Below are 56,360 nucleotides of genomic sequence, written 5' to 3' on the forward strand. Positions count from 1 at the left end.
GCTCGCCGAGCGCGCGCACGCGCGCAAGCCGCTCAAGGTCGCGCTCGTCGGCGCCGGCAAGTTCGGCTCCATGTTCCTGTCGCAGGCGCGGCGCACGCCGGGGATACACGTCGTGGCGGTCGCCGATCTCGATCCCGTGCGCGCACGCAGCAGTTTGCAGCGCGTAGGCTGGCCCGCCGAGCAATACGACGCCAAAGCGCTGGACCAGGCCGCTCGCATCGGCACGACGTGCGTCACCGAAGATGCCCTCGGCGCCATCGCGTCGCACGCCGTGGACGTGGTCATCGACGCGACCGGCAGCCCCGCCGCCGGCATACGCCACGCGCTCGCCGCCGCCCATCACGGCAAGCACATCGTCATGGTGAACGTCGAAGCCGACGCGCTCGCCGGTCCGCTGCTCGCGCAGCGCGCGAAGGAAGCGGGCGTCGTATACACCCTCGCGTACGGCGACCAGCCGGCGCTCGTCTGCGAGATGGTCGACTGGGCGCGCGCCGCGGGCTTCGAAGTGATCGCGGCGGGCAAGGGCACGAAGTACCTGCCCGAATATCACGATTCCACGCCCGCGACCGTGTGGGGCCACTACGGTTTCTCGGAGGCGCAGGTCGCGCAAGGCGATTTCAACGCGCAGATGTTCAACTCCTTCCTCGACGGCACCAAGTCGGCGATCGAGATGGCGGCGGTCGCCAACGCGAGCGGTCTCACGCCCGCACCGGCCGGCCTCGACTTCCCGCCGTGCGGCGTCGACGACCTGCCGCGCGTGCTCAGGCCCCGCGCCGACGGCGGGGTGCTGCACCATCGCGGGCAGGTCGAAGTCGTGTCGAGCCTGAACCGCGACGGCACGCCGGTGTTCCGCGACCTGCGCTGGGGCGTGTACGTGACCTTCGCCGCCGACAGCGATTACGTGCGCAAGTGCTTCGCCGAATACGGCCTCGTCACCGACGACAGCGGCAACTACACCGCGATGTACAAGCCCTATCACCTCATCGGGCTGGAGCTCGGCATCTCGGTCGCGAGCGCGGGCCTGCGCCGCGAGCCGACCGGCGCGCCCGACGACTTTCGCGGCGACGTGGTATCGATCGCCAAGCGCGACCTGCAAGCCGGCGACACGCTCGACGGCGAAGGCGGCCATACCGTGTACGGCCGGCTGATGCCGGCTTCCGAATCGCTGCGCATCGGCGGCCTGCCGATCGGTCTCGCGCATCGCGTGCGTCTCACGCGCGCCGTCTCGAAAGGCGCAGCGCTCACCTGGAACGACATCGAGATGCCGCACTCCGAAGCGGTGCGCGTGCGTCGCGAGATGGAGTGCCACTACGGCTCGCGGCAGGGCGGCGCGCGCGATGCCGAGGCGCCGGCGCTGCTGCGCGGCTGAGTCGTATCGATCCATCAACAAAGACAACCGCCGGATCGCAAGGGAGGGACTCATGAAACGTTGGACCGTTTGGGCCGGCGCGCTCCTGCTCGCCGCGCAATGCGCTTTCGCGCAGACGATGATCGAGCAGGCGGCCGAGCATCGCTTCCAGCTCGATTTCCGGGTGAACGACGCGGCGCTCGCGAAGCTGCTGCCGCAGGGCTGGGAGCCGGTCATCGCGACGCAGGGCCCCGCGAAAGACTGCAACCTGCGGATGATCTTCATCGACCGCATGGCGATCATCGGCGCCGACGGCAAGCCCGCAGGCCGCCCGACTTCCCGCCTCGTCTATCTCGCGATTCCGGTACGCAACAGCGCGAGCGGCGCGGCAGGCCAGATGATCGTCTACGGCCTCATCGACAACAAGGCGGACGCGCCGGGCGCGTTCGGCGTCTACGACTACGCGCCGACCGCGAAGATGACGCGCACGAGCAGCGCGTCCGACGGCAAGCTCTCCGGCGTGGAGCACTGGGAATTTGCGTCGGCGAGCGGCGAGCGCCTCGAAGTGCACGTCGAATACGACCGGGGCCCGGCGAACAAAGGCGGCCAGGAAGTGCGCTTCTACAACCCGCGCGATCCTTCGAAGTTCCAGATCTTCAAGACCGACCAGGCGATCGACATCATGAAGAACCCGACGACCAACCCGCCCGATCACATCCGCAAGTTCAGCTACAAGGCGGGCGGCGGGAAGATCGCCGCGCTCTTCGACGGGACGGAGAAAGTCGTCTCGTGGGACTCGTTCCCCTGGTACATACGCACCGTGAGCGAACCGTAATTTTTGACTTACACTCCGAGGTCCGGCGCTCAAACAGAACGTCCAAACACGGCGCCTCCCGGAGGATTCGATGCGGTCGCCCGTCGTCGTCGCGGCGCTCGCTGCCGCGGTGCTCGCACCGGCGGCGGCAGCCCAGCAGTACCCGGTCAAAGTCATACGGCTCGTCACCGGCTCGCAGGCCGCCGGCGGCACCGACGTCACCGCGCGCGCCATACAGGCGCGCCTCGTCCCGGCGATCGGCCAGCAGATCGTCGTCGACAACCGCCCGGGCCTCGCGGGCATGGTCGCGAACGAATACGCCGCGAAGCAGCCCGCCGACGGTTACTCCCTGCTGATACAGCCGGGTTCTTTCGTCACCGTCAGCACGCAGCTCAACGCGAACCCGCCGTGGGACCCGCTGAAGCATCTCGCGCCGGTGATCCAGGTGAGCAATTACGACTTCGTGCTCGTCGCGCATCCTTCGGTGCCGGCGAAGAACGTGAAAGAGCTCGTCGCGACGGCGCGCGCAAAACCGCGAGGCATCTCGTTCGCCTCGACCGGCGTCGGCAGCAACTTCCATCTCGCGGGCGAGCTGCTCAAGATCACCGCCAGGGTCGACATGCTGCACGTCGCGTATCGCGGCAGCCCGCAGGCGGTGCTGGACCTCGTCGCCGGCCGCGTCGACACGATGTTCGTGCACGTGCCGACCGTGAAAGGCTATATCGACGGCGGCCGCCTGCGGCCGCTCGCGACCACCGGCACGCAGCGCAATCCCCTGCTGCCGAACGTGCCGACGATCGCGGAGTCGGGCATGAAGACCTACGAGGTCGCGGGCATCGAAGGCGTCTTCGCGCCTGCCGGCACGCCGCGCGCGGTGATCGCCAAGCTCAACGCGACGATCGCATCGGTGATGGCCACGCCCGAGATGAAGCAGGAGTGGACCGCGCGCGCGATCGAGTTCGCGCCCAACACGCCCGAGCAGTTCGGCGCGACGATCCGACACGAATTCGACAAGACCGCGGCGCTCATCAAGGCCGCGGACATCAAGCCCGAGAGATAGGAGCACAGCATGGCCGAAGCGAAACAGATGTCCCAGCCGAAAGACTACAAGCTCATCGTCGAGAAAGACGTGAAGATCCCGCTGCGCGACGGGACGATGATCTACGGCGACATCTTCAGGCCCGACGGCGGCTCCGAGAAGTTCCCGGTGATCTTCAACCTCGGGCCGTACCAGAAGGACAAGGTGTGGATACCGCCCGAGGACCTCGAAGAGGAAGCCAACGAATACATGAACTGGGAGACGGCCAATCCGCTGTGGTGGTGCCCGCGCGGCTACGCCCTTCTGAGAGTGGACACCCGCGGCACCGGCAAGTCGCCGGGCAAATGCGAGCCGTCGTCGTATCAGGAAGGCCAGGATTCGTACGACTGCGTCGAATGGGTCGCGAAGCAGCCGTGGTGCAACGGCCACGTCGGCTGCCTCGGCATCTCGTACCATGCCGCGTTCCAGTGGCGCCTCGCCAATCTCCAGCCGCCTTCGCTGAAAGCGATCATGCCGTGGGAAGGCCGCGCCGACCAGTATCGCGACCAGGCGTATCACGGCGGCATCTTCGCGATGGGCTTCATCACGCAATGGGCCAACAGCACCATGGCGCACAACCTCCTCGGCCGCCCGCGCGAGTACAACCCCGACGCGTTCAACACCTCGATCCTCTGGGACTACATGCGGAAGGACCTCGACTCCGAGGAATGGCGCAAGAACAGCGCGCAGTGGGACAGGATCAACGTGCCGCTCTACAGCGTCGGCAACTGGGGCGGCTTCGCGATGCACCTGCGCGGCAACACCGAGGGCTATATGCTGGCGGCGTCGAAGCACAAGAAGCTACGCGTCCACACCGGCAGCCACTTCCATCCCTTCCATGCCGAGGAGGCGCGCACCGACCAGCTGCGCTGGTTCGATTACTGGCTGAAAGGCATCGACACCGGGATCATGGACGAGCCCCCCGTCAAGCTCGAGATCCGCACCGGGGGCAGCGCCAAGCCTTACGCCTTCCGCTTCGAGAACGAGTGGCCGATCAAGCGCACGCAGTGGACCAAGCTGTACCTGCGCATCGACCGCGACGGCCCGAACAAGGGCGACACCGCCGAAGGCGCGCTCGTGCCGAAGGTCGTCGAGTCGGAGAAGAAGATCAGCTACTCCGCCGGCCCGGGCCACTACCGCCCGGTGTCGGGACGCTCGGGTGTTTCGTTCGAGACGCCGCCGATGGAAGCGGACACCGAGGTGACCGGTCCTCTCGTGCTCAACCTGTGGGTGTCGAGCTCGTCCGAGGACATGGACATTTACGCGACGATCCGCAACATCGATCCGTCGGGCAAGGACGTCAACGAAGTCGGCCAGCGCGGCGAGCCGGTGGCGTGCGTGACCAAGGGCTGGCTGCGCGCTTCGCACCGCAAGCTCGACCGCGAAAAGTCCCTGCCCTACCGCCCGTACCACGCCCATAACGAGCGCCAGTGGCTGAAGAAGGACGAGATCGTCGAATGCCAGGTCGAGATCTGGCCGACGAGCATGGTGTTCAAGAAAGGCCACAAGCTGCGCCTCGACATCACCCCCCGCGACGGCGTCGCCACCGGCCACTTCACCCACTACAACGCGGACTACAACGCCGGCGCGACGAACGTCATCCACTCCGGCGGCGATCGGCTGTCGTGGCTGATGCTGCCGGTGATTCCGGCGCGCTAACGCGCGCCGCGTCGGCCAGTGAACGCCTCGGAGGGAAACCCTTGGTTTCCCTCCGAGACCTCCTTTCCTTCGGCTCCAGCGCGCTCGCTTTGCGTCCGCGCAACGAGCGGACTCGAGCCTATGGCTTCAGAACAACTTTTATGCAGCCGTCGTCCTTGTCCCGAAACGTCTTGTACGCCTTCGGGCCTTCATCGAGCGGGAGACGATGCGTGACGACGAACGACGGATCGATGTCGCCTTTCTCGATGTGCTTCAACAGCATCGCGTGGTACTTGGGCACGTGGGTCTGGCCCATGCGGAACGTGAGACCTTTGTTCATCGCCGCGCCGAAGGGCAGCTTGTCCGGGAAGCCGATGTAGACGCCGGGCACCGAGAGGGTGCCGCCCTTGCGGCAGCACATGATCGCTTCGCGCAGCGCGTGCGCGCGGTCGGTCCCGAGATAGAGCTCCGCCTTCACCTTGTCGAGCGCCGCGTCGAAGCTGCCGCTCGCGTGCGCTTCGCAGCCGACGGCGTCGATGCAGCGGTCGGGACCGCGCCCCCTGGTCATCTCCATCAGACGCTCGTAGACGTCTTCCTTGTCGAAGTCGATCGTCTCGGCCTTGCCCCTGGTCTGCGCCATGAGCAGCCGCTCGGGGACGCGGTCTATCGCGATCACGCGTCCCGCGCCGAGCATCCACGCGCTCTGGATGCAGAACTGCGCGACCGGGCCGCAGCCCCACACCGCGACGGTATCGCCGGGCTGGATCTCGGCGTTCTCGGCCGCCATGTAGCCGGTCGGAAAGATGTCGGAGAGGAACAGCACCTGCTCGTCGGCAAGATCGCTCTCGATTTTCAGCGGACCGACGTCGGCATAAGGGACCCGCAGGTACTCGGCCTGCCCACCGGCGAAACCGCCGAGCATGTGCGAGTAGCCGAACAGCCCCGCCGGCGACTGTCCCATCACCTTCGCGGCCATCTCCTTGTTGGGATTGGACTCGTCGCAGGCCGAGAACATGCCCTGCTCGCAAAACCAGCACGTCCCGCACGAGATCGTGAAAGGCACGACCACGCGGTCGCCCTTTTTCAGCTTCTTCACCGCCGGGCCGACCTCGACGACGACGCCCATCGGCTCGTGGCCGAGCACGTCGCCTTTCTCCATCGTCTTCATGTAGCCGTCGTAGAGATGGAGATCCGAGCCGCAGATCGCCGTCGACGTGATCTGCACGATCACGTCTTTGGAGTCCTTCAGGATGGGATCGGGGACGTTGTCGATGCGGACGTCCTCCTTGCCGTGGTAACACAATGCGCGCATGCCGCCCTCCGTCTTCAGGTCATGCAGCGTTGCACGGCGTATGCCCGCGCGGTCGCGCTTCAGCGGTCGCCGGGCGGTCGATCGCCACGCGCAGGCCTGAGCGATTCGGCGACATCGCCGAAATTGATCCTGTAGCCGTGCCTGCGTGCGTCCTGCACGCATTCGTAGAAATAGCGGAAGAGAGACCTGGAGCGCCTGCTGCCGGCACGCCAGCCCCAGCCGTACTGCAACGCGCCGGCGGGCTCGGCGAAGATCGTACAGGTCTTGCCGCCGCCGGGCCGGTCTTCGGCGGCCTTATCGGCGCGAGGTTCTGGGGCGTTCATGTCGCCTTTCGTGAAGGTGCGGCGCTCTTGGAAAAGCGCTTCTGATCGTCCGGTGCGGCCGCGGATCGACCGCGCCTTGGACTGTAGAGCGTGCGCGGTCGCAGCGTCGGTACGGGATCGTACGCCCGGCCCCGCGGAAATCCCTAGACAGGCCGCTTCAGTCGCCCGCGATCTCCACGCGGTTGCGCCCGCCGCGCTTGGCGCGGTAGAGCGCATCGTCGGCCGCGCGCACCAGCGCGTCGACATCGAGCGCCGCGGGGCCGCCGCCCGCGACGCCGAAGCTCGCGGTGATCGGCACGGCGCCGCTCGCGGTGATCGCCGGGGTGTTCGCGATCGCGCGGCGCGCGCGCTCCGCGACCTCGAACGCCTGCTGCGCGTTGCACGAGGGCAGCACGAGCACGAACTCTTCGCCGCCGTAACGGCCGAGCGCGTCGTACGCACGCAGCACGCTCTTCAGCCGTGCCGCGGCTTCGCGCAGCACGGCGTCGCCCGCGGGATGGCCGTGGGTGTCGTTGATCTGCTTGAAGTGATCGAGGTCGGCGATGACCACGCCGACCGGCGCCTGCGTGCGAGCGGACTGCGCGAGCTCGCGCTTGAGCACGTCGAAGATCGCGCCGCGATTCATCGCGCCGGTCAGCGCGTCCTGCGTCGCTTGCACGCGCAGCGCTTCCTGCAGCACCACGATGCGCTCGCCCGCGCGCACGCGCACGCGCAGCTCGTCGGCGTCGAACGGCTTCGGGATGTAGTCGTCGGCGCCGGCCTGCATGCCCGCGACGATGTCTTCCTTGCGCGCTTTGCCGGTGAGCATGAGGATGTAGATGTACGGGCCGGTGCGCGCTTCGCGCACGCGGCGGCAGAGCTCGATGCCGTCCATGCCGGGCATCATCCAGTCGATGATGGCGAGCTGCGGCGTGTCGTGGCGCTGCAGGATCTCCCACGCTTCGCGGCCGTCGCGCGCCGCGACGACCTCGTAGCCGGCCTTGGTCAGCGCCGATTCCAGCATGAAAAGGCCGACTTCCTCGTCTTCCGCGATCAGCACTTTCACCGTTCGTCCTCCGCACGCACCGCTTCGAGCGCCGCGGTGAGTCGTTCGATCTCGGCGCCGAGCTCGCCGCGCGCGGCCTGCGCCTGGGAGAGATCCCGCGTTTCGGCGAGGTCTTCGAGATGCTGCGCGGCCTCGCGCGCGGCGCGGGCGCCGAACATCGCCACCGAGCCCTTGAGCTTGTGCGCCGCGATCTCCAGCGCGCCCGCATCGCCGGCGGCCATCGCGGCGTCGATGTCCTGCATCACCCGCGGGGTCTGGCGCAGGTAGATCGCGATCATGCCGGAGAGCAGCTCGCGCTCGCCGTCGACCGCATCGAGCGCGGTCTTGAGGTCGAAAACTTCGGGTACTTGCGACAGGATCGTCTCCTCTGGATGTAGGGCGGCATCGCGGTCGAGCACCGCCGCGATCGCCTTGTAGAAAGCCGCGATGCGCACGGGCTTGGAGATGAAGGCATCCATGCCCGCCGCAAGGCAGCGCGCTTCGTCGGTGCTGGCGGCGTTGGCGGTGAGCGCGATGATCGGCGTGTACGTGGCGCGCGCTCTTTCGCGGTCCCTGATCGCAGCGGTCGCTGCCAGTCCATCCATCTGCGGCATCTGCAAATCCATCAGGATCAGATCGAAACGTCCATCCTCCCACGCGGCGAGGGCTTCGAGCCCGGTGCCGACGACCACCGCCTCGTGGCCTCGCCTCGCGAGCAGCCTCACCGCGAGCGCGCGATTGACCTCGTTGTCCTCGGCGATCAGGACGCGCAGACTGCGGCCTTCGCCCGCCGTGCCCGCACCGTCGCCGTCGCAAGCCGCCATCCGATGTCCCCGAGTTTTGGCGATTGTAGGGAAACTGGGCGCCGCACGGGGATAGCCGGTGTTGCCCGCTGCGCGGCGGCGCTGGCATCATCGGGTGCCAACGAGGAGGAAACCTCAATGCAGAGACGCGGGTTCCTGCAGGCGTGTGCGGGCTGCATCGCGCTCCACGCGAGGGCGGCCGACGCGGCCGGCGAGCTTCAGCCGCGCGCGTGGTCGCGCGTGCGCCTCGTCGACGAAGGCGGCAAGCCGCTGCGCGCCTCGACTCTCGTGGCGGGCCGCAACTACATCTTCCACTATCCGTTCCACGGCACGCCGTGCTTCCTCATCAATCTGGGCAAGCCGACGGTGCCGAACGTGCGGCTGAAGACCGAGGGGGGCGCGCCGTACGCGTGGCCCGGAGGCGTCGGTCCGCAGCGCGCGGTCGTCGCCTACTCCGCGATCTGCACGCACCGCATGACCTATCCGACGCGTCAGATCAGCTTCATCAGCTACCGCGAGCGGTCGACCGCGGGCGCGGCGGCGAAGATGAACACGATCCACTGCTGCTCCGAGCACAGCGAGTACGACCCGGCGTCCGGCGCGCGTGTGCTCGCGGGCCCCGCGCCGCAGCCGCTGCCGGCGATCGTGCTCGAATACGACGCCGCGAGCGACGGCCTCACCGCGCTCGGGACGCTGGGCGGGGATCTGTACAATGCCTTCTTCGCGAAATACGAGCTGCGGCTCGAGCTCGATTACGGCGGGGGGAAGGCCCGCCAGCGCATCGAGGACTCGACCGTCGTGACCGAGCTCGCGAGCTACTGCAAGCAGCAGGTACGCTGCTGATCACAAATCCCAAGGGAGCCCACGAAGCATGAACACGAACCTCGTCATCGCCACCGCCGCCGCCGGACTGCTCGCCGCGTGCTCGCCCAACCCTCAAGGCGCCGCCACGGCGAGCGCCCAGCTGTCCCCCGCAAGCGGCTCCAAGGTGCAGGGCCGCATCCAGTTCACGCAGGCCGGGCCCAACCGCGTGCGCGTCAGCGGCGAAGTGACGGGCCACCAGCCGGGCATGAAGGGCTTTCACATCCACGAGAAAGGCGACTGCAGCGCCCCCGACGCGACGAGCGCCGGCGGGCACTTCAACCCGCACGCCATGAAGCATGGTGCGTCGCCCACCAGCGGTCACGCCGGCGACATGGGCAACATCAACGTCGGAGCCGACGGCCGCGCGACGATCGACACGACCTTCGAAGGCCTCACGCTCGACAAGAACGCGCCGAACAGCATCCTCGGCAAGGCCGTGGTCGTGCACGCGGGCACGGACGATCAGAAGACCGATCCGACGGGGAATGCGGGCGGGCGGGTGGCGTGCGGGGTGATCGGCTGAAGTGACATGAACCGGTGACGTGAACCGGTGACGGCACACCTGTGGTGTCACCGCACTTCGTCACCGTTTTTCGTCAACGTTTCACGTCACGTTTATCACAGAGTGGGCGTCTGCCTCGTCGCAAACGTCTTCTCGAACTTCTCCTGGTCCTCGATGCAGCGGGTGGCGGTGGGCTGTACTTCGAGGCGTGGGTAGCCGATGTCCTGGCCGCACTCGCCGCAGGTGCCGTAGCTGCCGTCTTCTATCCTCTGCAGCGCGCCCGCGATGTCGCGGAGCTCCTCCACGTCGCGTCCGGCCTCGGTGATGTCGAGGTCGGTGATCATGCGCAGCACCGATTCGTCTCCGGCGTCGCCGACGCCGCCTAGCGCGTCCTCGTTGCCTTCGGACGCGGCCTGCTCGCGCTTCTCGCGAACTTCTTCCACCAGTGCGCGCTGGCGCTCGAGCAGCTTGGCCTTCAGCTTTTCCAGTTGGGCGTTCGTCAATTCGGCCATTACTCGCCTCTTTCGGTTGGTGGGCCGCGCCTCCCGCGACAACCCGGATAGGGGGGCTGGATAACAAGTAGCGTGCCCGCCGTCCCTACACCCTTCACCCTTCACAAGGTGTAACAGCGCCAACACTTTGTTGCACTTGATTGGTCGACATGCGTGCCGCCGTAACCGTTAAATGGCTCATGCGGATCGTTTCCGCGTATAGCCAAGGAGCACATCATGTCAGTCGCCAGGAAATTCCACGTCCTCGCCGCCGGGACACTGCTCGCGGCGTCGCTGCCGGCGTTCGCGGACCACGGCGGACGCGGGGAGCGCGGCTGGGATCACCGCAACGATCGCGTCTACGAACAGCGCGCGCCGCGGAGGATCGTCGAGCGTCCGGTTTACGTCGATCGCCGGCCGGTGGTGGTCCAGCGCCCGGTCGTCGTCGAGCGGCCGGTCTACGTCGGGCGCCCGGCACCGGTCTACGGCCCGGTCTACGAGCCGGCGCCGGTCGCCTACCCATCGTATCCCGCCTACCCGGCGTATCCCGAGCCGGTCGCCTATCCGCGCCATGACGAGGTGAACGTCGCCGGCGCCGCCGCCGGCGCGGTCATCGGCGGGGTCATCGGCAACGCCGTCGGCGGCCCGTACAACCGCGGGACGACCACCGCCATCGGCGCCGTCATCGGCGGCGTGCTCGGCAGCCAGTTCTAGTAGAGACCTTCTCCTGTGTGAGGGCGGCCTTGGGGCCGCCCTTTTTTTGCGCCCTCCGCCGGCGCGGTCCGGTCGCGCCGGCAAAGACGCGGAATTGGGGGGAAAAGGGGGTCGTTTTCCACCCCTCATGCGAAAAAGCCCGGCGATATAGTTTTGCTCACGTTCAGAAGCGGCCCTGACCGGCCGTTATCGGGGCATGGGTGGGGGATTTGGCAAGGACGCCAGCCGGTTAAGGCCGTGCAGTAGTCCCGCAAAAAATCCTCAGTTGTCGTCGGTTTGCAACACTCCGGTTGCATGGCACAATCGATTCGCGTCTCGATAACTACTTTGAAAATGCGCAACCTACTCGGTAAGTTCGCGTCTTTCGGCGCCCTCTTCCTCTGCCTGCTCGGGTCAGCCGGCGCGGCCATTACCGATTACCCGTTCAAGCTCGTTACCCGGGCCGACGGCGCCTCGCAGCAGGTCGTCGCCGAGAACAGCGGCCCCGCCCCCATCACGGTCCATGTCACGCTGACCGGTCAGAATTACGCCAGCGACCAGACCTGGCCCCTGACGGCCACTATCGAGCCTTTCAGCTCGGTCGCGCTCGGCCGCGTCTATGCGGGCGACAATCCCGACGCGCCGTACAACTTCCTGTTCCGCTACAGCCATCATTTCGGCCGTGTGAACGCCGCCCAGGACGAGGGCGCGGTCTACCGCCTGCCGTTCGAGGAAGGCCACGCGTTCGTCGTGAGTCAGGCGCACGGCGGCAAGCTCACCAGCCACAACAACCGCGAGAACCTGTACGCCGTCGACTTCGCGATGCCGATCGGCAGCGCAGTCACGGCCGCGCGTGACGGCGTCGTCGTCGATGTCACCCTGCGCCACCGTGAAGGCGGCTTCTCGATGAGCTATATCGACAAGGCCAACACCGTGGCGATCGTCCACGACGACGGCACGGTCGCCGAATATGCGCACCTCTCGCCCGGCGCGGAAATCGTCAAGCCCGGCCAGCGCGTGCACGCCGGAGATCTCATCGGCTACTCGGGCAACACCGGCTACTCCTCGGGCCCGCACCTGCACTTCATCGTGTCGCGCCCCATCGTGACCGACGGCAAGGTCACGCGCGAATCGGTGCCTGTCATGTTCTACGCCGGCACCGCGGGCACTCGCTTTGCCGCCCAGGCGGGCACCACGGTTACCGCCAACTACCGCATGATCGCCCCGCCCGACCAGCAGCCGGTCGGCGTGAGCGCCTCCGCGGCCGCGGGCGGCACCGCGCAGGACCGCTAAGCACTTTCCTCCCGGGCCCGAGCCGGCTCGGGGAAGACCCTCCTCCAGGCGCGGCTTCCGCGCCATGCCTTTTACGCCACCGCGGACATTTTCCGCCTGGCATCAAGCTTGCTCAGTAAAAGGCATGAAGCGCATATCCACCAAGTATCCGCACGTTTTCAATGCCGACGGAAGCCGGCGTTTCGAAGCGTGCACCGGCTATCTGGAAATCGTGTCCGACGCGAGCGGTGTGTACGTGTGCTGCAACGAGTGTGGTGAAGGTTACAGGTTCCAGTTCGTCATGCGGCGCAGTGACGAGCTCGCCAACGGCAGCGACCGGTAACACCGCTCCGACATTTCGAGTAGCACGCGTGCATGGCGCAGGCTGACGTACCCGGGTTCCGCAAGTGCCGCAACTCCGCGTGCAGTTGTACCGTCCGCGCGGACGAGACGTATTGCAGCGAGCCCTGCGCAGCGAACGCGGACAGCGCAATACGCGCCGGCCAAGGTTGCCAGTGCGGACACGCCGACTGCACGCGTGATAAACCGCCCGCGGCGTAACCCTTACCGTCATTCCCGACGGCGCGCAACCGCGAGCCGATCGGGAATCCATTTTTGAGGACGCGATAACGAAATGGATTCCCGCCTCTTCGCGGGAATGACGATTCCTACGCGGTAAGAAAGTCCATCACCAGCTTGTTGAACACGTCGGGCCTCGTCTTCGAGATCGAGTGTCCTCCGCCTTCCACGATTTCCAGCCGCGCTCCCGGAATTTCCTGCGCGAGCGCTTTCGCGTGATAGCACGGAGTGATGTAGTCGTTGTCGCTGGCGATGACGAGCGTGGGTGTCGCGATCTTCTTCAATCCTTCACGGCGATCGAACGCGAGCAGCGCGTCGATGCGGCCGATCGAGATCTCGACCGGCGGCGCCGCCGCCGCGCTGGCTTGCCTTTCGAGGTCGATCTCAGCGTCGTGCGCGTTCACGTAATCGGGCGGCAGCAGCCACAGCGGATGGAACATCGCGTGCAGCTCCGGCCCTGCCTCCCGGTACATCGCGCGCCTCGCCTGGAACAGGCGCCGGAACCACGGATCGCAGTGGGTCCACGTGCTGCACACGACGAGGCGCGTCAGCCGCTGCGGTGCTTCGATCGCGAGGGTCTGGCCGATCGCGCCGCCGGTGGACAGGCCGACGAGATGCGCGCGCTCGATCTTCAACCCATCCATGAGCGCGAGGACGTCCGACGCCATGCCGTCGACCGAGAATTCGCGCTGGTTTTTATCGCTGGAGCCGGTGCCGCGATGGTCGTAGGTGACGACGCGAAAGCGCTTGGAGAACGCCGGCACCTGCGGCTGCCAGTAGCGCGCGAGGCCGTTGAGCCCGCTCGCGAACACGAGCGGCTCGCCTTCGCCGCTCTCTTCGTAATACATCTCCCCGCCGGGTACGGCGACCTTGGGCATGCCGGCTCCTCCTTGCGTTGGTACAGGACTGTAGCGCAGGCGCCCCCGCCTGCACTGAAGGCGCGTGGCCGCGCCGCAGGCGAGGCGCCTGCGCTACATTAAAATCGGCTCCACAATGAACACGTTCCCTGTTGCTTTGACCGCCGCGCTTTGCGCGTTCCTAGCCGCGCCGGCAGCGGCTCAAACCTATCCAGTCAAGCCGATCCGCATCGTCTCTCCGTATTCGCCCGGCGGCCTCGGCGACCTGCTGCCGCGCGCCGTCGGCGTCGGCCTCACCGAAAGCCTCGGGCAGCAGGTCATCGTCGACAACCGGCCGGGCGCGAGCCAGATCATCGGCATGCAGGCGGCCGCCAAATCGCCGCCGGACGGCTACACGCTCGTCTTCGGCAGCGTCACCAGCCTCGCGATCAACCCGAGCATGCACAAGGCGCTGCCGTACGATGCGGTGAAGGATTTCGCGCCGGTCGCGCTGTGCGTGACGACGCCGCTCTACCTCGCAGTGCACCCGTCGCTGCCCGCGCGCAACGTGAAGGAGCTGATCGCGCTCGCGCGCGCCCGTCCCGGGACACTGTCCTACGGCTCGGGCGGTACGGGCTCCTCGAACCATCTCGCGGGCGAGCTCTTCAAGTCGCTGGCGAAAGTCGATCTCCTGCACGTGCCTTACAAAGGCGCGGGACCGGCGATGATCGACGTGATGGCGGGTCACATCGCGATGATGTTCGGCGCCGCGGGCCTCGCCGAGGCGAAAGCGGGCAAGGTGCGCGTGCTCGCGGTGACCAGCGCGAAACGCTCGAACGCTGCGCCCGGCATACCCACCGTCGCGGAGAGCGGCGTCCCGGGATACGAAGCGACGATCTGGTTCGGCCTGCTCGCCCCTGCGGGAACGCCGCAGCCGCTCGTCACGCGCCTGTCTCAGGAGATCGGCAAAGCGCTCGCACATCCGCGCATGCGCGAGCAGTTCCCGACGGTGGACATCACGCCGAGCACGCCCGCGGGCTTCGCGGCGCTGATCGCGCGCGAGATCCCGAAGTGGAAGAAGGTCATCGATGGCGCGAGGATCACGGCGGAATGAGCAAGCTCGATATCGCCGTCGTCGGCGCCGGCATCGGCGGCCTCGCGATCGCCGCCCTGCTCAAGCGAGCGGGACACACGGTCAACGTCTACGAGCAGGCGCCGCGCTTCGCGCGCGTCGGCGCGGGCATACAGATGGCGCCGAACGCGGTGAAGGTGCTGCGAGGTCTCGGCCTCGAAGACAAGCTCACGCGCATCGCTTTCCAGTCCGAAGTGGCGCTCTCGCGTGAATGGAACACCGGGGAGGTGACGAGCGAGCTCGAGCTCGGTCGCGCAGTCGAGGAGAAGTACGGCGCGCCCTATCTCTTCCTCCACCGTGCCGACCTGCATGCGGCGATCGCGGAGATCGTCCCGGCGGAGATCGTGCATCTGAACCGCAGGCTCACCGGGATCGAAGGCGATGCGCACGGCGTCACGCTCGCGTTCGCCGACGGCAGCCGGGTGCGCGCGGATACCGTCATCGGCGCCGACGGCGTGCATTCGCCGGTGCGCGAGTCCATGCTCGGCGCCGAGTACCCGCGCTTCACCGGGCGCGTCGCGTATCGCACCACGTATCCCGCTTCACGCCTCGGTGACCAACAGATCACACCGGTCAGGACGAAGTGGTGGGGACCCGACCGTCACATGGTCGTTTACTACGTCACCCGCGCGCGCGACGAGCTGTACTTCGTCACCAGCGTCCCCGAGAAGGCCGACTGGATCACGAAAGAGTCGTGGTCGTCCAAAGGCGATCTCGACGAGCTGCGCGCCGCGTACGCAGGCTTCCACCCCGAAGTGCAGGCGGTGCTGGCGGCGTGTCCCGAAGTCTACAAATGGGGGCTGTTCGAGCGCGACCCGCTGCCGAAGTGGAGCGAAGGCCGCGTCGTGCTGCTCGGTGACGCGTGCCATCCGATGACGCCGTACATGGCGCAGGGCGCGGCGTCCGCGCTCGAAGACGCGGCGGTGCTGTCGCGCTGCCTGGAAAACGTCGAGGCGGATGGACTGCCGGAGGCTTACGCCCTCTACGAGGCCACCCGCAAGCCGCGCGCGTCGGCGATACAGGCGGGTTCGAGCGAGAACACGTGGCTGCGAGGGCGCACCGATCCGGGATGGGTGTATGGGTACGATGCGTGGAAGGCGCCGTTGGAAAAAAGTGACGGGTAAACCGGTGACGGGTGAAGCGGTGACGGATGAAACGGTGACGGGTTACAGTGCCGCAATGCTTTTCGTCGCCGCCTTATCCATCACCGTTCTATCCGTCACTTCTTAGTCAACTTTAATTCCCGACGCCTTCACCACCTTCGCATTGCGCTCGTACTCCCGCTTGATCAACGAGCCGAATTCCTGCGGCTGGCCCGATCCCGGGTCGGCGCCCTGCGATTCGAGCATGGCGCGCACTTCGTGCGCCTGGATCGTCTTTTTGAACGCATCGCCCACTTTGACGAGGATGGGTTTGGGGAGCTTCGCCGGCGCCAGCATGCCGAACCACGTGATCGCCTCGTAACCCGGAACGCCCGCCTCGGCGATCGTCGGCACGTCGGGCAGCTGCGCGTTGCGCTTCGCGCCGCCGACGCCGAGCGCGCGGAAGCGCTCCGCCTTGATGTGCGCCAGCACCGGCGGAATCGAGTTGAACATCATGTTCATGTGGCCGGCGAGCACGTCGCTCACCGCCTGCGGCGCGCCTTTGTAGGGCACGTGCGTGATGTTGACGCCCGTCATGCTCTTGAAGAGCTCCATCGCGAGATGGTTCGCGGCGCCGTTGCCCGCGGACGCGTAGTTGAGCTTGCCGGGCTGCGACTTCGCGAGCGCGATGAGCTCCTTGATCGATTTCGCCGGCACCCCGGGATACACGATCAGCAGGAATGGGTTGCTCGCGATGAGACCGACCGGCACGAAGTCGCGCTGCGGGTCGTAACCGAGATTGGTGCGCATGTGCGGCAGGATGGTGAGCGGGCCGGGGCTGCTCACCAGCAGGGTGTAGCCGTCCGGCGCCGCTTTCGCCGCGACTTCGGAGCCGATGATGCCGCCCGCGCCGCCGCGGTTGTCCATGACGAGCGGCTGGCCGAGGATCTTCGACATGCCGGTGGTGACGCTGCGCGCCATGACGTCGGGGGTGGCGCCGGCGGGGACGCCGACGACGACGCGGATGGGACGCTCGGGATAGCTCTGCGCGGCAGCGCTCGATGCGGCGAGCGCGCACGCGAGGATCGCGGGTGCGTAGGGTTTCATCGTTATTCTCCTCGGAAAGCGGCGAATGATAGCGCTGTTTTCGGCTATGCTTCGCCGACACCGACAGGAGGATAGAGATGGCATCGAACCAGGAGCTTGCAGGCAAGGTCGCGCTGATCACCGGCGCCGCGAAGAACATCGGCCGCGTCACAGCGCTCGAGCTGGCGCAGGCCGGCGCGAAGATCGCGGTGAATACCCGCGGCTCGGTCGCCGACGGCGAGCAGGTCGTCAAGGAGATCCGCGATGCGGGCGGCGACGCCGAGCTCTACGTTGCCGACATCGCCGACGCCGCCGCGTGCAGGAGCATGGCGGCCAAGGTGCTCGACCGCTTCGGGCGCGTCGACTTCCTCGTGCTCAACGCATCGGTGCGCACCGAGAAGGCTTTCCTCGAGCTCTCCTACGACGAGTGGCGCACGCCGCTCTCGATCACGCTCGACGGCGCGTTCTATCTCGCGCAGGCGTGCATCCCGTCGATGCTCCAGAACGGCGGCGGCAGCATCGTGACGCTCGCCGGCATGCAGTCGCTGTCCGGCGCCGCGAAGCGCATCCACGGCTCGGTCGCCAAGCACGGCCTCGTCGGTTTCACGCGCGGCCTCGCGCGCGAGTTCGCCGACCGCGGCATCCGCGCCAACTCGATCGCGCCCGGCACCATGGCCACGGTCCGCGCCGCCGGCCGCGCCCCGACCGCCGCCGACGACACCATCCCGATGAAGCGCAAGGGCGCGCCCGAAGAGATCGCCACCACGGTGCGCTTCCTCTGCGGCCCCGGCTCGAGCTACATCACCGGCCAGACCTTCCACGTTAATGGTGGAAAGATGATGTTCTAAAAGCTAAAAAGCTTTTAACGCAAAGGACGCAGAGGTGACGTCGGGCGCGAATGCCTGGCGAAAGTGGCTCGATCGAACAAACGGCGCGGTGCGCTCGCGCGCACCCTACGTCGCGTTTGGTTTTCCTTTGCGTCCTTTGCGTCCTTTGCGGTCCATCGCTTTATAAAGCCCGCAGCGAGTCGACCACCTTCCGCTCGATCACGATCCCTTCGCGGCGCCGCCGCTCGCGCTCGCGGAACGCGCGCTCCGAAGGGATGCGGATCTCCTCCACGCCGGGCAGTCGCGGCGTCGCCTTGATCTTCGCGACGAGCTCGGCCATCTGCTTCGGGAAGTCGCCGCCGGGCAGCATGAGGTTCGGATCGAGCGCCCAGAAGAAGAATCCGAAGTCCTGCACCTGACCGTGCGCGCGCGCCGCACCGGCGAGCAGTCCGAGCGCCTGCACCGCGAACGAAAGGCCGTAACCCTTGTGGCCGCCGAAGATGCCGACGCCGCCGCGCAGCGCCGCGTTCGCGTCGGTCGTCGGCCTGCCGTGCTCGTCGAACGCGACGCCTTCCGGCAGCGGCCGGCCGAGATGCGCGTGGAGCGCCACGTCGCCCCACATCAGCGACGCGGTTCCCATGTCGACGATAACCGGCCCATCGTCCGAAGGAAAGCCGAAACAGAGGGGGTTGGTGCCGAACGCAGGCCTCGCGCCGCCGGGCGGCAGCGCGCGCGGCTGCGCGCTCGCCACGTGCAGGCAGACGAGCCCCGCGTTCACCACGCGCTCGACGAAATACGCGTTGCGCCCGCTGTAGTAGCTGTTGAACGCGCCCACCGACGCCATGCCGTGGGTGCGCGCCTTGTCGATCGCGACCTCGGCCGCGCGATACGCGACGATGTAAGCGACGTTGTTGCCGCCGTCGAGCAGCGCCGACAGCGGCGTCTGGTGCACGATCCCGATCGGCTTGCGCGCCTTCTTGGTCTCCTCGTTACTCGCGATCGCGAGGATGCGCGGCAGCCCCGCGAACTTGTAGCCGCACAACATGTTGTCGACGAGCTGGTCGACGACGATGCGCGCGTCCTCTTCACTGTAACCGCAGCGCTTCAGTGCAGCGACACCGAGCGCAGTCGCCTCCTCTGCGCTCATCCGCACCGAATCTGCCGTGTCCGCGTCGAGCAACTCCCCGTTCACCCGTTCACCCGTTCACGCTTTCAAACGTTCATCGAAATACTTCATGAACGCATCGAACGCCTGCTTCTGGACCGGGTCGGGATTGAAGCTGCCGGAGTCGGTGTAGAGATAGGGGTAGCCGTGATCGGGGTGATCGAGCGACATCCACGTGCTGTCCTTGCCCGCCTCCACCATCCACTCGTGCGCGAGCATGAAGATGCCTTGCAGGTGGTCGCGGTCGCGGCCGATGTGCAGGATCGGCGTCTCGATGCGCCGGATGCGCGCCATCGCCTTGTCCTTGTCGGCGGCTTTGCGCACGCGCTCCTTGTCGTGGTACTGGAGCACGCCGTCCTCGCGCGGCGCCGACGGCCCGGTATCGACCACGAGGAACTCGTGCGACGCGCCCTCGATCACCACGCCGCACGCGAAGCTCGTCTCCGCCGCGACCTTGAGGATCATCTCACCGCTGTGGCTCACGCCGACGCAGCCGATGCGGTCGGCTTTCACGTACGGCAGCGTGCGCAGGTAAGCGAGGATCGCGATCATGTCGTCGGAGTCGAGCGACGGCGTCGACTTCAGCGTGCGCCCTTCGCCGCTGATGTCGTCGCCGACGTTGTGCGCGCGCTCGACCTGGTTGTAGAGGTGCGGGATCTCGTTGCGGTACTGCACGTACGCGACCGCGTAGCCGCGCGCCATCATGACTTCCTGCATGCGGTTGAGGCGCTCGACCTGCTTCTCGACGTGCGGCAGGCCGCCGCGGCCGTTGCCGCGGCCGATGACGATCAGCGGGAACGGGCCAGCGCCGCGCGGCTTGCGCACTGCGATCGGCACGTAGATCTCGTCGCGGGTGAGAACGAAGGTGTAGTCGGCGGGGATGTCGGATCCGCGCACCGGTTTCGTGATGACGAACCCGTGCGCGGGCAATTCGCTCGCAACCGGAGCGTGAGATGCGTCGGCCATGATGGTCCTCCCTCGGGAGGCTTATTCTGACCGAAAAAACGCCGCGCGTTACGCCTTGCGGCCGGCTACGTGAGCCTCGATGAGCTCGACCGCGTGCCTGCGCACGACGCTGCCGCGATCGTCGAGAAGACCCAGCCGTATGAGTCCCGTCAGGAACACGGTGGTGTCGAGCGCCGCGATCTCGGGTGCGAGACCTTTGCGAAGCTGGCCGCGCTTCTTCGCTTCGGCGTACACGTCGACGAGCTGTTTCCTGGTGCGCTCGCATTTGCGCGCGTACTCCGAGAGCTCGCCGTCGAGCTCGCCGACGTACTCGCACTTGAAGTTCATCACGCTGCACGCGGTGCGGGTGCGCGCGTCCTCGTCCACCGCCGTATAGATGTCGAGCAGGAAACGCTTGACCCGATCGAGCGGATCGCCCTCACCCGAGAGCAGGGTGAAATCGGCGCGATCGGTGATGGGCAGCGCGACGTCTTCGCGGATCGCCGAGAGCAGCGCCTGCTTGTCGCCGAAGTGATGATAGATCGCCCCGCGCGTGACTCCGGCGGCCTCGGCGATGTGCCCGAGGCTCGTGCTGGATATGCCGCGCGTGTTGAAGGTTGCGAGCGCCGCGGCCATGATGGCGAGTCGCGTCTGCTCGGCTTCCTGCTTGGTACGTCTCATGCTGGCTAATGCGGTTTCGGTTGCGATCTGACTCGCGGGTCGCGGCGGGCCTGCCGAATGCGAGTCATCGATGCCTGCGCCATTTACATACATCCTTGATTGTATATAATGGCGCCTCTCCAGTCCACAGTCACCTGCCTTCCCGGATGAAAGCCCCAAATAAGAACACCCGCCGCGCATCGCTCGTTCTCGCCACGGCGGCGCTCGCCGCACTCCTCGCCGCGTGCGGCGACAAGCAACCTTCGGGCGCCGGGGAAAAAGGCGGCAAGGGCGCCGGCGGTCCGCCGCCCGCGATTCCCGTCACCGTGCAGCAGGTCTCGCTGCAGCGCGTGCCGATCGCGCTCGAAGCGGTCGGCCAGGCGGAAGGCTCGCGCGAAGTCGAAGTACGCGCGCGCGTTGGCGGCATCATCCAGAAGCGTCTCTATACCGAAGGCGGTGCGGTGAGCGCGGGCGCGACGCTCTTCATCATCGATCGCGCGCCGTTCGAAATCGCGGTGGCGCAGGCGAAAGCCGCGCTGTCCGAAGCGCGCGCCACGCAGGAGCGTGCGCAACGCGAAGCCGACCGTCTCAAAGGGCTCGCCGGCAACCGCGCCATCAGCCAGCGCGAGTTCGACGACGCTTCCTCCGCCGCGAAGCAGTCGGCCGCCGCGGTCGAAGGCGCGCAGGCGAAGCTCGCCGAGGCGCAGCTCAACCTGTCCTACACCAACGTCAAGGCGCCGATCTCGGGCATCACCAGCCGCGCGGTGCGCTCGGAAGGCAGCCTCGTCGCCGCCAACACCGATCTGCTGACCACGCTCACCCAGGTCAATCCGATCTGGGTGCGCTTTTCATTGGCCGAGAGCGATTACAACCGCATCCGCAACGGCGCGCGCAACGCGAAAGTCGAGATACGCACGCAGGACGGCCAGGTCACCGCGACCGACGGCCGGCTGAACTTCACCGGATCGACCGTCGATCCCAAGCTCGGCACGGTGCAGCTTCGCGCCGAGTTCGCGAATCCGACCATGAAGTGGCTGCCCGGTCAGTTCGCGAACGTGCGCATCCTCGCGGGCGAGCAGGACGCTTTCCTCGTCCCGCAGGCGGCGGTGGTACAGACCGAGCAGGCGCGCATGGTGTGGGTGGCCGAGCCCGACGGCAAGGCGACGATGCGTCCCGTACAGACGGCGAACTGGCTCGGCGACAAGTGGGTCGTCACCGGCGGCCTCAAGCAGGGGGACGCGGTCATCGTCGACAACCTGATGAAGCTGCGTCCGGGTGCGACGGTGCGGGCGCACGCGCCGGGCGCCGGCCCGCAGGCCGCCGCGCCGGCCGCGGCGACCGGCAAGTCGGGCCAGAACAGCGCCGCGCCCGCCGCCAAGTAACGCTCGAGAACAATCCATGGGTAATTTCTCCCGCTTCTTCATCGAGCGCCCGATCTTCGCGAGCGTGCTCTCGATCGTCATCCTGATCGCGGGCCTCGTCTCGGCGTTCGGCCTTCCGGTCTCGCAGTATCCGGAGATCGCGCCGCCGACCGCGACGATCAGCGCGAGCTATCCCGGCGCGAGCGCCGAGACGCTGGCCAAGACCGTGGCCGCGCCGATCGAAGAGCAGCTCTCCGGCGTCGAGAACCTCATCTATTTCAACTCCACCGCCGCCTCCGACGGCACGGTGGGCATCACCGCGACCTTCGAGGTCGGCACCGACATCGACCGCGCGGTGTTCCAGCTGAACAACCGCGTGCAGGTCGCCCTGCCCCGTTTGCCGGACGAAGTGCGCCGCAACGGCGTCATCGTGCAAAAGCGCTCGAACGACATCCTGCTCGTGATCGGTTTGCAGTCACCGAAGGGCTCGCGCGAGACCACGTTCCTCGCGAACTACGCGACGGTGAACCTGATCGACGAGCTCAAGCGCATCCCGGGCGTCGGGGACGTCACGCTCTTCGGCTCCGGTTATTCGATGCGCGTCTGGCTGCAGCCGGACAAGATGGCCCGCCTCGGCGTGACGCCGACCGACATCGCCAACGCGATCCGCGCGCAGAACAACCAGTACGCCGCGGGCAAGGTCGGCGCGGAGCCTGCGCCGGCCGGCCAGGCGCTCAACTACACCGTGACGGCGCGCGGCCGGCTGGTGAATCCCGAGGAGTTCGCCGACATCGTGGTGCGCGCCGGCGGGCCTTCGGGCGTGCTGAAGATCCGCGACGTGGCGCGCGTCGAGCTCGGCGCGCAGAGCTACGACACCTCCACGACCGTCGACGGCACCCCGGCCGTCGGCATGGCGGTGTTCCTGCAGACCGGCGCCAACGCGCTCAACGTCGCGGACGCGGTGAAGAAGCGCATGGTCGAGCTGAGGACCGCTTTCCCCTCGGATACCGAGTACCTCATCCCGTTCGACACCACGCGAGTCGTGGAGGCGTCGATCCACGAGGTGGTGATCACGATCGCCGAAGCGGCGATCCTCGTCATCCTCGTGGTGTTCGTCTTCCTCCAGCACTGGCGCGCGACGCTGATCCCGATCATGGCGGTGCCGGTCTCGCTGGTGGGCACGTTCGCCGGCCTGTACCTGCTCGGCTTCTCGATCAACACCCTGACGCTGTTCGCGATGGTGCTCGCCATCGGTATCGTGGTGGACGATGCGATCGTCGTGCTCGAGAACGTCGAGCGCCTGATGCGCGAAGAGAACATGAGCGCGAAGCAGGCTTCGATCGAGGCGATGCGGGAAGTGTCCGGCGCGGTGATCGCGATCGTGCTCGTGCTGTGCGCGGTGTTCGTGCCGGTCGCGTTCCTCGGCGGCATCGCGGGCGTGCTCTATCGCCAGTTCGCGGTGACGGTGGCGATCGCGGTCGTGATCTCGGGTCTGGTCGCGCTCACGCTGACGCCCGCGCTGTGCGCGCTGCTGCTCAAGCCGGGCGATCACGAATCGCGCCTCTTCAGGCCTTTCAACACCGGTTTCGCGAAGCTCACCCGGACCTTCCTCAATTTTGTCGACCGCACGCTGCGTCACCGGGTGATCGCAGGTCTCGCGGTGCTGGGCCTGATCGTGGTGGTCGGGCTGCTCTTCAGGTTCGTACCGACGAGCTTCGTGCCGACCGAAGACCAGGGCTACATCATCAGCTCGATCATGCTGCCCGACGCCGCGACGCTGCAGCGGACCGCGAAGACCGGCGCGCAGCTCCAGCAGCGCCTCGCCAAGGACCCGGTGATCGATCACATGTTCGTGGTGCCCGGCCGCGACTTCATCGGCGGCGGCAACAAGCCGAACGCCGGCACGAGCTTCATCCTGCTCAAGCACTGGGACGAGCGCGAGAAGACCGCGCCGCAGCTGGCGGGTGAAGTTTCGAAGATGGGATCCGGCTTCGCCGACGGCATCGTGATCGCCTTCAATCCCCCCGCGATCCGCGGCCTCGGCAGCGCGGGCGGCTTCGAGGTCTACATACAGGCGCGCGGCGACTCCGACGCGCGCAAGCTCGCGCAGGTGGTGCAGGCGTTCACGGGCGCGCTGTCGAAGGACCCGACGCTGCAGGGCATCAACACGTTCTTCCGGCCGACCGTGCCGCAGCTGCTCGTCGACGTGAACCGCGACCAGGCGATGGCGCTCGGCGTGCCGATCAACGACGTCTTCGACGCGCTGCAAAGCACGATGGGCCCGCTGTACGTGAACGACTTCAACATGTCCGGCCGCACCTACCGCGTGCAGTTGCAGGCCGACGCCGCGTATCGCGCGCAGCCCGACGACATCGGTCAGGTCTACGTGCGCTCCAACACCACCAACGAGATGATCCCGCTCAAGGCGCTGATCCGCACCACCAGCGTCACCGGTCCCGAGCAGGTCGAGCGCTTCAACGGCTTCATCGCCGCGAAAGTGTTCGGCAGCGGCAAGCCGGGCGTGTCGTCGGGTCAGGCGATCGCGACCGTCGAGCGCATCGCTGCCGAGACGCTGCCGCCCGGCTACACCATGTCGTGGTCGGGACAGGCGTTCCAGGAGAAGCGCACCGGCAACGCGTCGATCTTCGCGTTCGGCTTCGCGATCGTGATGGTGTATCTCATCCTCGCCGCGCTCTACGAACGCTGGCGCCTCCCGGGCGCGGTCGTGCTCGCGGTGCCTTTCGCGGTCGCGGGCGCGCTCATGCTGGTGTTCCTGCGCGGCATGGAGAACGACATCTACTTCCAGATCGGCCTCGTCGTGCTCATCGGCCTCGCGGCGAAGAACGCGATCCTGATCGTCGAGTTCGCGCAGCAGGGTCTGCTCGCGGGCATGAAGCCGATGGACGCCGCGCTGCAGGCGGCCCGGCTGCGCTTCCGGCCGATCGTGATGACGTCGCTCGCGTTCGTCCTCGGCGTCCTGCCGCTCGCGCTCGCGAGCGGCGCGGGCGCCGGCGCACGGCGGTCGATGGGCACCGGTGTGGTCGGCGGCATGCTCGCCGCCACCTTCATCGCGACGGTGTTCGTGCCGCTCTTCTTCGTGTGGCTCGCGCGGCGCCAGAAGATGGGAGAGAAACTGCCGCCGGAAGGTGAAGCCGAAGTCGCAAGGGAAGCTACATGAAGTCCGCAGTCGTCAGCGCCGTCCTCGCCGTGGCCCTCTCGGGGTGCATGCTGGGACCCAATTACAAACGTCCGGCGGTCGATCTGCCGAAGAGCTATTCGGAAGCCGACAACGGCGGCACGCTCGCCCTGCCCGTCGACTGGTGGAAGCTCTACAAGGATCCGCTGCTCGATTCGTTCGTCGCGGCCGGCCTCCAGAAGAACGCGGATCTCAAGCTCGCGTTCGCGCGCATGCAGGAAGCCGAAGCGCTGGTGCGCGAAGCGAACGCGACGCTCTTCCCGGAGATCGATCTCAACTCGTCCGCGAGCCGCGCGAAGTCGAGCACGCGCACCGGCACCTTGCCGGCGAGCGTCGCGCCGATCCGCAACAACTTCGTGCTCTCGGGGAACACTTCGTTCGAGCTCGATCTGTGGGGACGGCTGCGCCGAGGGCGCGAGTCGGCGGCCGCGCAGTATCTCTCCTCGCAGTACGGCCGCGACGTCGTCGCGCTGACGATCGCAGCGGGCATCGCGCAGTCGTACTTCACCGTGCGCTCGATCGACGCACAGATCTCGGTGTCGGAAGAGACGTTGCGCGCCGCGGCCGACTCGGTCGATATCGCACGCACGCGCGTGAAAGGCGGGCTCGCCTCCGATCTCGACGTCAACCAGGCGGACGCCAACCGCGCGCAGATCGCGGCGCAGATCAAGGAGCTCAGGCGCCAGCGCGCCGTCGCGCTGCACCAGCTCGGCGTGCTCACCGGCATCCTCGACGCGAAAGTGCCGATGGGTGACGTGTGGCAGCTCCCGGTGCCGCCGCTGCCGCCCGCAGGGCTGCCGTCGACGCTCGTCGAGCGCCGTCCCGACGTGCGTGAAGCCGAAGCGACGCTGATGTCGGCGAACGCGCAGATCGGCGTCGCGCGCGCGTCGGAATTCCCGACGTTCAGCCTGACCGGCGCGCTCGGCGCGCAGAGTCGCGAGCTCGGTTCATTGTTCGCGGCGGGCGCCGGCATCTGGTCGATCGGGCTCGGCGTTGTCGGTCCGATCCTCGACTGGGGGCGCTACAAGGCGCGCACCCAGCAGGCCGAAGCGCGCGCCCAGCAGGCGGCGGCGACTTACGAGAAAACGGTCCAGACGGCGTTCCGCGAAGTGAGCGATGCACTGTCGAACGTGCGCCTCGCTGCCGACACCGAGATCGACCTGCGCGACCGCGTCGAGCAGGCGGGCAACTCGCTGCGCCTCGCCAACATGCGCTACACCTCGGGCTATTCGGCGTACATCGAAGTGCTCGACGCCCAACGCACGCTCAACGAAGCGCAGCTCGCGCTGGCGCGCAACCGCCTGCAATACCTCGGCTTCACCGTCGACCTGATGAACGCGCTCGGCGGGGGCTGGCAGCCGTATTAGCGCATTCCTTCACCGTCATTCCCGACGCGCGCTGTCGCGCGATCGGGAATCCATTTTGACTTCCCAAGCCTTTTTATCGTCATTCCCGACCCGCGACAGCGGATGTGATCGGGAATCCATTTTGACTTTCTAAGCGACGACCATCGCTAACGCCACGCCGCCCGCTCGGTCACGGCCTTCTCGCCCGACCCAGGCGCCGCTACTGCGCTGCGCTGCGTAGCGGTTGGCGCGCACGCTTGCGCGTGCGCGACCCTGCGGTGCTCGCCGAGGGCGGCTCCTGCGAAACTTGTATGGAAAACGCGCGGTGCGTTTCGGCTTGCGCCTTAACGCACCCTACGGTGACGTGGATACGTCGTCGAGCATCGCACGTAGAACGCTCACGCCGAATCGCGCTCGGACAGCGCGTGCCGCGCGGCTTTCTCCTCGGCCGTGACGGCCATGAGCACGCGGTTGCGGCCGGAGTTCTTCGCGCGATACAGCGCGTCGTCGGCCGCGTGCAGCAGCGCGCCGGGGCTGGTGCCGTGCCGCGGAAAGATCGAGATGCCGATCGACATCGTGACCGGGCCGATGCGGCGACCGTGATGCACGATCTCGAGGCTGGACACTTGCCGCCGCAGCGTGTCCGCGCGCTCGACGATCGCCTCCGAGTGCGCCTTCGGCTGCAACAGCACGAACTCTTCCCCGCCCAGCCGGCACAGGATGTCGCCCGCGCGCACGAAGCCGAGCATGAAGCGCGCGACGCAGCGCAGGACTTCGTCGCCGGCGGCGTGACCGAAGGTGTCGTTGATGCGCTTGAAGTGATCGATGTCGATCACGAGCAGCCCGAGCTGCTCGCCCGCGCGGCGCGCCCTGTGCAGCTCGCGCTCGAACGCGTCCATGAGGTAGCGCCGGTTGTAGAGCCCGGTGAGCACGTCGCGCATCGCCTGGTCGCGCAGGCTGCTGTTCGCGGCTTCGACCTGCTTCAACAGGACTGCGCCGTACGCCGGCACCGCGGCCAGCGTCACGAGCAGCCCGCCGGCGAGCAGCGGGTGCTCGCGCCAGAACGGATTGAAAGCGATGACGATCGCGAAGCCGGCGAGGCTCAGGGCCTGCGAGGCATACAGCGAGCGCACGCCGTAGCGGAAGCCGTTGCCGAAAGTGACCCAGAGATAGACACCGAAGAACGCCGCGCCGCGCTCTCCCAGGTCCCACATGAAAAACGTCGTCGTGCCCATGTCGACGACGGCGCCGATCGCTCGACGCAAGCCCGACGGCTGGGGATGCACGAGGATGGCGGCGAGCAGCGCGCACGCCATCGCCTCGAAGACCACGAAGTAGATCCAGACGCGCGATCCGGGACCGAATACGGCCAACAGGTAGATCGCGAAGACGATGCCGAACGCGATCCTGATCAGCGCCTGCAGATGCTCGGTATCGTCGCGTACCGCGAGGCGTTCGCGCAGCGCGGCGGCCCGATCCTTGAAGCCTGGCGATACACCTGCGGTCATGGCGGCCGTTGGGCGTCCGGGGGACTAAAAGTTATCACGGCGCACGCCCGCCGGTACCCCCGGCGGGTGCTGCGGGGGACTCGACCGCTGCTACTATTGACGAGCCCATAAAACCGTCCAGGGGGAATGACCGTGGCCGCAGCAAACGACAAGCCGGCGATTCTCGCGAGCCTTCCCGTCCGGCCCGACGAGGACCCGTTCGTGGTGGCGATCGGCGGGTTCTATCGACGCTGGTTCAACCTGCTCGACGATCTCACGCCGCTCATCGAGACCGTGAAGAAGCTCGAAGGCACCGAGGACGAGGTGTGGGTCCCGGCGTGGAGCGCGGTGGCGCAGCGCTTCGAGCAGCAGGGCGAGGAGGCGCTCGCGCGCAACGATCCCGCCGCCGCGCGCCGCGCGTTCCTCGAAGCGAAGTCCTACTACAGCCTGGCGCGCTTCCCGGCGCCGTACCGGTCGGGCTCGCCGATCTGTCCGCCGGACATGGGACCGCTGAAGGCGCAGGCGTACGGGAGCTACCTGCGCTGCTTCGACCGCGCGGCGAAGCTCTCGGAATATCCGCCGGAGACGCTGCGGATCGTGCGCGGCGAGCACGAGGCGACCGGCCACCTGCGCCTGCCGAAGGGGGCATCGGCCGCCCTACGCGTGCCGGCGGTGCTCGTCATGTGCGGCGGCGACATGTACAAGGAAGACCGCGAGAAATACGCCGACGGCGCGCTGAAGGAAGGTCTCGCCGCGCTCGTCGTCGACGCGCCGGGCACCGGCCAGACCACCTTCCCGCACATGCCCGAATCGATCGTGGCATGGCAGTCCGCGCTCGACGAGCTCGCCAGGCGTCCCGAGATCGACGGGAATCGACTCGGCGCGTTCGGCGTGAGCCGAGGCGGACTATGGGTGATGCGGCTGGCGGCGACGGACCCGCGCGTGAAAGCGCTGATCTCGGTCGCCCCGGGCGGCGTGGGTTACTGGGGCACGGCCGAGGAGCGCGCCGAGCTGCGCAAGCACGTCGACGAGCGCGCCAGGAACTGGTTCGGCCCGCGCGCCACGCGGCCGGCGCGCAGGCCGCTCACCGAGGAAGACCAGCGCACGGAGTTCCTGCGCTGGTCGCTCAAGGACAACGGGCTCCTGCAAAACCTCACGATGCCGATGCTGCTCATCAACGGCAAGCAGGACCATCTCACGCCGATCGGCAACCTCTATCTCGCTTTGGAGAGCGGTCCGCCGACGCGGCGCGTAGCGCGCGTGTACCCCGACGACGGGCACATCGCCGCGAAGAACGAGCGCGAGTGGGGACCGGCGGCGTGGAAGTGGCTGCGTGAGCAGCTCACCGCGTGAGGCGGTAGAAAAACAAAACCCCTGCGAGCAGGGGTTTTGTTTTGGCGGGTGACGCCGGGATTACGCGGTCTTGCGGCACTCCGCGGGGACGTACTTGTGGATCGCCGAAGCGGCCGTGCAGGCCCACACCAGCGCGCCGCCGGTCGAGATCGAAGGCGTCAGCACGATCGTGACGTCGGTGCCGACCGTGGCCGCGCTTCCGCTCACGCTGATGACGCCGTCGTCGGTCACTCCGCCGCCGGTGATCTTGCCCACGGTCGCGACGGTGAGGCCGACACCCGAGTTGGTGAGCGTGCTGTTGGTCTGCGCGGTCTCGGTGACGGTCGTCTTGAACCCGCTCGTGGCGAGCACGAGCTCCGAAACCTTGGCGCGGATGGTGTAGTCCTGGTAGGCGGGCAGCGCGACTGCCGCGAGGATGCCGATGATCGCCACGACGATCATCAATTCGATGAGGGTGAAACCTTTCTGGATCGAGTTCATGTCTGGGACTCCCTGCCGGATGCGTCAAATGCGCGCACGTAGGCGCGGACAAGTCGCAATAACGGCAGGATCCCGAAACGCAGGAGACCCCGAACTGCCAACTACGTCACAGGCGGCGTGAGATCGCGTTAAAGATCGCGGCCGCGGGGCCGAGAGGGCGGGGAAACCGAAATGCCGGTTCAGGCGTGGACCTGATGTCTGGCGCTGTCGGAAAGGAAAGGAGGTTCAAGGAGGGAAACCTTGGTTTGCCTCCTTGGCGTTCACCGCCCCGGGAGGGAAGTGAGCGCAGCGAGCTTCCCTCCTTGGCGTTCCCCGGCGTGCTCGCGGAGCGAAGTTTCCGGCGACGAAGTCGGCCGGAAACGCACGCTACGCGTGTGGGACGTGAGGATTTATCGATTCCTGAACGCCGATCTGGGTCAGCGCATAACCCGGCCGGATCGCGAAGATGAGGCCGATCGCGGCCGAGATCAGGTACAGCCACTCGTTGTAGCCGCCCGAGAGCGGCATCGTTCCGCCCGCGGTGCGGATCGCGTTGATCGGGATGATCGCCGCCACGCCCATGATCGCGAGCACGACCGCGCCGGCGCGCGCATAGATGAGCGCCGAGTAGCGGTTGTTCGCGGACATCACGCCCCACAGGCCGATGACGAGGTGGACCATCGACAGGATGATGTTGACGGCGAAGATGCCGAACAGGCTCGCGTGGAACACCGACACGCGCAGACCCGGCCCCGGCGGCGGGCTTTCCCAAAGGGCCGGCACGAAACCGAGCAGGCCGAGCGCCAGAAACAATCCCCCGAATACCGAAGCGTACGTGCGAGCCGTCATGGCAACCTCCAAGTCGAATGTGCCCCGTGAGGCAGTCTTTATGCCTATCCTACGCGTTTCAGGAACGGCGCGACCGGGACGGCACGACGCGAGGAGCAGAGCGGACGAGCGCACGGCGGACCCGCGAAAAAGTCCGCCGAACTATAAGCGAAAAATCAGTGCAGCGTGCGGCCCGAGGCGCGTGCGGCGAGCAGCTCGGAGAGGATCGTGAAATCGACCGGCTTCACGAGGTGATGGTCGAAACCGGCGGCGCGGGAGCGTTGGCGGTCCTCTTCCTGCCCCCAGCCGGTGACCGCGATCAGCAGCACGTCGAGGTTGCGCTCGCGCAGCTCGGAGGCGACCTTGTAGCCGTTCATGCCGGGCATGCCGATGTCGAGGATGACCACGTGAGGCTCGAAGCGCATCACTTCGTCGAGCGCCTGCATGCCGTCGTGCGCGGTGCGCACGTCGTGGCCCTGCAATCCCAGAAGCGCCGCGAGCGTGAGCGCGGCATCGATGTTGTCGTCGGCGACGACGATACGCAGCGGCTCGGCCGCGACATCGTCCGACCCGCGCGTGCCCGGATCCCGTTCCACTGTGTACGACACGGTCACTGCCGGCTCCGTGTCAGTTTCCCAATCGGGGGAATCACCTCGCGCATGGTCGTCAGCGGTCTCTGAGAAATCGAAATTGTGCATTCCGCTGCAAACCGGGTACCTGCCGGGCGCGGACCGCGCACACCGGGAAAAACCAGTGCCGGCGCGGATTTAGCCCGTGCTCACGATTCCTCTTCCGCAAATGGCAGTCCCGGACGTGCAGAAAATGCGCGGAGACCGGTCCAGCCTGCAGCCGCGGCGGCGCTTCAGTCGATCTTCGCGCCCGAGCGGCGCACGACGTCACCCCACTTCGCGTATTCGCTGCGGATGAGCTCGCCGAACTGCTGCGGTGCTACGGGCGCGGGCTCCGCACCGATCGCGGCGAAGCGCTCCCTGATCGCCTGGGTCGCCAGCACCTTGTTGAGCTCGGCGTTGAGCTTCGTCACCATCGCGCGCGGCGTGCCCGCGGGCGCCACGAGCCCGTTCCACGTCGACGCTTCGTAGCCCGGCACGCCCGCTTCCGCCATCGTGGGCACGTCGGGCAACGCGTCGGAGCGCCGCGAGCTGCTCACCGCGAGCGCACGCACGCGGCCCGATCTGGCATGCGGCGTGATCGAGTTCATGCCTTCGAGCATGAGCTGCACCGTGCCCGTCGCGAGGTCGCCGATCGCCGCCGCGCCGCCTTTGTACGGCACGTGAACGATCTTCGTCCCGGTCATGACCTTGAAGAGCTCGAAGCCGACGTGTCCGGGCGTGCCGTTGCCGGAAGACGCGTTCGAGAGCTTGCCGGGGTTCTGCTTCGCGTACTCGATGACTTCGCGCACCGTCCTGAACGGCGCGTTGGGCGATGCGGCAAACAGCATGTTGCCGTTGGCGATCTGGCCGATGGGCGCGAAATCCTTCATGACGTCGAAAGGCGGTTTCTTCACCACGTGCGGGCTGATCGCGAGCGCGCCGATCGGCGCGTAACCGATGGTGTAGCCGTCGGGCTGAGCGCGCGCGGTGAGCTCCATGCCGATCATCAGCGCGCCGCCGGGGCGGTTGTCGACGATGACCTGCTGGCCGACGTGCCTGGTCAGTTCGGTGGCGACGATGCGCGCCATCGTGTCCGACGAGCTGCCCGGCGCCTGCGGCACGATGAGCCGCAGCGGGCGTTCGGGATAGCGCTGTTGCGCGTGGACGTTGAAGGATGCTGCGAGCGCTGTCAGTGCCGTGAGGGCGATTAACGTGCTGCGCATAGCTGTGGCAGGACCTCGCTGATGGGATCGGTGAGCTTCACGTCGGCGAGATCGTCCATGCCCGTCTCCTGGGCGTTGACGATGATCACCTTCGCGCCTGCCGCCTTCGCGCTCGGCACCGCGCCGGCGATCGGATAGACCTGCAGGCTCGTGCCGACGCAGAGCAGACAGTCGGTCTTTTCGGCCGCGCGCATCGCGCGCTCGATCACCGCGGGTATGAGCGCCTGGCCGAACGAGATGGTATCGCTCTTGAGCAAACCGCCGCACGTCCTGCATCCGGGGTCTTCCTCGCCTCCGCGCACGCGGTCGAGCGTCTCCTGCATCGGGCCGCGCCAGCCGCACCCGAGGCACATCACGGTGTGCAGCGTGCCGTGGACCTCGACGACCTTGTCGGGCGAATTCCCCGCGCGCTGGTGCAGGCCGTCGATATTCTGCGTGACGAGCGTGTGGAGCTTGCCGCGCTTCTCGAGATCGACGAGCGCGCGATGCCCCGAGTTCGGCTCCGCGGTCCACGCCGGATGTGCGAGCCGGCTCTGCCACGACAGCCGGCGCACTTCCGGATCGGACACGTAGTAACGAATGTCCGACATCTTCTCGGCCTTGGGATTGAGCGTCCACACGCCCTGCGGCCCGCGGAAGTCCGGTATGCCCGAATCGGTCGAGATGCCCGCGCCGGTGAGCACAACGATCCGTTGCGCGTTGTCGATAATCCCGCGTGCACTCTTAACAGACATTTTTTAACCGCCAAGGACGCCAAGGACGCAAAGGAAGATCAAATTCGTTTTCGCCTTGGTTTTCCTTGGCGTCCTTTGCGTCCTTTGCGGTCAATTGCTTTTCAAACGCCGTAACGCTTCAGCGCATCGTTATCGAACTCGAGTCCGAGGCCGGGTTTGTCCGGGACGGTGATCTCGCCTTTGACCGGCTGCGGCACTTCCTTCCACAGCTTGGCGGACCACGGCATGTATTCGACCGTGAGGCCGTTCGGCACCGCCGCGACGAGGTGCACCGACAGCTCCGGCGCGAGGTGGTTGACGATCGGCAGGTTGAACGCTTCCGCCATGCCTGCGATCTTCACCCACTGGCTGATGCCGCCGGCGCGCAGCACATCGACCATCACGATGTCGACCGAGCGCGCTTCGAGCATGTGGCGGAAAGGCACGAGGCCGTACACGTATTCGCCCGCGGCGATCGGCGTCGACAGCGCTTCGGCGACGGCGGCCAGGCCCGGATAGTCGTCGGGCGCGACGACGTCCTCGAGCCAGAACAGCCGGTACTCGTCGACGCGTCTGCCGATCGAGATCGCCTGCCGCACGTCCCAGCGCTGGTTGATGTCGCACATGAGATCGATCTCGTAGCCGATCGCGTTGCGCACGGTGCGGATGCGCTCGATCTCCTTCTCGGGATTGGTGTCGCCCGGCAGCGCGAGCTGGGTCTTCATCTGGCGGAAGCCTTTCTCCACCAGCTTCGCTGCGGCTTTCTCGACGTGCGCGAGCGGGAAGCCGCGCATCAGCGCGCCGCTGGCGTACGTCGGGACCTTGTCGCGGTAGCCGCCGAGCAGCGTCGACACCGGCTGTTCGAGAATCTTGCCGCGGATGTCCCACAGCGCGATGTCGATCGCCGAGAGCGCGAGCGTGAAGATGCCGCCGGGACCGCTCGGACCCGCCGCGGCGCGCAGCTTCTGCACGATGAACTCGATGTGCAGCGGGTTCTCGCCGACCGTGAGCGCGCCCAGCCCGTCGATCGCGGCCTTGAGCGCCGGGCTCATCGCGCCGCCGCCGAAGAAAGTGAAGCCCAGGCCTTCGACACCCTGATCGGTCTGGAGGCGCAGCGTCACGAAGTTCATCGTCGCGCCCGCGGCGGTGGGTCCGTCGGCGAGCGGCTCGTCGAGCGGGAGCTTCACGATGCGCGTTTCGAGGCCGGTGATTTTCATAGCGGTTCTTTCGTTGTTATGTGTCGCGGGGAGAGGCAATCATACAACGGGGTCAGACCCCGGCTTTTTCGGGCTCTGGCCCCGGTTTCAACAGCCTCATCACCTCTTCCGACGCCTTGTTCGCTTCCTCCCGCGTGAGCCGTTCCGCCGCTTCGCCGTCACGCGCGCGTATCGCATCGAGGACCGCCCTGAGGTTCGCCACGCTTTCGTTCGAGCGGGCGGGCGAGCGCTGCGGATGCGTGAGCCCTACCGCACGCCAGCGCGCGATGCGCGCGTGGACGCTCGCGACCATCGACGACAGCGTCTCGCTCGCGGCGCCTTCGAAGAGCACGTCGTAGAAGCGCGTCTTCGCGTCGATCACCGCCGCGGCGTCGCCGCCGTCGTAAGCCTCGACGACGCGCGCGAGCGCCGCTTCGAGCCGTTCGCGCTGTCCGCCGCTCGCCTTCTCCGAGAAGAGCCGCGCCGCGAAACCTTCGAGGACCGCCCGCACCGCGTACAGGTCGCGCGCTTCTTCGAGCGACAGCGTGCGCACGACTGGTCCCTTGTTCGGGATGTTCTCGATCAACCCTTCGGTCTCGAGCTGCCGCAACGCCTCGCGGACGACGGTGCGCGACACGCCCATCATCTCGGTCAGCTCGCGCTCGGTGAGGCGTACGCCCGGCGTAAGGTCGCCGGAGATGATCGCCTGCCGCAACCCGTCCAGCACCTGCTGGCGCAGCGGCGCTGCGTGCTTCTGTATGCCGAGATTGGGCAATTCCATGCTTGACCTCTGTCGTAATATCGTAATACCGTATTACGAGAACGTCGCGGACGCAATCGCAGCCGCGCTGGAGACCCGCATGACCACCCCCGTGAAGCTCGGCATCGTCGGCCTCGGCCGCTGGGCGAAGGTACTGACCCGCGCCGCGTCGAAGTCGGACAAGCTCGAGATCGTCGCCGGCTACAGCCGCACCGAGGAAAAGCGCTCGATGTTCGAGCAGGAGACCGGCGTGCGCGCCGCACCCGATCTGCCGACTCTCCTCGCCGATCCCGAAATCAAGGGGGTCGTCCTCACGGTGCCGAACGAGCAGCACCTGCCGGTCGCCGAGCAGGTCGCGAAGGCGGGCAAGCACATCTACACCGAGAAGCCGATCGCCAACACGCTCGAAGACGGCCTGCGCATCGAAGCGCTGCAGCAGCAGCACGGGGTGCAGGTGGTGGTCGGCCACAGCGCGCGTCTCCTCGTCGGCACGCGCATGATCAAGCGCGCGATCGACCAGGGCGACCTCGGCCGCGTGTCGTTCATCGAAGCGAACTTCTCCAACGAGCGCGCGCTCGAGCTCACGCCAAAGACCTGGCGCTGGTACAAGGACAAAGCCCCCGGCGGACCGCTGTCGCAGCTCGCGATCCACCAGTTCGACGCCCTGCACTACCTCGGCGGCGAGATCGTCGAAGTGTCCTCGATGGCGTCCAAGCTCTCGCCGGTCGGCGCCGAGGTCGACGACCAGTCGATGACGCTGATGCGCTACGCCGACGGCAAAGTGGCGTACGTCGGCTCGTGCTGGACCTCGCCCGGCATCTACTCGATCCGCGTCTTCGGCTCGAAAGGCCTGATGCACTACGAGCTCGATTTCTCGACGTGGGACACGCCCTCCGAGATCCACAAGACGTCGACGCTCTACATCCAGCGCGGAAAGGACGGTTACGGCAAGCGCGAAGCCATCGAGATCCCCGAAGGCGACATGTTCCGCGACGAGCTCGAGCTGTTCGCCGACACGTGCGTCACCGGGCGTCCGTGCGAGCTCACCGCGAGGAACGGCAACGTCGCGGTCGCAGTGGTGTATGCCGCGCTGAAGTCGATCGAGCGCAAAGGCCAGTACGTGCCGCTGGCGGAAGTGATGGCCGAAGCGCAGGCGAAACTGACGTCACCGGCGTGACGTCATTGCCGCGAAGGTGACGGCGACGGCGCGAGCCGATGACGTCATTCCCGCGAAGGTGACGTCGGCAGCGCAGGCCGACGACGTCATTCCCGCGCAGGCGGGAACCCATTTTGACTTTTTTGATTTTTAACGGCATTTAACATGGATCCCCGCCTACGCGGGGACGACGATTGATGTCTTTACCATCGCGCTACTTCATCGATCTCACCCAGCCCGAGATCGCCGCGCAACTCAAGCAGAATCCCCTCGTGATCCTGCCCGCCGGCAGCGTCGAGCAGCACGGCCCTCACCTGCCGACCGGCACCGACATCTATGCCTCCAACGTGATCGGGCACGCCGTCGCCGAGCGCATGGACGGTCTGGTGCTGCCCGGCGGGCCGCTCGGTGTCACGCCGATGCACATGCCGTTCGAAGGCACGATCACGCTGTCGCCCGACACCTATCAGCGCGTGGTGGTCGAGACCTGCGTCTCGCTTGCTACGCACGGCGCGAAGTACTGCCTCATCCTCAACTGGCACGAAGGCAACATCCCGTCGCTCGCGATCGCCGCCGAGGCGCTGCATCGCGAGCACGGCATGACGGTGCTCACGGTGCAGGCGTGCTACGTCGCCGCCGAGCTCTACGGCCACGACTGCGGCGGCCTCACGCACGGCGGCGAGATCGAGGCGCTGGCGGTGCTCGCGTATCGGCCCGACCTCGTCCATCTCGATCGCATCGATTATTCGTCCGACCACTCGCACGGGCGCAAATGGGACAAGCTGCGCCGCACGCGCAGCTACCAGCCGGTGCTGCGCGATATCAAGACGATCGCGGCGACGGGCTGGTACGGCGCGCCCGAGCACGCGACCGTCGCCAAAGGCGTGCAGATGCTCAAGGACATCGCCGATTCGATCGCGAAAGAAGCGACCGAGATCTTCGCGATGCTCGACGAGGCGCAGGGCGGCACCGCCGAGATCAAACACCTCAAAGTCGCGGGTTAAGGAGCAACAGGAGGAGGAGGCTCCTTGGCGGGCCGCTTCGCGGCCCGTCAAGGAGGGGTGAACGCCAAGGAGGGTACCAAGGTTCCCTCCTTGGACCTCCCTCCTTTGTCTGTCCCTAGGCAGGTGGTTTTCTGGAGCAACAATGAACAAACAAGGACAACTCGGCGTCGCCGTCATCGGCGCGGGCCGCATCGGAAGCTTACGCGCGAGGCTCGCGGCGAAGCACCCGTGCGTCGGCTTCCTCGCGATCTCCGACCTCGACGAAGCGAAGGCGCGCGCGCTGGGCGAGACCGCCGGCGCCGACGTCACGTCGACGAACAACTTCGAGATGATCGAGCGGCCGGAGGTGAACGCGGTCTTCGTGTCCACGCCCGAAGGCGAGCACGCCGACCCGATCATCCGCGCGCTGGAGCTCGGCAAGCCGGTGCTCTGCGAGAAGCCGATCGCGCTCGAGCGCAAGGACGCCGAGCGCGTCATGGAGACGCTCGCCGCTACCCGCGGCAAGCTGCGCATCGGCTACAGCCGGCGCTTCAAGGAGTGCTTCCTGCGCGCGAAGGAGCAGATGACACAGGACCGGCTGGGCAGGATCGTCGGCGGGCTCGCGCGCGTCTACAACTCGCGCACCCAGACGTTCTCGATCCTCAAGCGCGATCCGCACGCGACGCCGGTGCTGGACGTGCTCACCTACTACGTCGACCTCATGTGCTGGTTCCTCGAAGGCCGCAAGCCCGTCGAAGTCGTCGCGCGCGGCCAGTTCGGCATCTTCAGGGAGGCGGGCTACGGCGCGCACGACGTGACGTGGGCGATCGTGACGTTCGACGACGGTGCGGTGGTCAACTTCGGCATCAACTATGCGCTGCCCGCCAACTATCCGACGCTCGGTCAGTCCGATCGTGTCGAGCTGCTCGGCACCGAAGGCACGATGATGATCGACGACGACCACATGGAGCACATGCTCCATTCCGAGCGCGGCATACCGCACCCGTACGTGCCGGGGCACACGCTCAAGACCGCGTTCCTCGGCGCCAACGCGGCGGGCGATTGGGCACTCGGAGATTTCTGGGGACCGCTCGGCAACGAGACCCGCGCGTGGCTCGACCACCTCGTCACCGGCGCGCCGACCGCGCACACCACGCCCGAGCAGGCGCTGATCAACCTCGAGACGACGATCGCGATCGAGCGCTCGGCGCGGACGGGGCAGCCGGTCCGCTTGCCGCTGGAGGTCTAGCGGACAAAGTGACGGGTGGAGCGGTGACGGATCTATCAGTGACGGATGAGACGGTGACGGGTGAACCGGTTTTTCGTCACCGCTTTATCCGTCAGCGTTCTATCCGTCACCGCCTTATCCGTCACTTTTTCACGCGACAGCGGCCCGCACCTTCCCCGGCGTAAACGGTAGATCGCGGAGCTGAACGCCTGTGGCGTTCGCCACCGCATTCGCGATCGCCGCCACCGTCGGTCCCTGCGAGCCTTCGCCGGTGCCGAGCGAGCGCTCGTCGGGACGGTTCAGCAGCACGACCTCGACCGCGGGCACTTCCTGGAACGTGAGGATCGGATACTCGGCCCAGGTGCGGGAGGTGATCTGCCTCGCATCGAACTTCACTGCTTCCTTCAGCGTCCAGCTCGCCGACTGGATGACGCCGCCTTCGATCTGGTTGGTGACGCCGTCGGGATTGACGATGCGTCCCGCGTCGACCGCCGCGACCGCTTTCTCGACGCGCACCTTGCCCGTGCGCCGGTCGACGACGACGTCGGCGACCACCGCGACGTAGCACGCGAGGTTCTTGTACCTCGCGAACGCGATGCCGCGCCCGCGCGAGCCGTCGGACTTCTGACCGGGCTTCCACCCCGCCTTCGCAGCCGCCGCTTCGATCACCGCACGCGCGCGCTCGTCGCGCAGGTGTTTCAGCCGGAACGCCACCGGATCGGCGCCGGCCGCGTGCGCCATCTCGTCCATGAACGATTCGAGCGCGAAGACGTTCGCATAAGCGCCCAGGGTGCGCAGCGCCGAGGTTCGGATCGGCATCTCGGGCAGGTAATGCAGCACGATGCGCTGATTGGGAAAGTCGTACAGCGGCACCGCGTTGCGGTCGGCCGCGCCCGCCGGCTGCGGCGAGTTGACCGCTTTCAGCGCCCGCACCGGATCGGCGATGTGCCAGCCCGCGAGCAGGTTGTTGCCGTTGCGCGGTCCGGGACGCGTGCTGTGAGGGTGGCTCCAGACGTCGTGCTGCCAGGAGACGATGTTGCCGGACTCGTCGAGGCGCGCTTTCATCTTCATCACCATGGGCGAGCCGAACGGCTCCCAGCCGAACTCGTCTTCGCGCGACCACAGGAGCTTCACCGGTTTGGCCGAAGTCGCGCGCGAGAGCAGCGCAGCGTCGCACGCCACGTCGTCCGCGCCGTTGTGACCGTAGCAGCCCGCGCCTTCGACGTGGATCGCGTCGATGGCGCTCTCGGGCATGCGCATCACGCGCGCGAGGTCGCCGCGCATCGGGAATACGCCCTGGCTGTGCGTCCACACGGTCAGCTTGCCGTCCTTCATCTGCGCGACCGCGCACGAAGGCGCCATCGATGCGTGCGCCTGATACGGCCGCGTGTACGTCGCCTCGTGCGTCGACACGCGTATCCCGCCGGCGCCGCCGTTCTTCTCGAAGACGACCGCGTCTTCGGACGGCAGCCTCTGCAGATGCTCGTAGAGCTCGGGAACCGCGGGCGGCAGCGCGGGACCGTCGCGCCACTTCGCCGACTCGCGCAGGCTGCGCGCGGCGAGGATCGCCTGCTCTTCGCGCTGCGCCGCCACGGCGAGGAAGCTGCCGTCACACACCACCGCGACCACGCCCGGCATCGCGCGCACGCCTTTCTCGTCGCACGAGATCAACTGCGCACCGGGCGCGGGCGGGCGCACCACGCGGCCGAACACCATGTCGGGCAAACGCACGTCCTGCACGTACGCAGGCTGGCCGATGAACTTGGGAGGAATGTCGCGGCGGGGCACGCTCTGCCCGACCATCTTCAACGCAGACGCGGGCTTGGGCTGCACCTTCGCGGTCGCTTCGCGCCTGAAGTCCGCGTCGCGCGCGATCTCCCAGTAGGTGAGACGCTTGTCACCCGCGGTCACGACGCCGTCGGCGACGCTGACCGCATTCGGCGCGACACCGAGCTTCTTCGCCGCGGCGCCGACGAGCAGGGCGCGCGCTTCGGCGCACGCGTAACGCAGCGCGGTGCCGCTGTTCTCGACCGATTGGCTGCCGGCCGTCATGCCTTCGTTCGGCGAGCGCGAGGTCGCGGCGGAGATCATCTCGACGCGCTCGTACGCGACGTCGAGCTCGTCGGACGCGATCTGCGCCAGCGCGGTGAGTATGCCCTGCCCGAGCTCGATCTTGCCGCTGTAGACGCTGACCGTGCCGTTGTCGTTGATGCGCAGCCAGCCGTCGAGCATGCGGTTGTTCTCGAGGCTGCCCGGCAGCCGCGCCGGCTGCTGTGCGAGCGTCGCCGGAATCGACCACGAGAACGCGAGCGTCAGCGCGCCGGCGGATTTGAGGAAGCCGCGGCGCTTCATGTCGAAGGGCGCGTTCATGCGACCTCCTTCGACGCGCGCAGCACCGCGCGCACGATGCGATTGTGGGTGCCGCAGCGGCAGAGGTTGGCGCCGAGCGCTTTCCTCACCTGCGCTTCGGTGGGCCTGGGCGTGCGGTCGAGCAGCGCTTTCGCGGTCATGATCATGCCGTTGCCGCAGTAACCGCATTGCGCGGCCTGCTCGGCGATGAACGCCCGCTGGAGCGGATGGAGCTTGCCGTCCGGCGAGAGTCCTTCGAGCGTGGTCACCTTCCTGCCGATCGCGGCGTTCGTGGGAAAGACGCACGAGCGCGTCGGCTTGCCGTCGATGTGCACGGTGCATGCGCCGCACTGGGAAAGGCCGCAGCCGAAACGCGGCGCGTTGAGCTCGAGGTCGTTGCGGAGCACGTAGAGCAGCGGCGTCCCCGGCTCGACCCTGACGGTGCGCGTCATACCGTTGACGTTGAGCGTCATGTCCTGCGGCATATCCCCCTCCTCTTCGATGCGCGAAGTGAAGTTTTTTATTTCGCGCTGATCACTTCGCGTTTCGCGTCAAGAACTCAGCCCGGCGGCCACTTGAACCCCCGACCTCCGAGTATGTGCATGTGCAGGTGGAACACGCTCTGGCCCGCGTCGGCGCCGTTGTTGACGACGAGCCTGAATGCGTCGCCGACGCCCAGCTCGCGCGCGATCTTGCCGGCCGCGATCATCATGTGCCCGAGCAGCGCGCCGTCCTGCTCGGTCGCGTCGATCAGCCGCGGGATCTCCTTCCTGGGGATGATCAGCACGTGCGTCGGCGCCTGCGGGTTGATGTCCCTGAACGCGAGGCACTGCTCGTCTTCGTACACGATCTGCGCCGGTATTTCCCGCGAGATCACCTTACCGAATATCGTCGTCATTGCACTTTCTCCCTGCCGGCATTCTGCACCGTCCACGCCACGAGCGCTTCCACGAACGCGTCGGTCGCCTCGGTCAGCCCCTTCACCGCGCCGGAGGCGTTAGGGGCGGCGCGACGCTGCACGTCGAAGACCTGCTGTGCGATGAGCTTGCGCTCCCGGGTCGCGAGCAGGCTGGCGCGGGCACGCAGCGTCACCCGGCTCTCGCCCGGCTGCGCGAAGCTCTGGCTGAAATCCTCGAGCTCGACCCGGAGCGTGTAATCCGCGCGTGCGCCGTAGCCCGGCGCCACCACGCCGCCGCTGACGGCGGCGAAGCGCGCGCGCAAGCGGCCGGTCAGCAAGGCGGCCGGCTCGGCGGTCCAGCGGCTCATCGAATAGCTTTGCGGGCGCGCACCGTCCTCGTACAGCAGGCGGTAGATGATCTGGTCCTCGTCGAGCCACGGCGGCGCACCGACCTGCGGGATGAGCAGCGCGCCCGGCAGCGCGGGATTCGTGCGCGTGTAGGCGGGCTGCGGCCCGAGATCGTAGCTCACCGGCTGCGCCGCGTCGGGGCGATTGATGCTGCAGCCGGCGGTCGCCGCGATCAGACAGAGCACGAAGAAGCGCAGCAACGCTTACCTTTCTTTGACCGACGCTTCGTCCGCCGCGACCTGCCGGACGCGCGGGACTTCGGGCGCAGGCTGCCGCGCCCGCGTTTCGAAACCGCGCTCACCCGGCCCGGGCTGTCCCGCCTTGCGCCCGAACACCAGGCTTTGCGGCTCCTCCTTGAGATCGGCGACGAAGCGGTCGAGGCTGCGCGTGGTGCGCGCGAGCTCTTCGACCAGCAGGTTGATGCGCGGCAGCGATTCGGAGGCGACGGTATCGGCGAGCGAGCCGATCGAATGCGTCGCTTTCTCCGCGCTGCCGGCGACGCGATCGACCGCTTCCATGCGGCTCGCGAGCGCGCGCGAAGTCGCCGTGATCTCGCCCAGCGCGGTCTCGGCCTGGGTCAAGGTCCTGCGCGCATCGGCCATGAGCGGCGCGAGGCTCTTCACACCGGGCTCGGCGGCGTTCGCGACCGCCGCGATGCGGTCGCTCGCGTTGCCGATGCGCTCGCTCGCCTTCTGCAGCCCGACCAGCGCCTGCCCCAGGCGCTCGCGGTTCTCGTCGCTCAGCACCGCGGACACGCGCTGTGCGACCTCGCGCACGTCGGCGAGCGCGTCCTGGCTGGACTCGAACAGGGTTTCGAGAAGCGTGGGACGCACCGCGATGCGCGCGGTATCGCGCGCGCCGGACGGCGGCAGCGCCTCGGGGTTCTTGCCGGTGTCGTCGAGCATGATGTACGAAAGCCCGGTCACGCCCTGGGGCCTGATCTCAGCGTACGTGCCGCGCGTGATCGGCGTTCCCGTCTGTACACCGACGCGGATGAGGATGACGCGCGGATTCTCGTGATCGAAACGGATGTCGGTGACCTTGCCGACGTCGACGCCACGAAAGCGCACGCCCGACTGCTCGAACAGACCGGTGACCGGGTATCGCGACTCGAGCACGTAGTACACCTTCTCGTAGGTATCGCCGCTCAGCCACATCGCGGCGAGCACCACCGCCACCCCGAGCAGCAGGGTGAACAGTCCGGCGGCGATCGCGTGCGCGCGGCTTTCCACGTCAGGCTTCCTGCGCGGCCGCTTCGATCGCGCGGCGTCCGCGCTCGCCGCGGAAGAAGTTGCGGATGAACGGGTGGTCGATCGCGGCGACCTCGGCCAGCGGCCCGACGGCCACCAGCCGCTGATCGGCGAGCACCGCGACGCGCTGCGAGAGCGCGACGAGCGTGTCGAGGTCGTGCGTGACCATGACCACCGTCAGGCAGAGCTCGCGATGCAGCGCGCGCAGGAGCTGCACGAAGCTCTCGCTGCGGTCCGGATCGAGCCCCGCGGTCGGCTCGTCGAGGAACAGCAGCTCCGGCTCGAGCGCGAGCGCGCGGGCGAGCGCGACGCGCTTGACCATGCCGCCCGAAAGCTCCGCGGGCATCTTGATCGCCTGGGACGCGTCCATACCGACCGACTGCAGCTTGAGCAGCACCAGCTCGCGGATCAGCGCTTCGTCGAGCGTCTTGAGCTCGCGCAGCGGCAGCGCGACGTTCTCGTAGACCGTGAGCGCCGAGAACAGCGCGCCGTGCTGGAACAGCACGCCCCAGCGGTTGCGCAGGCGCCGCATCTCTTCGTCGTCGCCGTGATGGAGCGAGCAGCCGAAGACGCACACCTCGCCGCGCGCCGGGCGCTCGAGGCCGAGCATCTGGCGCAGGAGCGTCGTCTTGCCGCTGCCCGAGCCGCCGACGAGCGACAGGATCTCGCCGCGATAGACAGCGAGCGAGAGGTCGCGATGGACCACCTGGCGCCCGAACTGGCTCCAGAGATTGCGCACTTCGATGACCGCTTCGGTCAACTGAGAAAGCTCCCGACGTTGCGGAACAGCACCGCGAAGACCGCGTCGATCACGATGACCAGCGTGATCGCGGTGACGACCGAATTGGTGGTGCCTTCGCCCAGGCTCTCGGTGTTCGGTTTCACCCTGAGGCCGAAGTGGCACGCGGTCAGCGCGATGAATATGCCAAACACAACCCCTTTCGCCAAGCCCAGATACAGGTTGGAGATCGGCACCGCCGCCGGCAGGTTGGCCAGGAAGTAGCGCCAGTCGATGCCGAGCTGGAACTGCGCGCACACCATGCCGCCGATCAGGGCGATCGCGTTGGTCCAGAGGATGAGGAGCGGCATCGCGACCGCCAGCGCGATCGTCTTCGGCAGCACGAGGCGCAGGGTGTGCGGTATGCCCATGACCGCCAGCGCGTCGAGTTCCTCGGTCACGCGCATGACGCCGATCTGCGCCGTCATGGCCGAGCCCGAACGCCCGGCGACGAGGATGGCGGCGAGCACCGGCCCCAGCTCGCGCACGATCGCCACGCCCAGCAGGTTGACGATGTAGACATCCGCGCCGAAGTTGCGAAGCTGCTGCGCCGAAAGATAGGACAGCACCACGCCCACGAGAAAACCGACCAGTGCGGTGATGCCGAGGGCCTGCGCGCCGGTGCGATAGATGTTCGCCGAGATCTCGCGCCACGGGGTGCGGGTGGGATGGTGTACCAGCCCCAGGACTTCCAGGGCGACGCGTCCCAGGAGCACCGTCATGCCGGCGAGGTTGCGCGAGAAGCCGATCATCGCCCGGCCCAGGGCCTCGATCGGTCCTATGAAGCGGCGGCGCCCGCGCCGGATCGGGCGCGGCTCCCGGGCTTCGAGCCGCTCGAACAGCGCGCTGTGCTCGGGCCGGACCTCCGCGGCGTCGGGCAGGCGACGTCCCCACGCCCGCCACAGCAGGAGCGCCCCGGTGTGGTCCAGGGTGTCGATGCCGGTCAGGTCCCAGCGACCGCCGTCGACGCGCGAGAGCGCCTGCTCGAGCTCACGCAGCCGCGGCTGGAGCGATCGGAGTGTCCAGGCGCCGGCGAGCGCGACCGACCCCGCGCCGGTGCGTCTGACCTCCGGTGCGCGGATCGCCGGCGCCGCCTCGTCCGTTGCGGCGGGCGCTGTCACGGCTTATTCCGCATTGCGGTACACATTTGTGACGCTCTGCAATAAAAATTTTGCCCAGAGGGCTTGACGCCCAGTGAAAAGCCCCTATAATCGTTTTTGTGCATTGCAGCAAAACCCCCTACCCCCACCGCCCTGAAGGAGTCGCCATGTCGTCCCTGTATCAGACCCCCGAACAGCTGATCGCCCTGAACAAAGCCAACATCGACGCGGCCCTGCGCTTCGCCGGCGTGGCGCTGGAAGGCGCCGAGCGCCTGATCGACCTGCAGCTCAAGACCGCCAAGAGCGCCCTGAGCGAGAGCTTCGAAGGCGCCAAGGCCCTGGCCTCGGTCCGCGACTTCGAGCAGTTCGCCGCCCTCAAGGACACGCTGGTCCAGCCCTCGGTCGAGAAAGCCACGGCCTACGCCAAGCAGGTCTACGACGTCGCGACCGCGACCCAGTCGGATCTCGGCAGGCTCGTCGAAGAGCAGGTCACCGAGTTCAACAAGCAGGTGATCTCGGCCCTCGACCAGATCGTGAAGAGCGCGCCGGCGGGCTCGGAAGTCGGGATCGCCGCGATGAAGTCGACCCTCGCCGCCGTCAACTCGGGTTTCGACAACCTGACCAAAGTCGCCAAGCAGTTCGGAGAAGCGACCCAGAGCAACATCGAAGTGGTCGCGAACCAGACGATCGAAGCCGCGAAAAAAGCCAAAAAAGCAGCTTAAGTCTTAGCAGCTCCAACGAAAAGCCCCGGTTCGCCGGGGCTTTTTGCTTTTCTACGCCGCCGGTTCGGACCACGCGAAGCCGAGTGTATCGACCCCCGTCTGCAATATCACGATCGCCGCGGGCACGTCCGCGGCGTCTCCCCTCACCCCGAGCTCCACGTGCCGCTGCTCGCCCATGCGCGGCAGGCTGAAGACCTTGAGCTTCGGATAGCGCGCGAGGCAATCGTTCATGAGGTCGATGAGCTGGCTCTCGCCGCAGCCCCTGACGATGATCGAGCGCTCGGCGATGCTCCCCGGCGCGAAGATCTCGCGATAGCGGTTCTCCAGCACCCATTCCACCATCGGCCACGCCATCTGCGGAAAACCGGGCACGAAATGGTGGTTGCCGAGGCTGAATCCGGGGATGCGGTTGTGCGGGTTCGGGACGATCGAAGAACCGGCAGGGAACTCGCCCATCTGCAGGCGCCGCGGCGTGATCTCGTCGCCGAAGCGTGCGCGTATCTCGGTTTCGGCGTCGGGGTGCAGCCGCAACTCGACACCTGCCGCGCGCGCCGCGCACTCGCGGGTGTGATCGTCCGGCGTCGCGCCGATGCCGCCGAAGCTGAACACGACGTCCTCGGCGGCCAGCGTGCGTTTCAGCGTCGCGGTGATGAGCTCGGGATCGTCACCGAGATACTGCGCCCACGCGAGCCCGAGGCCGCGTGCGGCGAGCAGCTCGATCAGCTTCGGAAGGTGCTTGTCCTGGCGCTTGCCGGAGAGGATCTCGTCGCCGATGATGAGGGCAGCGAATTTCATTCGAGTGTTAAGTGTCGAAGGTTAAGTGTTTAGTGGTTGTATCCATTCAACACTCAAAACTCAACGCTGAACACTCGCTCGTAACGCCAGCTACGAGTGTATGTACGACTCGAGCTGCTTGATGGTCTGCTCCTGCTCGGCGATGACTTCCTTGACTAGGTCGCCGATAGAGACGAGCCCGATGAGCTTGTCGCCCTCGCAGACCGGCAGGTGACGGACCCGGCGCTGGGTCATGAGGCCCATGCACTCCTCGACCGTTTTGGACGGATCGACCCTGACCACGTCGGCGGTCATGATGTCGCGCACCGCCATGTCCTGCGACGACTTGCCCTGCAGGATGACCTTACGCGCGTAATCGCGCTCGGACATGATGCCGGCGAGGCGCGTGCCTTCAATGACGAGCAGCGCGCCGACGTCTTTCTGCGCCATGAGCTTCAGCGCGTCGAGCACCGTCGCGTCGGGGCGTATCGAATAGACCTGACCGCCTTTGGCGGCGAGGAGCTGGTTGAGGCTTTTCATACGGCGACCTCCATGGACCAGTGTCGAGTGTCGAGCTGTGAGTGTTGAGAGAAAAAACCGTGCCGTTCAGCACTAAGCACCTAACACTAAACACTTAACACTGCCGCCAGTGTAGCACCGGCGGCTCAAGCTCTGAACGGCTGAACGTTCAGGGTGCGCGGCACGTCCGGCGCGCGCTCCGCGAGCATCGCGGCGAGCGCATCGGCCGGCGCGGGCGCACAGAAGTGGTTGCCCTGCATCGCGTCGCACGCGTGCTCGCGCAGGAAATCCCATTGCTGGCGCGTCTCCACACCCTCGGCGATCACCTGCAGCTTCAGGCTGCGCGCCATGCCGATGACCGCGCGCGTGAGCTCCACCGCGTCCGGCGCGGCCGGCAGCATGCCGATGAGCGAGCGGTCGATCTTCACCGCATCGACCGGGAAGCGCTTGAGGCAGCCGAGCGACGAGTGGCCGGTGCCGAAATCGTCGACGACGATGCGCACCCCGATATCCTTCAGGTGCTTGAGGAGCTTGGCCGCGCGATCGGCGTGCCGCATCAGCGCGCTTTCGGTGAGCTCGACTTCGAGGTAGCGCGGCTCTATCCCGGCGGCATGCGCGGCCTCGCGCAGGCGCTCGACGAGGTCGTCCTGCGCGAACTGGCGCATCGAGAGGTTCAGCGCGATGCGCGGCGCGGCCGCGCCGGCGGTCTTCCACGCCTGCATCTGCGCGCACGCCTGCGTCAGCACCCAGTGCCCGATCTCGATGAAAAGCCCGGCATCCTCGGCGATCGGCACGAATTCGGGCGCACCGATCAAGCCTTGTGATGGATGGCGCCAGCGCACCAGCGCTTCGACGCTCAGCACGCGCCGGTCTTCCACGCTGACGATCGGCTGGTAGTACAGCGCGAGCTCGCCCTGCTCCAGCGCGCGGCGCAGCGCCTTTTCCTTGGCGACGCGCTCCACGAGGTGCGTGTTCATCTCTGGCGAATGGAACTGGTAATTGTTCTTGCCGTGCTCCTTGGCGCGATACATCGCGATGTCGGCGTTCTTGAGCAGGTCGTGCGCGTCCTCGCCGTCCTGGGGATACGCGGCGATGCCGACGCTCGCGGTGATGCGGTACTCGCCGTCGCGCAGCAGGAAAGGCTCGGCGGCGGTGTCCAGCACCTTGCGCGCCACTTCCAGAAGCTGGGTGTCCTCGTCGTAGCCTTCGATCAGGACCACGAACTCGTCGCCGCCCATGCGGCCCAGCGTATCGCCTTCGCGCATGCACACGCGCAGACGGTTCGCGAGGTCCGCGAGCAGCACGTCGCCCGCGTCGTGACCGAGCGTGTCGTTGATGGTCTTGAAGCCGTCGAGGTCGATGAACAGGACCGCGAGGCGCCGGTCGTGACGATGCGCCTGCGCCAGCGCCTGCTGGAGGCGCTCGCTGAACATCGAGCGGTTGAACAGCCCGGTCAGGGCATCGTGGCTCGCGACGAACTGCAGGTTGCGCTCGATCGCCTTGCGCGCGATGAACTGGCCGATGTGCGACGAGAGCGTCTGCGCCACCTGGAGCACCGCCTCGTCCGGCTCGCGGGTGGCGCGCCCGAAGAACTCCATGACCCCGTAGAAGTCGCCGCCCACGCGCAGCGGAAACGCGAAAGCGCAATTGAGACCCGCCGCGGCCGCGGCATCGCGGCGGCCGATCCCGGCTTCGGCGGCGAGATCGGACACCCATACCGGGGCTCCCGTATCCCAGACGCGCTGCCCGATGCCCTGGTCCTTGCCCGGCCGCCCCAGGCGCATCTTGCAATGCTCGCGAAAGGTGTCGAGCTCGGGCGAAGGCAGCGACCACGATTCGGCGCAGCGCAACAGCAGGTTCTGGCGGTCGAGCACCCAGCGCACGCCGCAGGCGAAGCCGAACGCTTCGCACATCGTCTGCAGCACGCGCGGGATGGCGTCTTCGGCGCTGTTCGCTTCGGTGAGCACCATCGCGATGCGGCTGATCACGGCCTGCTGCTGCTCGGCGCGGCGGCGCTCGGTGATGTCCGCGATGAGGGTGAGATAGCCGGTCGGCCGTCCGGTGACGTCGTGGATGCGGGCGCCCGACACCGCGACATCGATCCGCTTGCCGTGGCGGGTGACGACCGGCGATTCGATGCCGGCCACGCTCTCGCCCGCCAGCACTTTCGTCCTGAACGCGGTCTCGGCGGCCTCGGAGTCGGCGGAACGGTAAGGCACGAGCTCGCCGCGCACCTCGTCGAAAGTCCAGCCGAAGATGCGCTCCGCCGCGGCGTTCCAGCTCTCGACGTGGCCTTCGACGTCACGCACGATGATCGCCAGGGGCGAGGCCTCGATCAGCGCACCGAGCTTCTGCGATGCCTGCCGCAGCTCCTCGCCCATCACGCGCTGGGCGTAGACCTGCTCGTTGAGCTTGAGATTCGCGACGCGCGAAGCGGCGTGGCTTTCCGAAAGCTGGGCGAGGAGCTCGTTGTTCTCGAACTTCATCGCGATCGCGCCGCGGATCATCTCGGAGACGCGGGGGCCGGTGCCGAGCAGCACGACCATCAGCACGAGCAGCATGACGCCCATGTAGAAATGGACCCAGGTGCCCTGGAGGAAGACCGCCGGTATGGTCGGCACGAGCGCCGGTACCAGAAACGCCAGGAAGGCGTTGTTGATCGGGGACAGCACCAGGCAGGCGGTGATCACCATGCCGCCGACGATGAAGATGACGAGGAATTCCTGTGCCATCGCCGGCGCGGGATACAGCGCCGAGCCGAGCACGCCCCACGCCGCTCCGCCGGCGACCGCGCCGGTGACGAAGTATCCGCACCATTTGCGTGCCTCGGCCGGCGCGGGCTGCTTCGCGAGATACGAACGGTAGAGCAGGTAGCGGGTGCCGTGGACGACTACGAGCATCGCGGCCCACAAGGACAGGCTGACGGCGGGAACGACGTCCCACAGCGCTGCGACGACGACCGTGCCGGCGAGGAGCGATGCGCCGTAGATGGAGCGGGAAAAGCGGTAGAGCTGATTCACCTGCTCGGCGTATATCGCTTCCGCCCGGGTGAATGCCGGGACCCCGATCGAGTCGGGGGAAGGTGCCGCAGGTGACGTGTCTCCCTCACCCATCTGAGTTGTTGGACGCCGCTAGCTTCAGGGTGCTGCCGGATTGTGACACGAAAAAAGAGCGCCGCGATACGCCGGCATCACGCACGAGCGCGTATCGCATCGGCTCTCGCGATCACTGTCTGTGCCATGCGTATGTTCGCGATGTCGACGAGCTTGCCGTCGATCTGCACCGCGCCTTTACCTTGTAAGGCAGCCTCCGACATCGCGTCCACGATGCGGCGTGCACGCAGCACTTCGTCCTCTGCGGGACTGAACACTTCGTTGAGCGGCGACACTTGCGTCGGATGGATCGCCCACTTGCCGTCATAGCCCATCGCGGCGACTCGCTTCGAAGCCGACAGGAAACCTTCGGCGTCCTTGAAGTCGCCGTACACGCCGTCTATAGGCCTTAAGCCATAGGCACGGCACGCGACGAGCACCCGCGCCTGCGCGTAATGCCACGGATCGGCCTGATTGTAGGTGCGCTTGCCATCGTCATCGCGATCGGACAACACGCCATAATCGTGATGAAGTCCCCCTATACCCGTCGTGCGCGCGCGCGTCGACGCGGCGAAATCGCCCGCGCCGAAGCAGATCGCTTCCAGCCGCACGCTCGACTGCGCGATCGCTTCCACGTTCGCCAGCCCGAGCGCGGTCTCGATCAGGATCTCGAAACCGACTGTCTTCTCCCGCTGCAACGACTGCTCGATCTGCGTCACCAGCATGTCGAGCGCATACACGTCCGCCGGGACGCCGATCTTCGGGATCGAAAGAAGGTCGAGCCGCGGGCATGCTTCGACCACCTCGATGACGTCGCGATACATCCAGTGCGTGTCGAGCCCGTTGATGCGCACGCCCATCGTCTTGTGACCCCAGTCGACGTCGTTGAGCGCCGCGATGACGTTCCTGCGCGCCGCCGCTTTGTCGTCGGGGGCGACCGCGTCCTCGAGATCGATGATGACTACGTCCGCCGCCGAGCGCGCGGCTTTTTCGAAGAGCGCGACCGACGCGCCCGGGACGATCAATTCGGAGCGCGTGAGGCGCGGGGTTCTCATCTCGTGCTGGGTGAAGCTCATCGGGCGCTCCTTTGCGACATCGCTTCGATCACCTCGATGATCGCCGACAGATCGCGGCCGCCGTCGCCGCGTCCCATCATCGCGTTGATGTGCTGCATGACGACCGCTCCCGCGGGTGCGGCCTGTCCAAGACCGTGCGCGAGACCGAGCACGATGTCGAGGTCCTTGTGATAGAGCCGCGCTTCGATGCCTGCGGCGAAGTCGCGCTCGACCATGCGCTTGCCGAAGAGGTCGAGCACGCGGCTCGCGGCGACGCCGCCCATCATCACCTCCCGCACTTTCCCGGGGTCGATGCCGGTCGCCCTGGCGAGCGACAGCGCTTCGGCCACGCCCTGGGCGGCGACGAGCAGCGCGAGCTGATTGCACGCTTTGGTCGTCTGTCCCGCGCCGCTGTCGCCGACGTGGACGATCGTCTTGCCGAGACACTCGAAGAGCGGCTTCACTTTCTCGAACACGTGCGGCTTGCCGCCGACCATGATCGAGAGCGTCGCGCCTTCGGCGCCCGCCGGACCGCCGGACACCGGCGCGTCCAGCATGTCGATGCCTTTTTCGGCGAGCCGCTGGCCGACGCTGCGCGCGACTGCGGGCGAGATCGTCTCCATATCGACGAGGATCGATCCCGCGCGTGCACCGGCAGCGATGCCGTCCGGCCCGAGCGCGACCGCTTCGACGTCGCTCGAGGTCGTCACCATGGTGAAGATCACTTCGGCGTTCTGCGCCACATCGCGAGGCGTCGCGAACGCGCGCGCCCCCGCTTTGATGAGCGGCTCCGCCGACGCCGCGCGCCTCGCGTACACCGCCATCTCGTGGCCGTGCTTCATCAGGTGCAGCGCCATCGGGCGCCCCATCACACCCAGTCCTATGAATCCCAGTTTCATGTCGTCACCTTATCAATCCCATCGCCATCAACACCGGCAGCGTGATCCAGAACAATATCGTGCTCCAGCCGATCAGCAACGCGGCCGCCGCGGCATCCAGCCGGAACCGGTCCGCCAGCAGGAGCGCGGTCATCATCGACGGCGTCGCGCCTTCCACCACCGAGGCGAGCTGCGCCTCCCCCGGCCGATCGTAGAACGCGTGCACGATGCCCCACACGATGAGGGGCGTCGCGACCAGCTTGACTGCCGCGGCGCCGAGGATCTCCGGACGCGGCGCGAGGCGCCGCCACGGGATGGTGAGGCCGAGCACGAAGAGGATGACCGGGATCGTCGCCTGGCCGATGAAGCGCGCGGCGGTCACGAGCGGCGCGTAAGCGATGTCGAGCAGTTGCGCCACGGTGCCGAGGATGAACGCCCAGATCGGCGGCATCGCGAGCATGACCCGCCACACCGGCGCGTGCTTCACGTTCTTGTCGTGAGAGCCGAACCGCGTCGCGATCCACACCCCCAGGCTCCACACCAGCGGCATGGTCATCAGCATGTCGTTGAACACCGCGTAGCGCGTCGCTTCGCGGCCGTAGAAGAAGATCAGCACCGGCACGCCGATGTTGAAGGTGTTGCCGAACATGCCGGCGAGCATGAGCGAGGCGCGCGTCGGATCGGTGAGGCGCCAGATCGGCAGGACGTACAGCAGGATATACAGCAGGGCGCCCGAGATCAGCGTGCCGATGCCGACCAGGAGCGGCACCGAGAGCAGATCGCGGTCGATCGGCGTCGTCGCGGACACCGCGAACAGGATGCAGGGGTAGAACACGTACATCACGAGGCGGTTCAACTGCATGCGCAGCACCGCCACCTCGGCGTCGGCGAAGAAGCGCGGCCAGAACGCGCCCGCGGCGACGAGCAGCCCGAGCGGCAGCATCACCTGCACCATCAGGTTGAAGAGCTGCGTCATGCTGCGGGTAGCGGCCGGGCCGTGCTCTCGATGCCGCTCAAGGCGTGACCGGCGTCCTCACCGCGCCGCCGAGGAGCCCCTCGCACCACGCGGCGACCGCGAGCACGCGGTCGTCCTCGGCGTGACGGCCGACGATCTGCAGCCCGAGCGGCAGGCCCGCAGCTCCGAGCGCGACCGGGATCGCGATCGCGGGCACGCCGAGGAGCGTCCAGATCGTGCAGAACGCGGGGCTGCCGGTCTCGGCCAGCGTGGCCGGCGCTTCGCCCGTCGACGGCGGCGTGACGATCGCATCGTAACCGTCGTACGTGCGGGCGAAGGTTTCGCGTAGCGCCGCCGCCGCGGCCAGCGCTTCGCGATAGGCGGCCTCTTCGATCTTCATGCCGTAGTCGATGAGCGCGTTGATCTGCGCCCCCATGTCGAGCGCGTGCTTCTCCTGCAGGGGCCCGAAGTACTTCGCGCCTTCGTACGCGAGGATCGTGCGATGCACTTCGAGCGCGCCCTCGAACGCGGCCGGAAGCTCCAACTCGTCGATCTTCGCGCCGGCGCGCTCGAACGCATCGGCGTTGCCCGCGAGCATCTCGCGCTGCGCGGCGGTCGCCGCGGGCCAGACCGGCGTGCGCACCACCGCGATTCTCGGCGGCTCGCGCGGCGGGGCCACCGCGGCGCTCACATCTGCGGCGACGACAGCCGCCAGCGTCGCCGCGTCGGCGACGTTGCGCGCGAAGACCCCGGTGTGATCGAGCGTCGGCCACGGGTCCATCGTGCCGTCGTTGGAGATGGCTCCGAAGCTCGGCTTGAAGCCGACGACGCCGCAGAACGCCGCGGGCCGGATCACCGATCCGTTGGTCTGCGTGCCGAGCGCGCCGGCGACCATGCCGCAGGCGACGGCGGCCGCCGAGCCCATCGAGGATCCGCCCGGCGTGTGCTTCAGGTTCCACGGATTGCGCGTCTTGCGCGGAGTGTAGTACGCGAACTCGGTCGTGACCGACTTGCCGAAGATCACCCCGCCGGCGTTCTCCAGCGCGGTGACGCACGCCGCGGAGCGCTTTGCTACCGCGGCGGACTCGTAGATCGGCGAGCCGCAGCGCGTCGGCAGGCCTGCGACGTCGATGATGTCCTTGATCGCCAGCGGCACGCCGGCCAGCGGCCCGGTGCTGTCGAGGACCTCCGCGCGCGCGATCGCCCGCTCGGCATCGAGCGCGACCCACGCCTTCACCTTCGGCTCGAGCGCGTCGATCCGCGCCGCGTGCGCCCGCGCGACCTCCGCCGCGGTGTGGCGCTTCTCGCGCACCCCGGCGGCCAGTTCACGCAGCGTCAGATTCCACAAATCCATAAAAAGCTTGGACCGCAAAGGACGCAAAGGACGCAAAGGAAAGCCAAACCGATCGCACGCGGGATCGACTGCTGCAAAGCATCGTGCTCAAGTGCGCACCGACCGCTGCAAACCTTTGCGTCCTTTGCGTCCTTTGCGGTTAATTATGCTTTTGACGTGCTTCGGGGTTGATCAGATTGGGTGGAGTCGCACCCGTCAGCGCGGCGACCGCGTTCTTCGCGGCGGTCATCGCCATCGCGCGGCGCGTGGCTTCGGTGGAGCTGCCGACGTGCGGCGCGAGGACGACGTTGTCGAGGTCGAGGAATGCGGGATTGAGCTTCGGCTCGTTCTCGAACACGTCGAGGCCCGCGGCGCGGATCGTACCCTGCTTCAGCGCCTCGATCAGCGCGGCGTCGTCGACCACGCCGCCGCGCGTGGAGTTGATGAGGATCGCCGACGGCTTCATCTTCGCGAGCTCCGCCGCGCCGATGAGGTGGTGCGTCTCGGGCGAATACGGCACCTGGAGCACGACGAAATCGGACTGGCGCAGCAGGTCGTCCAGGCTCACGAGCGTCGCATTGAGCTTCGCCTCGATGTCCGGCTCGACGCGCTTGCGGTTGTGATAGATCACTCGCATGTCGAAGCCGCCCGCGCGCCTGGCGATCGCCTGCCCGATGCGGCCCATGCCGACGATCCCGAGCGTGGCGTGGTGCACGTCGACGCCGAGCAACTGTTTGAGCCGCCATCCGGTCCAGTCGCCGTTGCGCACGTAGCGCTCGACCTCGGTGATGCGCCGCGCCGCTCCCAGCATGAGCGTCCACGCGAGGTCGGCGGTGCTGTCGTCGAGCACCCCCGGCGTGTTCGTCGCCAGCACGCCGCGCGCGGTGCACGCCGCGACGTCGATGTTGTTGTAGCCGACCGCGATATTGGCGACGACTTTCAGATTCGGACAGCTCGCGATCAGCGCGGCGTCGATCCTGTCCGTGAGGCTGCAGACGATCGCGTCCTTGTCCTTCGCGCGCTGCACGAGCGCGTCCGGCGTCAACGCGACGTCCTCCTGGTTCGCTTCCACTTCACAATGCTGCGCGAGAAATTCGACGGTTTCATCGAAGACTTCGCGCGTCACCAACACCTTCGGCTTCTTGCCCACCCGTTCACCCGTTCACTCGTTCACCCGTTCACGGCTGTTCACGGGCGGGGTCCAGATATTACGACACCGCGTCTCGCGTATAAACACAGCGCCGGCCAGCCCGGTGCACGTGAAGAGCGCGAGCACCGCGAGCGCCGCACGATAATCGCCGCTGGTGTCGAGCACCCAGCCGACCAGCGGCTGCAACAGGCCGGCCGAGAGGAAGCCGCCGACGTTGACGAGGCTCGTCGCCGTGCCTGCGTAGCGCGGCGCGTTCACCTCCTTCGCGCACGCCCACGACAGCGAAAACCCGCTGAATACGGCTCCCGTGGTCAGGGCGAGCGGATACGTCCAGCCGTGCGCGACGCCGGCGATCCACAGCACCCAGCACGCGAGGTAGAGCGCGCCCGAGGCGATGATGAGGGGCCGCCTGCGCTGCATGCGGTCCGACCACCAGCCGACGAGCACGGTCGAGCACGCATACCCCGCGAGTATCAGGCTGGTGTGGCGGCTCGCCTCGACGGCGGTCATGCCGTACGTCGCCGTCAGGAACGGCACCGCCCACAGGCCGACGAAGCTCATGTTGACGCCCGACAGCCCGAAGTTCACCCAGAATCCCGGCCACGTCGCGCGGTTGCGCACGACCGCCGCGAGGCCGCGGTACCACGGCTCGGCGTCGTCGTGCCGGGTGTCGCGGGGCGCGGGGGCGTCCTGCACCATCCACAGCGTCAGCAGCGCCAGTGCGA

The 56,360-nt window shown here is 67.2% G+C and carries 54 protein-coding genes (2 of these 54 only partly in view); 20 read left to right on the top strand and 34 right to left on the bottom strand.

The genetic code is table 11. The features are described from left to right. From VHP37_04275 to VHP37_04290, 4 genes are all read left to right on the top strand, one after another. Window positions 1-1,369, top strand: partial view of a Gfo/Idh/MocA family oxidoreductase gene (locus VHP37_04275; GenBank protein ID HEX2825538.1) — the 3' portion only. Its footprint begins 17 nt before the window's first position; the window shows 1,369 of its 1,386 coding nt (coding positions 18-1,386); its start codon lies beyond the left edge, outside the window; its stop codon occupies window positions 1,367-1,369. Between the two features lie 52 nt (window positions 1,370-1,421). Further along, on the top strand, window positions 1,422-2,183 hold the full coding sequence (locus VHP37_04280) for a hypothetical protein (GenBank protein ID HEX2825539.1): 762 nt from the start codon (window positions 1,422-1,424) through the stop codon (window positions 2,181-2,183). A gap of 70 nt (window positions 2,184-2,253) precedes the next feature. Further along, window positions 2,254-3,222 (top strand): tripartite tricarboxylate transporter substrate-binding protein, encoded by a 969-nt coding sequence (locus VHP37_04285; protein HEX2825540.1) that lies wholly within the window; start codon window positions 2,254-2,256, stop codon window positions 3,220-3,222. Between the two features lie 9 nt (window positions 3,223-3,231). Next, window positions 3,232-4,899 carry a CocE/NonD family hydrolase gene (locus VHP37_04290; GenBank protein HEX2825541.1) on the top strand — a complete coding sequence of 556 codons (1,668 nt, stop codon included), beginning with the start codon at window positions 3,232-3,234 and terminating at the stop codon, window positions 4,897-4,899. Window positions 4,900-5,017: 118 nt separating this feature from the next. Here the strand turns inward: VHP37_04290 and VHP37_04295 are convergent, their stop codons facing one another. From VHP37_04295 to VHP37_04310, 4 genes are all read right to left on the bottom strand, one after another. Continuing rightward, the gene (locus VHP37_04295; protein HEX2825542.1) at window positions 5,018-6,190 is read right to left on the bottom strand and encodes a zinc-dependent alcohol dehydrogenase; all 1,173 of its coding nucleotides are present in this window, start codon (window positions 6,188-6,190) and stop codon (window positions 5,018-5,020) included. A gap of 59 nt (window positions 6,191-6,249) precedes the next feature. Continuing rightward, complete coding sequence (locus tag VHP37_04300; GenBank protein ID HEX2825543.1) at window positions 6,250-6,513, bottom strand: hypothetical protein; 264 nt, start codon at window positions 6,511-6,513, stop codon at window positions 6,250-6,252. A gap of 157 nt (window positions 6,514-6,670) precedes the next feature. Then, on the bottom strand, window positions 6,671-7,558 hold the full coding sequence (locus VHP37_04305) for a diguanylate cyclase (protein ID HEX2825544.1): 888 nt from the start codon (window positions 7,556-7,558) through the stop codon (window positions 6,671-6,673). Next, window positions 7,555-8,361 carry a response regulator gene (locus VHP37_04310; GenBank protein ID HEX2825545.1) on the bottom strand — a complete coding sequence of 269 codons (807 nt, stop codon included), beginning with the start codon at window positions 8,359-8,361 and terminating at the stop codon, window positions 7,555-7,557. The genes VHP37_04305 and VHP37_04310 overlap by 4 nt, the downstream gene beginning before the upstream one ends. Window positions 8,362-8,478: 117 nt before the next feature. Here VHP37_04310 and VHP37_04315 point away from each other — a divergent pair, with 117 nt between their 5' ends. Continuing rightward, window positions 8,479-9,183: a (2Fe-2S)-binding protein gene (locus VHP37_04315; GenBank protein HEX2825546.1), complete on the top strand. Its 705-nt coding sequence runs from the start codon at window positions 8,479-8,481 to the stop codon at window positions 9,181-9,183. Between the two features lie 28 nt (window positions 9,184-9,211). Next, the gene (locus tag VHP37_04320; protein ID HEX2825547.1) at window positions 9,212-9,727 is read left to right on the top strand and encodes a superoxide dismutase family protein; all 516 of its coding nucleotides are present in this window, start codon (window positions 9,212-9,214) and stop codon (window positions 9,725-9,727) included. A 95-nt stretch (window positions 9,728-9,822) separates the two neighbouring features. Here VHP37_04320 and VHP37_04325 read toward each other — a convergent pair whose 3' ends face one another. Next, window positions 9,823-10,218, bottom strand: coding sequence for a TraR/DksA family transcriptional regulator (locus tag VHP37_04325; protein ID HEX2825548.1), 396 nt, complete (start codon window positions 10,216-10,218; stop codon window positions 9,823-9,825). Between the two features lie 216 nt (window positions 10,219-10,434). On the opposite strand from VHP37_04325, the gene VHP37_04330 reads away from it, so the two are divergent. From VHP37_04330 to VHP37_04340, 3 genes are all read left to right on the top strand, one after another. Further along, window positions 10,435-10,911, top strand: a complete 477-nt coding sequence (locus VHP37_04330; protein HEX2825549.1) for a glycine zipper 2TM domain-containing protein — start codon at window positions 10,435-10,437, stop codon at window positions 10,909-10,911. Between the two features lie 333 nt (window positions 10,912-11,244). Continuing rightward, window positions 11,245-12,183, top strand: coding sequence for a M23 family metallopeptidase (locus VHP37_04335; protein ID HEX2825550.1), 939 nt, complete (start codon window positions 11,245-11,247; stop codon window positions 12,181-12,183). 124 nt (window positions 12,184-12,307) lie between these two features. Further along, a complete protein-coding gene (locus VHP37_04340) occupies window positions 12,308-12,505 on the top strand; it encodes a hypothetical protein (protein HEX2825551.1) in 198 nt (65 codons plus the stop codon). A 325-nt stretch (window positions 12,506-12,830) separates the two neighbouring features. Here the strand turns inward: VHP37_04340 and VHP37_04345 are convergent, their stop codons facing one another. Next, entirely contained in the window at window positions 12,831-13,619 is a 789-nt protein-coding gene (locus VHP37_04345; protein HEX2825552.1) for an alpha/beta fold hydrolase, read from the bottom strand. A gap of 115 nt (window positions 13,620-13,734) precedes the next feature. Here VHP37_04345 and VHP37_04350 point away from each other — a divergent pair, with 115 nt between their 5' ends. Then, the gene (locus VHP37_04350) at window positions 13,735-14,691 is read left to right on the top strand and encodes a tripartite tricarboxylate transporter substrate binding protein (GenBank protein HEX2825553.1); all 957 of its coding nucleotides are present in this window, start codon (window positions 13,735-13,737) and stop codon (window positions 14,689-14,691) included. Beyond that, a complete protein-coding gene (locus VHP37_04355) occupies window positions 14,688-15,833 on the top strand; it encodes an FAD-dependent monooxygenase (GenBank protein ID HEX2825554.1) in 1,146 nt (381 codons plus the stop codon). The genes VHP37_04350 and VHP37_04355 overlap by 4 nt, the downstream gene beginning before the upstream one ends. 102 nt (window positions 15,834-15,935) lie before the next feature. On the opposite strand, the gene VHP37_04360 is transcribed toward VHP37_04355, so the two are convergent. Then, complete coding sequence (locus VHP37_04360) at window positions 15,936-16,898, bottom strand: tripartite tricarboxylate transporter substrate binding protein (GenBank protein HEX2825555.1); 963 nt, start codon at window positions 16,896-16,898, stop codon at window positions 15,936-15,938. Between the two features lie 77 nt (window positions 16,899-16,975). Here VHP37_04360 and VHP37_04365 point away from each other — a divergent pair, with 77 nt between their 5' ends. Continuing rightward, window positions 16,976-17,725 (top strand): SDR family oxidoreductase, encoded by a 750-nt coding sequence (locus VHP37_04365; protein HEX2825556.1) that lies wholly within the window; start codon window positions 16,976-16,978, stop codon window positions 17,723-17,725. Between the two features lie 160 nt (window positions 17,726-17,885). On the opposite strand, the gene VHP37_04370 is transcribed toward VHP37_04365, so the two are convergent. The 3 genes from VHP37_04370 to VHP37_04380 are packed head-to-tail and all read right to left on the bottom strand — an operon-like array spanning window position 17,886 to window position 20,495. Then, complete coding sequence (locus tag VHP37_04370; protein ID HEX2825557.1) at window positions 17,886-18,851, bottom strand: Ldh family oxidoreductase; 966 nt, start codon at window positions 18,849-18,851, stop codon at window positions 17,886-17,888. Between the two features lie 57 nt (window positions 18,852-18,908). After that, the gene (locus VHP37_04375) at window positions 18,909-19,835 is read right to left on the bottom strand and encodes a hypothetical protein (GenBank protein ID HEX2825558.1); all 927 of its coding nucleotides are present in this window, start codon (window positions 19,833-19,835) and stop codon (window positions 18,909-18,911) included. Between the two features lie 48 nt (window positions 19,836-19,883). Next, complete coding sequence (locus VHP37_04380; protein ID HEX2825559.1) at window positions 19,884-20,495, bottom strand: TetR family transcriptional regulator; 612 nt, start codon at window positions 20,493-20,495, stop codon at window positions 19,884-19,886. A 146-nt stretch (window positions 20,496-20,641) separates the two neighbouring features. On the opposite strand from VHP37_04380, the gene VHP37_04385 reads away from it, so the two are divergent. Genes VHP37_04385 through VHP37_04395 form a run of 3 tightly spaced genes read left to right on the top strand, consistent with a single transcriptional unit; the run spans window position 20,642 to window position 26,398 of the window. Next, window positions 20,642-21,856: an efflux RND transporter periplasmic adaptor subunit gene (locus tag VHP37_04385; protein ID HEX2825560.1), complete on the top strand. Its 1,215-nt coding sequence runs from the start codon at window positions 20,642-20,644 to the stop codon at window positions 21,854-21,856. Between the two features lie 16 nt (window positions 21,857-21,872). Further along, window positions 21,873-25,013, top strand: a complete 3,141-nt coding sequence (locus VHP37_04390) for a multidrug efflux RND transporter permease subunit (GenBank protein ID HEX2825561.1) — start codon at window positions 21,873-21,875, stop codon at window positions 25,011-25,013. Continuing rightward, entirely contained in the window at window positions 25,010-26,398 is a 1,389-nt protein-coding gene (locus VHP37_04395) for an efflux transporter outer membrane subunit (protein HEX2825562.1), read from the top strand. The genes VHP37_04390 and VHP37_04395 overlap by 4 nt, the downstream gene beginning before the upstream one ends. A gap of 377 nt (window positions 26,399-26,775) precedes the next feature. Here VHP37_04395 and VHP37_04400 read toward each other — a convergent pair whose 3' ends face one another. Beyond that, window positions 26,776-27,885: a GGDEF domain-containing protein gene (locus VHP37_04400; GenBank protein ID HEX2825563.1), complete on the bottom strand. Its 1,110-nt coding sequence runs from the start codon at window positions 27,883-27,885 to the stop codon at window positions 26,776-26,778. Window positions 27,886-28,017: 132 nt separating this feature from the next. Between VHP37_04400 and VHP37_04405 the strand changes: the two genes are divergently transcribed. After that, window positions 28,018-29,217 (top strand): alpha/beta hydrolase, encoded by a 1,200-nt coding sequence (locus VHP37_04405; GenBank protein HEX2825564.1) that lies wholly within the window; start codon window positions 28,018-28,020, stop codon window positions 29,215-29,217. 60 nt (window positions 29,218-29,277) lie between these two features. On the opposite strand, the gene VHP37_04410 is transcribed toward VHP37_04405, so the two are convergent. From VHP37_04410 to VHP37_04440, 7 genes are all read right to left on the bottom strand, one after another. Continuing rightward, window positions 29,278-29,697 (bottom strand): pilin, encoded by a 420-nt coding sequence (locus VHP37_04410; protein HEX2825565.1) that lies wholly within the window; start codon window positions 29,695-29,697, stop codon window positions 29,278-29,280. Window positions 29,698-30,063: 366 nt separating this feature from the next. Then, on the bottom strand, window positions 30,064-30,525 hold the full coding sequence (locus VHP37_04415; protein ID HEX2825566.1) for a DUF4383 domain-containing protein: 462 nt from the start codon (window positions 30,523-30,525) through the stop codon (window positions 30,064-30,066). A gap of 155 nt (window positions 30,526-30,680) precedes the next feature. Continuing rightward, window positions 30,681-31,118, bottom strand: coding sequence for a response regulator (locus VHP37_04420; GenBank protein HEX2825567.1), 438 nt, complete (start codon window positions 31,116-31,118; stop codon window positions 30,681-30,683). Window positions 31,119-31,366: 248 nt separating this feature from the next. Beyond that, window positions 31,367-32,338, bottom strand: a complete 972-nt coding sequence (locus VHP37_04425) for a tripartite tricarboxylate transporter substrate binding protein (protein ID HEX2825568.1) — start codon at window positions 32,336-32,338, stop codon at window positions 31,367-31,369. After that, complete coding sequence (locus VHP37_04430) at window positions 32,323-33,021, bottom strand: Sir2 family NAD-dependent protein deacetylase (protein ID HEX2825569.1); 699 nt, start codon at window positions 33,019-33,021, stop codon at window positions 32,323-32,325. The genes VHP37_04425 and VHP37_04430 overlap by 16 nt, the downstream gene beginning before the upstream one ends. Before the next feature lie 152 nt (window positions 33,022-33,173). Beyond that, on the bottom strand, window positions 33,174-34,268 hold the full coding sequence (locus tag VHP37_04435; protein HEX2825570.1) for a mandelate racemase/muconate lactonizing enzyme family protein: 1,095 nt from the start codon (window positions 34,266-34,268) through the stop codon (window positions 33,174-33,176). Between the two features lie 52 nt (window positions 34,269-34,320). Continuing rightward, on the bottom strand, window positions 34,321-35,028 hold the full coding sequence (locus VHP37_04440; GenBank protein HEX2825571.1) for a GntR family transcriptional regulator: 708 nt from the start codon (window positions 35,026-35,028) through the stop codon (window positions 34,321-34,323). 79 nt (window positions 35,029-35,107) lie between these two features. On the opposite strand from VHP37_04440, the gene VHP37_04445 reads away from it, so the two are divergent. From VHP37_04445 to VHP37_04455, 3 genes are all read left to right on the top strand, one after another. Continuing rightward, the gene (locus VHP37_04445; GenBank protein HEX2825572.1) at window positions 35,108-36,184 is read left to right on the top strand and encodes a Gfo/Idh/MocA family oxidoreductase; all 1,077 of its coding nucleotides are present in this window, start codon (window positions 35,108-35,110) and stop codon (window positions 36,182-36,184) included. A gap of 176 nt (window positions 36,185-36,360) precedes the next feature. Further along, entirely contained in the window at window positions 36,361-37,167 is an 807-nt protein-coding gene (locus VHP37_04450) for a creatininase family protein (protein HEX2825573.1), read from the top strand. A 142-nt stretch (window positions 37,168-37,309) separates the two neighbouring features. Beyond that, on the top strand, window positions 37,310-38,395 hold the full coding sequence (locus VHP37_04455) for a Gfo/Idh/MocA family oxidoreductase (protein HEX2825574.1): 1,086 nt from the start codon (window positions 37,310-37,312) through the stop codon (window positions 38,393-38,395). Window positions 38,396-38,524: 129 nt separating this feature from the next. Here the strand turns inward: VHP37_04455 and VHP37_04460 are convergent, their stop codons facing one another. The 7 genes from VHP37_04460 to VHP37_04490 form a co-directional block, all read right to left on the bottom strand. Further along, window positions 38,525-40,744, bottom strand: a complete 2,220-nt coding sequence (locus VHP37_04460; protein HEX2825575.1) for a molybdopterin cofactor-binding domain-containing protein — start codon at window positions 40,742-40,744, stop codon at window positions 38,525-38,527. Further along, a complete protein-coding gene (locus VHP37_04465) occupies window positions 40,741-41,208 on the bottom strand; it encodes a (2Fe-2S)-binding protein (protein ID HEX2825576.1) in 468 nt (155 codons plus the stop codon). Before VHP37_04465 ends, VHP37_04460 begins: the two co-directional genes overlap by 4 nt. Window positions 41,209-41,282: 74 nt before the next feature. After that, window positions 41,283-41,621, bottom strand: coding sequence for a histidine triad nucleotide-binding protein (locus VHP37_04470; GenBank protein ID HEX2825577.1), 339 nt, complete (start codon window positions 41,619-41,621; stop codon window positions 41,283-41,285). Further along, window positions 41,618-42,229 (bottom strand): ABC-type transport auxiliary lipoprotein family protein, encoded by a 612-nt coding sequence (locus VHP37_04475; GenBank protein HEX2825578.1) that lies wholly within the window; start codon window positions 42,227-42,229, stop codon window positions 41,618-41,620. Before VHP37_04475 ends, VHP37_04470 begins: the two co-directional genes overlap by 4 nt. Before the next feature lie 3 nt (window positions 42,230-42,232). Continuing rightward, complete coding sequence (locus VHP37_04480) at window positions 42,233-43,261, bottom strand: MlaD family protein (GenBank protein ID HEX2825579.1); 1,029 nt, start codon at window positions 43,259-43,261, stop codon at window positions 42,233-42,235. A 1-nt stretch (window position 43,262) separates the two neighbouring features. Beyond that, entirely contained in the window at window positions 43,263-44,039 is a 777-nt protein-coding gene (locus VHP37_04485) for an ATP-binding cassette domain-containing protein (GenBank protein ID HEX2825580.1), read from the bottom strand. Then, window positions 44,036-45,178, bottom strand: a complete 1,143-nt coding sequence (locus VHP37_04490; GenBank protein HEX2825581.1) for an ABC transporter permease — start codon at window positions 45,176-45,178, stop codon at window positions 44,036-44,038. The genes VHP37_04485 and VHP37_04490 overlap by 4 nt, the downstream gene beginning before the upstream one ends. Window positions 45,179-45,324: 146 nt before the next feature. On the opposite strand from VHP37_04490, the gene VHP37_04495 reads away from it, so the two are divergent. Beyond that, window positions 45,325-45,879 carry a phasin family protein gene (locus VHP37_04495; GenBank protein HEX2825582.1) on the top strand — a complete coding sequence of 185 codons (555 nt, stop codon included), beginning with the start codon at window positions 45,325-45,327 and terminating at the stop codon, window positions 45,877-45,879. A 51-nt stretch (window positions 45,880-45,930) separates the two neighbouring features. Here the strand turns inward: VHP37_04495 and VHP37_04500 are convergent, their stop codons facing one another. From VHP37_04500 to VHP37_04540, 9 genes are all read right to left on the bottom strand, one after another. Then, a complete protein-coding gene (locus VHP37_04500) occupies window positions 45,931-46,674 on the bottom strand; it encodes a molybdopterin-binding protein (GenBank protein ID HEX2825583.1) in 744 nt (247 codons plus the stop codon). 90 nt (window positions 46,675-46,764) lie between these two features. Next, a complete protein-coding gene (locus VHP37_04505) occupies window positions 46,765-47,193 on the bottom strand; it encodes a CBS domain-containing protein (GenBank protein ID HEX2825584.1) in 429 nt (142 codons plus the stop codon). 125 nt (window positions 47,194-47,318) lie between these two features. Next, window positions 47,319-50,192 carry an EAL domain-containing protein gene (locus VHP37_04510; protein ID HEX2825585.1) on the bottom strand — a complete coding sequence of 958 codons (2,874 nt, stop codon included), beginning with the start codon at window positions 50,190-50,192 and terminating at the stop codon, window positions 47,319-47,321. 170 nt (window positions 50,193-50,362) lie between these two features. Next, a complete protein-coding gene (locus VHP37_04515) occupies window positions 50,363-51,340 on the bottom strand; it encodes a CoA ester lyase (GenBank protein HEX2825586.1) in 978 nt (325 codons plus the stop codon). Then, window positions 51,337-52,218: an NAD(P)-dependent oxidoreductase gene (locus VHP37_04520; GenBank protein ID HEX2825587.1), complete on the bottom strand. Its 882-nt coding sequence runs from the start codon at window positions 52,216-52,218 to the stop codon at window positions 51,337-51,339. Before VHP37_04520 ends, VHP37_04515 begins: the two co-directional genes overlap by 4 nt. 4 nt (window positions 52,219-52,222) lie before the next feature. Continuing rightward, complete coding sequence (locus VHP37_04525; protein ID HEX2825588.1) at window positions 52,223-53,173, bottom strand: AEC family transporter; 951 nt, start codon at window positions 53,171-53,173, stop codon at window positions 52,223-52,225. Between the two features lie 37 nt (window positions 53,174-53,210). Beyond that, window positions 53,211-54,506 carry an amidase gene (locus VHP37_04530; GenBank protein ID HEX2825589.1) on the bottom strand — a complete coding sequence of 432 codons (1,296 nt, stop codon included), beginning with the start codon at window positions 54,504-54,506 and terminating at the stop codon, window positions 53,211-53,213. Window positions 54,507-54,645: 139 nt separating this feature from the next. Further along, entirely contained in the window at window positions 54,646-55,635 is a 990-nt protein-coding gene (locus VHP37_04535) for a D-glycerate dehydrogenase (protein ID HEX2825590.1), read from the bottom strand. Between the two features lie 12 nt (window positions 55,636-55,647). Next, window positions 55,648-56,360: the 3' portion of an MFS transporter gene (locus VHP37_04540; GenBank protein HEX2825591.1), read on the bottom strand. Its footprint extends 517 nt past the window's final position; 713 of the gene's 1,230 nt are visible here — the last part of the coding sequence; its start codon lies beyond the right edge, outside the window; the stop codon is at window positions 55,648-55,650.

The organism is Burkholderiales bacterium (assembly GCA_036262035.1).
Taxonomy (GTDB): Bacteria; Pseudomonadota; Gammaproteobacteria; order Burkholderiales; family SG8-41; genus JAQGMV01.

What these genes read in the sequence shown, in the direction of transcription:
- VHP37_04300 (HEX2825543.1), bottom strand. Translation starts at nt 6,513, where the DNA reads ATGAACGCCCCAGAACCTCGCGCCGATAAGGCCGCCGAAGACCGGCCC.
- VHP37_04455 (HEX2825574.1), top strand. Translation starts at nt 37,310, where the DNA reads ATGAACAAACAAGGACAACTCGGCGTCGCCGTCATCGGCGCGGGCCGC.
- VHP37_04500 (HEX2825583.1), bottom strand. Translation starts at nt 46,674, where the DNA reads ATGAAATTCGCTGCCCTCATCATCGGCGACGAGATCCTCTCCGGCAAG.
- VHP37_04315 (HEX2825546.1), top strand. Translation starts at nt 8,479, where the DNA reads ATGCAGAGACGCGGGTTCCTGCAGGCGTGTGCGGGCTGCATCGCGCTC.
- VHP37_04390 (HEX2825561.1), top strand. Translation starts at nt 21,873, where the DNA reads ATGGGTAATTTCTCCCGCTTCTTCATCGAGCGCCCGATCTTCGCGAGC.
- VHP37_04415 (HEX2825566.1), bottom strand. Translation starts at nt 30,525, where the DNA reads ATGACGGCTCGCACGTACGCTTCGGTATTCGGGGGATTGTTTCTGGCG.
- VHP37_04425 (HEX2825568.1), bottom strand. Translation starts at nt 32,338, where the DNA reads ATGCGCAGCACGTTAATCGCCCTCACGGCACTGACAGCGCTCGCAGCA.
- VHP37_04290 (HEX2825541.1), top strand. Translation starts at nt 3,232, where the DNA reads ATGGCCGAAGCGAAACAGATGTCCCAGCCGAAAGACTACAAGCTCATC.
- VHP37_04325 (HEX2825548.1), bottom strand. Translation starts at nt 10,218, where the DNA reads ATGGCCGAATTGACGAACGCCCAACTGGAAAAGCTGAAGGCCAAGCTG.
- VHP37_04330 (HEX2825549.1), top strand. Translation starts at nt 10,435, where the DNA reads ATGTCAGTCGCCAGGAAATTCCACGTCCTCGCCGCCGGGACACTGCTC.
- VHP37_04495 (HEX2825582.1), top strand. Translation starts at nt 45,325, where the DNA reads ATGTCGTCCCTGTATCAGACCCCCGAACAGCTGATCGCCCTGAACAAA.
- VHP37_04365 (HEX2825556.1), top strand. Translation starts at nt 16,976, where the DNA reads ATGGCATCGAACCAGGAGCTTGCAGGCAAGGTCGCGCTGATCACCGGC.
- VHP37_04450 (HEX2825573.1), top strand. Translation starts at nt 36,361, where the DNA reads ATGTCTTTACCATCGCGCTACTTCATCGATCTCACCCAGCCCGAGATC.
- VHP37_04465 (HEX2825576.1), bottom strand. Translation starts at nt 41,208, where the DNA reads ATGCCGCAGGACATGACGCTCAACGTCAACGGTATGACGCGCACCGTC.
- VHP37_04350 (HEX2825553.1), top strand. Translation starts at nt 13,735, where the DNA reads ATGAACACGTTCCCTGTTGCTTTGACCGCCGCGCTTTGCGCGTTCCTA.
- VHP37_04505 (HEX2825584.1), bottom strand. Translation starts at nt 47,193, where the DNA reads ATGAAAAGCCTCAACCAGCTCCTCGCCGCCAAAGGCGGTCAGGTCTAT.
- VHP37_04310 (HEX2825545.1), bottom strand. Translation starts at nt 8,361, where the DNA reads ATGGCGGCTTGCGACGGCGACGGTGCGGGCACGGCGGGCGAAGGCCGC.
- VHP37_04280 (HEX2825539.1), top strand. Translation starts at nt 1,422, where the DNA reads ATGAAACGTTGGACCGTTTGGGCCGGCGCGCTCCTGCTCGCCGCGCAA.
- VHP37_04435 (HEX2825570.1), bottom strand. Translation starts at nt 34,268, where the DNA reads ATGAAAATCACCGGCCTCGAAACGCGCATCGTGAAGCTCCCGCTCGAC.
- VHP37_04340 (HEX2825551.1), top strand. Translation starts at nt 12,308, where the DNA reads ATGAAGCGCATATCCACCAAGTATCCGCACGTTTTCAATGCCGACGGA.
- VHP37_04355 (HEX2825554.1), top strand. Translation starts at nt 14,688, where the DNA reads ATGAGCAAGCTCGATATCGCCGTCGTCGGCGCCGGCATCGGCGGCCTC.
- VHP37_04285 (HEX2825540.1), top strand. Translation starts at nt 2,254, where the DNA reads ATGCGGTCGCCCGTCGTCGTCGCGGCGCTCGCTGCCGCGGTGCTCGCA.
- VHP37_04515 (HEX2825586.1), bottom strand. Translation starts at nt 51,340, where the DNA reads ATGAGCTTCACCCAGCACGAGATGAGAACCCCGCGCCTCACGCGCTCC.
- VHP37_04530 (HEX2825589.1), bottom strand. Translation starts at nt 54,506, where the DNA reads ATGGATTTGTGGAATCTGACGCTGCGTGAACTGGCCGCCGGGGTGCGC.
- VHP37_04395 (HEX2825562.1), top strand. Translation starts at nt 25,010, where the DNA reads ATGAAGTCCGCAGTCGTCAGCGCCGTCCTCGCCGTGGCCCTCTCGGGG.
- VHP37_04410 (HEX2825565.1), bottom strand. Translation starts at nt 29,697, where the DNA reads ATGAACTCGATCCAGAAAGGTTTCACCCTCATCGAATTGATGATCGTC.
- VHP37_04380 (HEX2825559.1), bottom strand. Translation starts at nt 20,495, where the DNA reads ATGAGACGTACCAAGCAGGAAGCCGAGCAGACGCGACTCGCCATCATG.
- VHP37_04520 (HEX2825587.1), bottom strand. Translation starts at nt 52,218, where the DNA reads ATGAAACTGGGATTCATAGGACTGGGTGTGATGGGGCGCCCGATGGCG.
- VHP37_04375 (HEX2825558.1), bottom strand. Translation starts at nt 19,835, where the DNA reads ATGGCCGACGCATCTCACGCTCCGGTTGCGAGCGAATTGCCCGCGCAC.
- VHP37_04470 (HEX2825577.1), bottom strand. Translation starts at nt 41,621, where the DNA reads ATGACGACGATATTCGGTAAGGTGATCTCGCGGGAAATACCGGCGCAG.
- VHP37_04370 (HEX2825557.1), bottom strand. Translation starts at nt 18,851, where the DNA reads ATGAGCGCAGAGGAGGCGACTGCGCTCGGTGTCGCTGCACTGAAGCGC.
- VHP37_04460 (HEX2825575.1), bottom strand. Translation starts at nt 40,744, where the DNA reads ATGAACGCGCCCTTCGACATGAAGCGCCGCGGCTTCCTCAAATCCGCC.
- VHP37_04445 (HEX2825572.1), top strand. Translation starts at nt 35,108, where the DNA reads ATGACCACCCCCGTGAAGCTCGGCATCGTCGGCCTCGGCCGCTGGGCG.
- VHP37_04295 (HEX2825542.1), bottom strand. Translation starts at nt 6,190, where the DNA reads ATGCGCGCATTGTGTTACCACGGCAAGGAGGACGTCCGCATCGACAAC.
- VHP37_04525 (HEX2825588.1), bottom strand. Translation starts at nt 53,173, where the DNA reads ATGACGCAGCTCTTCAACCTGATGGTGCAGGTGATGCTGCCGCTCGGG.
- VHP37_04440 (HEX2825571.1), bottom strand. Translation starts at nt 35,028, where the DNA reads ATGGAATTGCCCAATCTCGGCATACAGAAGCACGCAGCGCCGCTGCGC.
- VHP37_04360 (HEX2825555.1), bottom strand. Translation starts at nt 16,898, where the DNA reads ATGAAACCCTACGCACCCGCGATCCTCGCGTGCGCGCTCGCCGCATCG.
- VHP37_04320 (HEX2825547.1), top strand. Translation starts at nt 9,212, where the DNA reads ATGAACACGAACCTCGTCATCGCCACCGCCGCCGCCGGACTGCTCGCC.
- VHP37_04335 (HEX2825550.1), top strand. Translation starts at nt 11,245, where the DNA reads ATGCGCAACCTACTCGGTAAGTTCGCGTCTTTCGGCGCCCTCTTCCTC.
- VHP37_04345 (HEX2825552.1), bottom strand. Translation starts at nt 13,619, where the DNA reads ATGCCCAAGGTCGCCGTACCCGGCGGGGAGATGTATTACGAAGAGAGC.
- VHP37_04385 (HEX2825560.1), top strand. Translation starts at nt 20,642, where the DNA reads ATGAAAGCCCCAAATAAGAACACCCGCCGCGCATCGCTCGTTCTCGCC.
- VHP37_04400 (HEX2825563.1), bottom strand. Translation starts at nt 27,885, where the DNA reads ATGACCGCAGGTGTATCGCCAGGCTTCAAGGATCGGGCCGCCGCGCTG.